The sequence below is a fragment of the Mesorhizobium sp. WSM1293 genome (genome assembly GCF_000513875.1).
GTDB lineage: Bacteria > Pseudomonadota > Alphaproteobacteria > Rhizobiales > Rhizobiaceae > Mesorhizobium > Mesorhizobium ciceri.
The window spans coordinates 1-50,353 of record NZ_AZUV01000035.1; the positions used below are offsets into that span (position 1 = coordinate 1).

A 50,353-nucleotide genomic window follows, 5' to 3' on the forward strand; every position below is an offset into this window, starting at 1 on the left:
ATCCCGCTCGATGTCGAACTCGACCACACCTTTCCGCGCTACAATCCCAATCCCGAGGATATGCAGATGCTGCATGCCATCAGGGACAAGGTGCTTGAGACTGGAGCCGATGTCGGCCTTGGCTTCGACGGTGACGGCGACCGCTGCGGCGTCGTCGACAATGAGGGCAATGAGATTTTTGCCGACAAGGTCGGTGTGATGCTGGCGCGCGATATCTCCAGCCAGCATCCGGGCTCGACCTTCGTCGTCGACGTCAAGTCGACCGGCCTGTTCAACACGGACAGCGTGCTGCGCGCCAACAGCGCCATCACCGACTACTGGAAGACCGGCCACTCCTACATCAAGCGCCGCGTCGCCGAGCTTGGCGCCGTCGCCGGTTTCGAAAAGTCGGGCCATTTCTTCTTCAATCCGCCGATCGGGCGCGGATATGACGATGGGCTGGTCACCGCCATCGCCATCTGCCAGATGCTGGATCGCAGCTCCGGCAGCTCGATGGCCGATCTCTACCGCGCGCTGCCGCTGACCTTTGGCACGCCGACCATGTCGCCGCACTGCGCGGACGATGTGAAGTATGGCGTCGTCGCGCGGGTGGTTGCCGACTTTCAGGCCATGAAGCGGGATGGAACGGTTTTTGCGGGCCAGAAGATCGCCGACCTCATCACCGTCAACGGCGTGCGCGTTGTCGCCGAAGACGGCACCTGGGGACTGGTGCGCGCCTCTTCGAACAAGCCGGAACTGGTCGTGGTCGTCGAAAGCCCGGTGTCGTCGCAGCGTCGACGGGAGATGTTCGAGGCTGTCGACACCGTGCTGCGCCGCAGCCCCGAGGTGGGCGCCTACAACCAGACATTCTGAGTATCCTTAGGCCGCCGGCTGACAGCCGCACGTCTGCCTGATCGATCACACCCCAACGCGCGCGCTGTTGGAGCTCGCGGCGTCAAAAGTACCGTTGTGGGTCACCTGCGCTTCGCCCAGTAATTGCAGGACCCATCCCGGCGTCCGAGTGAACCTTGGTGGCCGCTGGGATACGCATCATGATCGGAGACGCGCCGCTCGGCTGCAACAGGTGCAAACTTCCCCTGTCGGTGATGAGACCCAAGGATCAGTCGCTTGACCTGTCCTGGTTGTGGCGCGCTCTTCTCGTCAACAGGCGGATGCCATCTTCATCCATGATGAGCTGAGTGCGATACCCGTCGAATTTGATCTCGTGAATCCAGTCGCCCCGCTCGGGCGGGTGTCGACAAGCTCCGGCTCAATAGGTGGGATGAACTTCAAACGCATGAACTGCCTCGCAAGACTGCGATTCAATATAGCGTGCGCTAAAAAATGGTTCCGGACCATTTTAGACGAATTGAATGTTTGATAGCCATGGCGAATCCGACCTTGGACCACCAATCCCCGGCAAGCTGCACGGTGGCCAGCCAGCCCACGAGACGACAATTTCCATACCTGCCCGATTTGCGGTCAGCAGGTCGACATGCGCGACCTGCGCCGTCATTTGGCACGAACGGCCGAGGCACAGACCGCTGCTGCTGTTGGTTGATCAGGCGAGAATGCCGCTCGAACGGGGCGGCGTTTCGTTGCCCCGGACCCCTCCGACTGCCTCTTCTCAAAAGCTGTTCCATTGCGCGGAGCAAAGTCACGATTCAGAAGGGAGTCTCGCGTGGCATCGGTCGTGCGGCAACGCGAAATCCATCGACCTTCATTCAAATGTTCTGTTGACAAAAAACACGACCCGCCAGCACTAAACCAGGACGGGCCGTCTTGTTGATGCGATCACTCTTGGCCCAGAGGTCCTTCCGCGAAGAGATCGTTCACCTTGTAGGCGACCTCCGTGCGGTTGGTCGCCTTCAATTTCTTCATGATGTTTCGGATGTGAACCTTCACAGTGCTTTCGCGAAGGTTCAGTTCGTGGGCGATGATCTTGTTCGCCTTGCCGCGTCGCAGTGCCTGGGCGACCTCTGCCTGCCTGAGCGTGAACATGCCCGTCAAGGGCCGGGCGTCGCAGTTGCCTGATTTTATCAGGTGCCGCATGGAAAGGACACTACTGGCCGGAACGAAGATGCCTCCGGCTGCAGCCAAGTTGATCGCCTCGACACACACATCGATCCCGACCGAAGTCGGAATGTAGCCGCGTGCGCCGCATTCGAGAGCCGTCAGCACCTGTGCAAGATCTTCGGTGTCGGCCAGGATGACCACCGGAACGGTCTTGAACTCGGACGAAATATGCCTGATTTCTTCTGCAATGCCGTGATCGGTGACCTTCCGGCCCCCGAGGTTGAAGAGTATGGTTGAAAGGGGAGAAGCCGAACCCTTCCTTATGCGCCACTCCTCGATCGAACCCATGGCGACGACCACCATGCCCAATTCATGATCCTCAAGCGCCGAAGCGAGACACTCGCGGTCCAAGGCCCTCCCGTCCAGCATGAGAAGGTATTGCTTACCTGCTTCTTGGTGGAGATTTTCTGTGCCGCTGGACGGAACTCTTGATCGATTTGACGAACCGTAACTGTGCAGTCCTGCTGTAGAAACCATACCGATACTCACCCTTCCCCAACGAAGGTACCTGTGGCGCCCGATAAGTGCCCTTTCTTAGAATTGGAAGTTTTGGTACCCGACCCCTTTTCCACGCTCAAGGCTGATTGCGAACCTCAAGCAACGTGGCTGCTGACATCTAAAGCAGCCTCGGGAGTGTAGGAGCTATTTATTAGCATTCTCTAACATAAGTTAATTTTTTCGGTAAATTTTTACGTTGAGAAGACGGGACTCCAAACCGGTTTGACCCGCGCGAGCGGCCCGAACTAAGGCGCATGCCCGTGCCGCACCAGGCTATAGATATCCTCGGTTACCGCGCACTGTGTTGGTTGCACGCGCTCTTGCGATTAATTCGGCGGGTCTCATACGATAGGCGGTGGTTGGGTTTGCTCGCACCTCCTGACAACGCTGCATCATACCTCCAAAAGCTTCGTTGACGATGTATACACCACGCTGAACACTGGATTGCCGGCGTCTGCTCGAGCTTACGCTGCCTGTCTGCGAACAAATGCGGAGACAGGATAGGGGAGCCACCGCCGCCCAACACCCCATGGCTCCCCTATCGCTCCGCATGGCGACCCACTTCCGAAATTTGATTTTGAACGGCAAGCACGATCCGCCTGCAGGGCATGGCTGACGTCGGCAGATGAAGCGGTTCATCGTGAGCCTTCGCCAGACAACGTCCGGGTCTCAGGCGGTCCCCAGGGGGTTTGCTTCGCATAGCTGCTGAAAATCGAGAACCGTCCCGTCAGTCTGGATCTCGGCTTCGAATGCCTCGATCAGCCGTTTGGCGGCTTTGCTGGCAATGTGCGAATCGGGGTAAGTTGCCTCCACAACGCGCGCGCGCTCGTAGACTTCCCTGAATTGCCTGACCTGCTTGGGACCGAATACGCGATGTACAACCTGAGTGGTCATACCGCTTCTCCTCCTGGTGGCGGAACTTGAATTAACCTGCCCGTTGTCAAGCGCGCGCATGATTTCATCATCGGCACAGGATTACAACTGAAAGCCCAACAAGCCTGCGCCGGTATTGTAAGATACCAATTTCCTTGGTCGAGGCGTTCTTTAGTAGCGTTCGCTCGATTGCGAGTTAGCCGTTTGCAGGAGGCAAGGTCGCATGGTGAAGATTGCCAGAACCGCTGACCAGCCTTCGTGACGCCTTGCTCGAAACAAAAAAGCCAGGAGGCTTTTGCCTACTCATCCCGATGCCGCCCAGGGACTACGCGAAGCTGGCGTCGTCATTGGCCATTCGGTGCTGATCGTGGTTGACATCGACCGGGAAGGAGATCTCAGCGGTTACGGCATCGCTCGCCCCCCTGTCGCAAGCAATCCTCATAATGATGGTGGTTGCTGGGCTACAGAGGGGGCCCGTATCCTTCAGAAAAGAGGGGCGAGCAACGATTTCGGGTCGGGGGCGCCGGTCACCCGTAGCACGAGGCCCATGGTTGCTACTCGATTCTCAGGCCTGCCACACGATTCATTTATGATCTTTCAAGGGGAACCAAGAGTGCTTGGGCAGAGCGATATCCAATCGGCTGGGGGCTCAACGAAGACCGGACGAAGCGACTGGCACTGTAGGTCGCGGATTTACGATTTTGGTAATCAATGGAGGCCATCAGAGGGAAGGGGAGGCGGTGTTGGTCATCGAACGACACTACATCGCACCGGGCAAGTCGATGTGTTGAAAGCTTCGGCCCGCCTGCGTCGGCGCCGAACAACGGAGGCTCGGTCGAAATGGGAAATAACCCATCCGCGCATCCCGTTGATACGCAATGCAATCATACCGTCAAAAGGGCTAACTCCGAAATGCGGTGGGGAGAACCCGCCACCTTAATCATAATGGAGGAGCCGACACTATCGACATGGCTGTGGTATTTTGTCTGCCGGGTCACGTAAAGGAGCGGTGAGTGGAACAGGTCACGACTTGCTGGGCCAGTCAGCTGGCGGAAGGACGCCTCAATGGTTTCGTGCCAATCCAACAACAGCGCTCAACGATGGCTGGACTTGAATCCGAGCGCGCCGAGAGGCATGCCAAGGCTTGTGGGTTGAGACGGCTTCGGTCCTACGCCCAGTGGCTCGTGCCAGATGATCTGGCCGTGTTCATTGAAGAGATCGATTGTTCCGCAGTCTTCGGGCGTGACGGCAAGTTGCTGGGGAAGAGGCATCTATGGTCTCGGACGGACTAAGGGCTAACGCCGCACGAGCGGCCGAATTTCTGGAGGTGCTGGGCAATGCGCGGCGGCTGCACATTTTGAGCTTGCTGCTCGACTATGAATTGCCGGATCGCAAAATTCGCGAACGGCTTAATATTAGCCGGACAGCCTCGTGGCACCACATAGCCAAGCTCCGGGAAGTTGGGCTCGTAAAAATCCGCCGGGACGGCCGGAATGTATATTTTTCCTCTGAAAATCGAGCGGTACGCGATCTGCTTTGCAAATGGAATGTTATGGTTGCTGTCCAGCAGTCTGGGCAAGCGGTTCCGCTCGGTGGCGGTGCCTTGGCGGTGACATGCCAGGATCTTGTGCACTCGGCCCCCGGTCTGGAAAACCGAGTTTGTCAAAGCGTCAGCGATTCCCGGAGGGACGAGTGATCATCCCCAGGAATCTCGATTAGACACCGTTGGATCGAGAAGATCACCCGCGCGATTGTTGCCACCCGCCGGTTTTCTCTGCGGCGTCAGCCCCCGGATCGCGAAACGGCTGACGCATACCCTGTGGATCGGCGAATGCCGCCGACTATGGTCGCGCTGACGACGCGCCCGATTGGACGTACTCCGACTTGCGCTATAAACACTCGGTATCCTGCTACTGCCTCAAGGCCGGCATAGAAATAAATCCTGCGGTCAGTCAGTTGCCAGCGGGTAGGTCAGGTGCGGTGCCACCCCTTAAAATATAGACAGGTTTCTTCGCGTGGAGCCCCATCCATGATCTTTGGGCCGTTGCACGTTGTAAAGTTCCTCAATAGAGACAAAGCCGATCAAATGGGAAACTCGAAATATGCAGAATGACGCTGAAGCACCGCAGGTCCAGTTGTTGCAGCTCACCGCCGACATAGTGGCGGCATATGTCCAGAAGAACGCCATTCCGGCGGCCGGTCTTCCCGAATTGATCGCCAGCGTCAATTCTGCCTTGTCGGGATTGGGTCGGCCGGTGGAAGCGACGCCGCCCGCGTTTGTTCCGGCAGTCAATCCAAAAAAGTCCGTGTTTCCCGATTACATCATCAGCCTGGAGGACGGACGCAAGTTCAAGTCTATGAAGCGCCACCTTGGGTTGCTGGGAATGACACCCGACGAGTACAGAGCCAGGTGGGGGCTCGCCAAGGACTATCCCATGGTTGCACCGAGCTACGCGGCCCAGCGGTCAGCCCTCGCGAAATCCAGCGGACTCGGCCGCAAGCCAACTGCAAAAACGCCGTTGAGGAAAACACCAGCGAATCGGAAAGCTAAGGCCTAACAACAAGTGGCTATCAAAGGCGGCGGGGCAAACTGGATCACTAGGCAAGCATCACAATATCGCTCGGCTCTAAAAATCGGCTGGATAACAACATACCGTCCTCTGTTGAAAGTGACCGTGAGCCATCAGCAGCTCTGACGAATGCCTGGCAACCGATGGATGGTGAGACCACCGGACACTCATTGGGAGACCCCAGGGCGCAGCGTCCAATCTCATATGGTGCGGGGATGGCGGTAGGCTGCGGCGGCTGATCGGCCTCGCACCTGTTCAGAGACAGGAAACTGCTCCATCCTTTTACCAGTTGCTCCGTTACGGCCGCAGCAATCTAGTGCGTGGTGCCTCCGCGCTCGGCATGTAGACAAGTTTCTTCACCTGGAGACGCATTCATGATCGGCGGGCGTGTTGCCGTCTCTCTTGGTACTTTCGATTTGTGCAAACAATCCATAATTACGATAAGACGTTTCACTATCTCCGTTTCGAGGTCCAATGTCTGAAGTGGACTGGCTGAGCCATCTCCTGCAAATCATCACCGTGACCGGCCAGCTCGAGGTCCGCTGCGCCTATGGTGCACCGTGGCGCGTTGCCTGGAACAAGGCTGCCGCGACCGAAATTCCCTACCACGTCATAGTCAAGGGCCGGGCCATTCTCGAGGATCCGAAGACGAGAGCGGCGCGGGAGCTGCTGAGCGGAGATATTGTGCTGCTGCCTCACGGCGCGGCGCATGTACTGCACGACGGTAGCGGGCAAACACCAATTCCTACCCAGCAACGCCGGGGGTCAGCCGGATGGATGCTGAGCGAGAATGATGGCGAGGGCGAGCAACTGGATCTGCTGTGTGGGCGATTTTTTATCGCGCCACCCCATGATCGACTGATCCGCAACTACCTGCCCGCCAACCTGGTGACACGCGCTGTGGACAGCCATGGAGAAGACGGCATGGGGTCCGCATCCAACCAACTTGCCGGTCTTGTCGGGCTGATGCGGATGGAGTCCTCCGGTGACAGGGCGGGAGGGCGCGCCATTCTCAACGCGCTTTCCTCGGCGCTTTTCACACTGGTACTGCGCGCGGCGAGCCAATCCGGGAAAGCCCCCGAAGGCTTGTTGGCCCTGGCTGGCCATCCGCGGCTGGCACCAGCAATTGCGGCAATGTTCGCCGATGCGGCACGGCCTTGGAAACTGCCCGATCTGGCCGATTTGTGCGGGATGTCGCGCGCTACGTTCATGCGCCAGTTTCAGGACAAGCTGGGTCGCTCCGCCCTCGATTTTTTGACTGATCTGCGCATGAGCCTGGCCGCCAACGAGTTGAAGAAGCCAGCCATCAGCGCCGAGGCCGTGGCCGAGACCGTCGGGTATCAATCCGTTTCGGCATTCCGGCATGTCTTCGCCGAAAGGATGGGGATGACGCCGGGGGAGTGGCGGCGACTGGCGCACAAGGGCGAGTAACGCACACGGTCTGGGATCGCGAAGGCGCAGTTTGATCCTTTCGCGCATCATACTGAGCTGAATCAGTCTCGAAATAATCACTCGTCCTCGTAAATTGGGCTCCGCAATCACTTGATAAGGGAGCCATCCAATGAACTGCATCGCCACCACCGGACCCGCAACCCGCGTAGCCGCCGAGATCTTCGGGGAGAGCGGGAAGAGCGAAAACGCTTTCGCCACGAACGCCGTCATCGAAACGATCCTGAGCCGCAGTGCCGCCAAGTACTACGACCCTGCTGCCACCTTGAGCGACGACCAGATCCGCGACCTGGTGCGTATCGGCACGTCCGCGCCAACCTCCTTCCACCTGCAGAACTGGCGTTTCATCGCCGTACGCTCGCCGGAAGCCAAGGCCCGGCTGCGTCCGATCGCCTGGAATCAGCCCGCGATCACCGACGCGGCCGTGACCTTCATCATCATCGGCCAGCTGGCCGATGCCAGCACCGTTCCAGCCCGCCTGGCACCCGTAGTGAAAGCCGGCATCATGCCGGCGCACCTGGTGCCGGAGTGGGAAATCCCCGCTCGCGGTCTGTATGATGATCAGCCGCAGCGCCAGCGCGACGAAGCAGTGCGCTCCGCGACCTTTGGCGCCGCGGCGATCATCTACATGGCCCGGTCGCTGGGCCTGGGTTCGACGCCGATGATTGGTTTCGACGCTGAAGCCGTGCACCGCGAGTTCGGCCTGGCCGAAGACGAAGTGCCGGTCATGCTGTTGACCGTCGGACCGGAGCGAGCTGGCAACTGGCCGCAGAAGCCGCGCATGCCGGTGGCCGATGTGCTGGACTTCGCATAACGAAAATCCTGGAATCGCGGGCGCGCGAGAGCTCCGAGGAACCCAGGCAGGGACCTCAAGGTCGTCGTGGAGGACGCGAAGCCGACGCGTGAAAGCTCGAAAGAGCTGCCACGCCCGCTAATTACCCCAACACAAATGTCTGAGGAGACAATTCCCATGAAAGCGATCGTAGTGACGGACCAGGCTGCAGGAGAGGCCGGGATGAAGCTGGTACAGCGGCCCGAGCCGCGGGCGGCAATAAACGATGTTGTTGTGGAGGTTCATGCGGCGGGATTCGTCAACACCGAACTGGAGTGGCCTTCGACCTGGGCCGATCGAGCCTTCCGTGACCGGACGCCATCGATCCTCGGCCATGAGCTCGCAGGTGTGGTCACTGCGCTCGGCTACGGCACCACGGGACTGTCAATCGGTCAGCGCGTATTCGGCCTCGCCGACTGGCATCGCGACGGGACCCTCGCTGAGTATGTCGCCATGGAGGCACGCAATCTCGCGCCGCTGCCCGGCGACGTTGACTTCACGGTGGGTGCGAGCCTGCCGATCTCCGGCCTGACCGCGTGGCAGGGGCTGTTCCAGCATGGCCGCCTTCAGGCGGGGCAAAGCGTGCTCGCGCACGGCGCGGCCGGTGCCGTCGGTTCGATGGTGACGCAGCTTGCAAGGGAGGCCGGGGCCTATGTCATCGGCAGCGGACGCGCCGCCGACCGCCAGAAGGCGCTCGACTTCGGCGCGAATGAGTTCGTCGATCTCGACAACGACAAACTGGAGGAGGTTGGCGGCGTCGACCTGGTGTTCGACGTCATCGGCGGCGATATCCAGAAGCGGTCCGCGGCCCTGATCCGGGCCGGAGGAACGCTTGTGACAGTCGTTGGACCGACGGATATTCGACCTGCAGATGGCCTGGCGATTGACTTCGTCGTCGAGGCTGATCGCGGCCAGCTTTGGGAGATCGTTCAGCGGATCCGGGACGGACGACTGCGGACGAATATCGGCAAGGTCTCCAGCCTTGAAGATGCCGTCGCCACCTTCAATTCGACCGAGCGGCGTGCGGGAAAGACGGTCATCCGCGTTCGGCCGTGAGGACTCGGGGGAGAGAGGGCAGTTCCTCTCCTTGAAAGCCTAAGGTCCGCGGCAAATGCCGCAGCGTCAGATGTGATTGCATCTTGGGAGTTCGAGTTCGCTAGCCTCTGCCTGCAGCAATCCCGGTAGCTGGCGAGATTTTGATCCAATACTGCGTTGTTTGTTGAATCTGAAGCCTGGAGGCAAAGACCCAGGCTTGGCGGCGAGAGACGATTAAACATTGATCGATAGCTTTAGACCTTGCTTTGCCGTCGCGTGGTATATGCGCGTAGGCTAATGTCCGTCGGGAGTAGAAACATGCTGAGAATTGTTGGGCGGTTCGCGCGTTCCCATGACGGTTCGATGGCCCCGTTGTTTGTTTTCATGCTGGCGCCCATCATCACCGCCATCGGGTTCTCGGTCGACTATACCAGGGCGGTCCAGACCCGGTCCAACGAGCAGCAGGCGCTGGATGCCGCGGTCCTATCGATCACCGGTATGGACACAACCTCAACGTTGGCGCAGCGCCAGACTATGCTGCAGGATACCTTCATCGCCAACCATGGCCTGGGTACCCCGACACTGAACAGCTTTGTGGTTTCCGCCAATGGCACCGCCACCGCGCAGGCCATGGCAAGTTACTCCATGCCCACCGTGTTCATGCAGATCGCCAGGATCAACACGGTGCCGGTCGCCGTTGGGTCGGCGGCGAGCAAGACGCCGGCCCTGGTGCAGACTACCTTCAAGGTTTCCAAGGTGTCGGGCTGGTGGAACAAGACGATGACGCTCTACGGCACGACATTTGGAGCGACGGTGGCCAAGCCGCTGATGTCGATCGAGTATACCTATAACGGCTTCGGTGATCCGAAAGGCTACGGCACAACGAATGTGTACACAATCACCAACAACGGCGGGGCCGACATCAAGACGCTTGTCCAGTCGCAAGTTTGCACCACCGCCAGCGTGAGCACCTTCACGGGTCTGACTGCAGACGCGATACTCCAGACCAGCGGCACCAAGAAATATTCAACCACTTGCCTCAACACCATGTACCCAGCCAACAGCGCCGGCGCGTCGATCGACGTCAGCCAGATGGCTGGCCTCTCCCTGCAGATGTACGTGCCATCGGGCAACCCGAAGTACCTAAAGTCGGATGATCCGACCACCTCCAACCGACTCTACAGCGGCGTGGACGCGAACAACCTGACCGAGACCCCGACTGGGCAGAAGGTCGACATCTTCACCATCGTGCCTTGTGGTGTAACCAGCTATCAAGCCTGGGAGGACGGCGGCACAACCGTGCCGACGCCGTCTTCAAATGCCGACTTCTTCTACAGCGTCACCGGCAAGTGCGACTTCAACAAGCGCCCCTCGATAACGGCCCTGACACAGTAGGAGGTGCATCTCTTGCCTTTGGAAAGCGGCACGTGCTGCGCGTGTGACAAGACTTGATACCGGGATCACGCTCATCGGGCAAAGTCTGCCGCGTCCGATAATCCTGGCCCGATAGCATATCAGCGGCTGGTGCATCCGGAAGGCGAGGTGGCGGCGGCGCGCGGCTCCGGAGTGGCGCAAGCGGTGTTCACTTTGGGTACCACGGCGACGGCAGCGATCGAGGATGGCGTGGCGGTGAGCTAGTCTCCAGTCTGGTTCCTGCTCTATCGGCAAAGCAATCGCGGTTTTAATGGCACGGCACTTGGCCAAGCGATCTGTGTAGCGGTCGACATGCCGAAGCCAGGCGATCGCCGTAGGCAGTTCCGGGCAGGATTCAAAATTCCCGACGGCCTCGCAACGCCATACTTCAAGGACCGGAACACCGGCGTGCTCAAAGTTGGCACTGCGCAGCGTCGGCCATGCCGACCTGGGCGGATATTGCCTGGCTGCGTTCGCTTCAACCCTGCCGCTTATCCTGAAGAGCATCCTCGATCCTGAGGATGCTGAGCAGGCGATCGGAACGGGTGTCGATGCCATCGCGGTCTCGAACCACGGTGCGCGTAACCTCGACACCCTCCCGGCAACCATCGACTCCCTGCCCGCCATCGCGGACCGGTGGCCGGACGGATTCCCATCATCCTTGCTGGAAGCGTGAGCCGTCGCGCCGACGTTGAAGATGCTTGCCCTGGTGCAACCGCAGTCATGATTGGCCGCCCCTATGTCTACGCCCTGGCAACCGATGGTGCCGAGGGCGCAACCTGCTTCGCCGAGACTTGGAGATGGCAATGGCGCTGACAGGCCGGGCGCGCATCGGCGAGATCGACCGGCTGGTAATCTGGTCAAGCCCGAAACTATTTTTCAGCAAGTTCAGCATTGCACTTTTCGCTTCACCTCCGTCGCGCCCTTTGTCCGGCCGAGCGCCGACTACCTGGATGTCCGATTAGATTTACAGCTGGCGGTCTGCTGTCGGCCACAATCGTGCCTTCGCATTTTGACTACTGGCGTCGAACTTGCCGTGAGGATGACTCGGACGGAGGACAGGAGCGCGATGCAACTGACTGCCTTTACCGGCTTCGTAGCCGTTTACCGGCCGTTATAGCACAATCGATGCCGGACCGAAGTGCACGGACAATGGCACCGTCGTGTACAATGTCGCACAATGGTATAGAAAGGCGGTGGTTCGCGAGCCGAACGAAACTGCGAACCATGGTGTTGCCGGTCGCTACTTCTGGTGCTGAGTTGCGCCAACTTCCCGCCGCCAAGGCGGGTTTTTTGTTTCTGCCCTTCGTTACGATCAAGGCTCCGATCAGGCAGGCTTCGAGACGATGATGGCCAGCGATGCCAATCTGCCTTCGCTCAGGCTACGGATGTAGTTCTTGCGTCGCTGCACGAATTCGGTGCCGAGCACGATTTCATTGACCTGACGTTGCACAGGCGAAGGAATGATGCCGGAACTGGCCCTTTGCATCGCCAGTTCGACATGTTCGCCGGTCTCGTCGATGACTTCGTCAATATGGAAGCCCGCGTCGGCGAACAGGGTCTTCAGGGTATCCCGGTCAACAAGGTGGCTGGTTTCCGGCGCAACCGCCCAGGGCAAGGGATAATTCGGCTCGCCGGCAGCCAGCACGGCTTCGGTCCAGATCAGTTTGCCGCCCGGCTTCAGAACGCGAAAAGCCTGCCCGATGACGGCGGCCTTGTCGGCGATGTTCATCCCGACATAGAAGCAGATTGCCGCGTTGAATGTGTTGTCGGCGAAGGGCAGTTTCGCCGCGTCGGCTTCGTGGAAGCGAACCTTGTCGCCAAGGCCGCTGAGCATGGTCAGTCGGCCGGATGCCTCGACAAAGACTGGTGTGAGGTCGACACCGTCGACCTGGCAGCCATAGGTGGCGGCCAGGAAGCGCGCCGGGCCGCCAATGCCGCTGCCGACATCAAGGATCCGGTCGGTGGGCGAGGGGGCAAGACGACCTCCATGGTCTCGCGTGGCGATGAGCTCGCGGCCGTGAAGCTGGTCGAACGGATAGAGCTGCGCGGCATTGATTTTATCGGGCTTCGCATCGGAAATCGCGGCCAATATACGCTCGACGATGCCGTCGCTGCCGTAATGCGTGGTGACGTTGCTCATTGCTGTCCTCCTCGAACAGCCAGCTTCCCATCAATAGGTTGTCTCCGCAACGCGCGCTGATTCAGGAGTGTGATTCATGACCCGCTACGCCACCGTCATCACCGATGCTGACGGCCGGGAAATCGTCAGCGCCATCGGCGAATTCGCAGGCACTGCGCCGCACCCACACCTGGGGCGTGGCGAGCAGGTCGCATCCGGCGTAGAAATCGGCATGGTGCAGGATGGGGCCGGGCCGATAGCAAGTTGCGCGGCTACAATCTCGTCGAGCTCAAAATCGGTAACCTGGTTTTAGGGCTGGAACCCCAGACTAGCTTATAGCGCAAGGTCGGCACTCTGTCAGGCGGCGCCGGACTCCTGGCCGCGCTCAGAGCGGGCAAAGTCGCGGGCTGCGGCAGTGCCTGCGGGAAAGCCGCTGCGATCGCTGTAGTCGCGCGGCTTGGTCCCCCTGCGAGAGTGGCGCGCGGTGACGCCTTTCGCACCGATGATGTCGAGCAAAGCGATTCCGGCGACCACGGCAAGCGCAATGCCCACGTTGTCGCGCTTTGGATTGTCATGCCGATAAGCTGACAGCAACGTCGCGATGTCCAGGCCGTCGCCAGCCACCCGGCTCCAAAGCCCAGCCTGCTTGTCCACGGAAAGCGAGAGTATGCCGCTGCTTATCTCCCGCGCCCCATAGGCTCGGATGAGATCTTGCTTGCCGCTCATGCCGAGCGCACCGGCAATCCGCTCGGCACCAACCAGTTCGACGACGCCCAGCGCGATGCTGAACCAGCCGAGCTTGCGGGCAAGGCCATCGAAGGCACCGGCCACACTCGGCCCGGCCTGCAGCACTTTGGGATCGCCAGGCGATCGGGTGATGTTGGTGAGTTTAGCGACCACGTTCATGACGATTCCCTACGGTTTCAAAACTACCTTGATGCAGCTGTCCTGCTTGTCGCGGAACACCTTGTACATCTCGGGTCCCTGCTCGAGCCCGACGGTGTGGGTGATGACGAAGGAAGGGTCGATCTGGCCGTCCACGATGCGGCGCAGCAGATCCTCGGTCCAACGGGTGACATGGGTCTGCCCCATGCGGAAGGTGAGGCCCTTGTTCATCGCCTGTCCCATCGGAATCTTGTCGACCAGCCCGCTGTAGACGCCGGGGATCGAGATCACGCCGGCCGGCCGGCAGACATAGATCATCTCGCGCAACACATGCGGTCGATCATTTTCCATCAGCATCAACTGCTTTGCGCGATCGTAGACGGTGTCGGGCTGGGCCAGCGAGACATGGCTTTCCATGCCGACGCAATCGATGCACTTCTCCGGGCCATTTGCGCCGGTGAGTTCCTGCAGCCGTTCGACGACACTTTCCTCGGCGAAATTAATGGTGATGGCACCGCCGGCCGCCCCCATGGAAAGCCGTTCCGGCAGGCAATCGATCGCCACCACCTGTTTGGCGCCGAGCAGCAGGGCGCTGCGTATTGCCATCTGCCCGACTGGGCCGCAGCCCCACACCGCAACCGTATCCGTAGGCTCTATGTCGCACTGTGCCGCGGCCTGCCATCCGGTGGGAAAAATATCGCCGAGGAAGAGAACCTGCTCGTCGGTAAGGTTGTCAGGCACCTTTACGTGCGTGGCGTCGGCGAACGGCACCCGCAGGTATTCCGCCTGTCCCCCGGGATAGCCGCCCGTCAAATGGGTGTAGCCAAACAGACCAGCGGTGGTGTGCCCGAACACCTTGTCGCCGAGGTTCTTCTTGCGGTTCGTACGTTCGCAAACCGAAAAGTTCTGTCTCTTGCACTGGTCGCACTCACCGCAGATTATGGTGAACGGTACGACAATGCGGTCTCCCTTCTTCAGAGCGCCGTTGACGCCCCTGCCGACCTCCACGACCTCTCCCATCATCTCGTGGCCCATAATGTCGCCTGGCAGCATGGCTGGCACGTAGTTGTGGTAAAGGTGAAGGTCGGAGCCGCAGATGGCACAACTCGTCACCTTGATAATCGCGTCCCGTTCATCCTCAATTTCTGGATCGGAGACCTGATCGCAGCGTATGTCTTCCTTACCGTGCCAGACCAACGCACGCATAGCCCGCTCCTCTGTTGGCAAGGTCGATCGGGACCCGCGCTTGGCAAGCGGGCCATGCTATTCATCGACCGTGCCCGCCGCCTGTCGAACCGCAATGGCCGATCTATGTTCCGGGAGCTTGAGAGAATATTTTGGGCCATTCCAAACGGCGCCTTCGCCTGACCGCGACTCGCTTGCCGCTCCGTCTGAAGTCGGCTCCTCAGTCTTGATGCAGCTACGGCATGTCTTCGTTGTTTGTGCCATGCACGTTGGAGCCGTGCAGGAGGGACTGGATTTCGTCTAGATCGATGTTGCCGTCACCATTCTCGTCGATGCTATTGAACATCCTGCCGACCGCGCTTTGAACCTCAATGACCTGTCCCCATCCGTGTCCAACAGGCCAAACATAAGTCGCATGCCGGCACCGCGCATCATTTGGTGCCCCCGGTGTCGAGCCATTCTGTGTCCTCTGCCCCAGTCACCACGATTTCGCCAATGGTCGCCATGACGGCTAGCTTCATCGGGACGGTCAGCATGCCCGTTGCGGTCGCCCTGGTCGTTGCGGCTATCTTCGTCACGGAAAGCTTCTTCAGAACCGCGATCCTGGTGCATTCTCTCCCGGACAGCTTGCTCAACCATCTCATGGCATGCCTCCATCGAACCATCGGCCGTGTTTGTTTGGGTCAAACTGGGGCTCGGTCAGATTGTTCCCTCAAGGGGATGAGGTCACGGCGAAGTTACAGGCCATGTGCCCGTGGGCGCAGGGCGACCACAACCAGAATGGTGGAGATGGTGTTTGCATTCATGTCGTCGTAGCCGCCTTCTGGAATGGCGGAACGTGCCAAGGTGTTGCAGCGCTGTGGTGAAGCTTGCTTCGCTGCCGCGGCCTGCAGGGCGAGAGATCGCGCATCTCGATCTGCATCCACACGACTGGAAGCCAGAACAGGCCGGTAATGAGGTAAAGCAGGATCGAAAAGCGCAATCCACCTCTCGGTCGGCGAATAGGCGGAATGCCAGGCGAGGGCATGAGCCACCACCGCGGTTGCAGTGAACACGAATTCAGCGATCACGGCGATGCGTGCGACCGCTACGATGGTCGCGGAATTTGCGGTCTGATGGGCGAGCAGCATGAAGAAGGCGATGCCGGCCGGACGGCGAGTTGTTCGCAGACCGCCTCGGACGGTTCAGTGCAAGGATCAATCCCCCTGCGCCGCTCATGGACGCAGCGCCAGCTCAGGGACCTGATCGGCAGGATCCGCGATGGTCATGGACCCGATTCCCGGCGGAAGTGCGGCATGTGGGCTGGATCGTTTGACAAGCGATCGGAATGTCAGGAAATCAGAGCGAGGCGGCGCGGCACAACCGGCGGCCAGCGCCTTGGCGAAGGTGACGCATGTCGACCTGCTGACCGCACGTCGGACAGATGTAGGAATATCCTTTTTGGGCTCGCCGCTGTAGAGCTTGCCGGGAATTGATCCACCAAGATCAGATAGCTCGTCATATCCATCGACTTGTCTCAAATGTTACCGAACTGTTCTGCGCATATTCCCGTCCGCTCGGTCAAAGTCTAACGATCAGGGAAGCACATTGGAAAGCACATGCGGTAACGGTTGATTCAACCATTGCTGGTATGTTGGTGTGGGTGGCGACTCCGACAGTTGGGCGGGCGCTTCAGTGCCGGAGCCGCCTGCGCAGTCCGGTTGGGGTTTGACCGCGCCGTCCTATAATGGGACAGCGCGGTCAACGATTCGTTAAAATGCTCCGGAGCTAATTAAACGTGTGCTAAATTGAATCGCAGTGTTGCGAGTCAGCTCATGCGTTTGAAGGTCATCAGGCTATCGCGCAGGAAGGACGAGGCGGTGTTAGCCGTCAGTCATTCTATCTCACGCGCTGACGACCTCTGGCGCCTTCCAAGTCATCACTTGTGACATCAGCCGTTGAATCGAAGCCGGTCCAACCGCCTGCTTCGTATTCGTTTCGCCGGAACCACCGATAGCTTCGCCCGTTGCTAAGCTGCCCCGTGACACACGGAATCATCGATCACTGCTTGATGTATGGCTAGCGACGGTGACTCACCAGAGACATGAACTCAGAAAAGAACCAACGAAGCTGGACCGCGTTTAACGTGTTGACTGGGCAGCCAGCAGACCCGTGGGCGCTACGGCTAAGCTATGCCCGGACTCTTGTTCGCCTTTTGAACGCTGTCGAGTTGAAGCGAAAGGTCACATGCGGCGAAAGATTGAATAAAGAAGCCGGGGTACCGCTTCAGCGGTGCCGACGGGAACCGTCATTATCCAAAGCAGTCCCAGTGCAGCCGCCCATGGCGCGCTCCAGTAGACCGCGAAAAGCCACATCGACGGAAGAAAGATCGGCAGCCATTCGATCGAGTTTGAATTAGCGCGGATTGTCCGCTCAAGCAGCGGATCCCCAGTCATGGTCGGGGCGAGAACGCCCGTCCTCTTGTGGGTTCTGGCGACTGTCAGCGCTATGCCAAAAATCATTAGGCTGCAAAGCAGCGTCACAATAGCCACCGAGAAATACCGTTCCATGCCTGCCTCCTCTCGTCGCGGAACAGGCAGGCAAGCAAAGGTTGTCGCCAGTGGCAAGCTGCATGTGCGTCATCCTGACAACCAATCGCCAGGATTTTGCGGCCGGCTTGAGCCGCGAGCTCTTGTCTCCCCTATGGCGACAGGGTCTTTGCCGAAGGACGCTTAGAGCCGCTTATGCTAAGCTGCTTTCACTGCTATATCTGAAATGCAGGCAGGACGTCCGCAACCCCGGAAAGCCAAGGGATGGATTGGGATCGAGAACGCGACGATCGCGATCACCGTCGAAGGCATTGATCGCGCCGATTCCAATGTGCGCCCTGTCGGACTTCCGGCTTTTAGACCATGCGACAGCTCCCTGACTCGAGAGGCGAACCCACTACGGCCGCACTAGACGCGGAAAGGGAGAATGCTGGTTCAGTGGGGGCCTTTGGGCCCAACGGACCGCACCGGCCACTACGGAAGAGATTTGGACAGCCCGCGGTGCTCAAGCCATAGTTCGATGTGTTCATGGCGCGAGGGGGCGCCTGCTATCTTGACAAGTACGCGGTCACAGTGTGGACCTCTTGAATGGCGAGGACCCGAAACATGGATGGCCAGGCAATTCGCTCGTGTAGCAACGCGTCCGGGGCAACCGAGCCACAGTTGTTCTTAAGCATTTTAATAAAATATCAGCATTGTCCTATATCCGCAGGACACTATACCGCCGGATCATACCGGCTATTGTGCAACTCGGTGGCGCCTTAGCGCGTACTAATATGAGCGGCAGGCGAAGCTTGCTGCACATCGTAAGGCAACCACAGGAGAGTGTCATGGCTAGTATCTTCGCGAGAACTGCCAAAACATTGGCGAGTGGCGTGATCATTTCAGTTTTGTGCATGCCGGCAAATGCCGCCGGAATTGGCGCCGGTGCGGGCGCATCCGTTGGGGGTAGCGGCGGCATCAATGCCGGTGCTGGTGCCTCTATCGGCGGCTCGGGCGGCGTGGACGCCGGAGCGGGTGCGTCTATCGGGGGTTCGAGCGGCGGCAATGCTGGCGCAGGCGCCTCAGTCGGTGGCTCCAGCGGCGTCAATGCCGGTCTGGGCGCCTCCGTCGGCGGCTCTAGTGGCATCAATGCTGGGGCAGGTGCGACGGTTGGTGGCACTAACGGCGTGACGGCAGGTGTTGGCGCAACTTTGGGCGGCACGAGCGGCATTGGTGTTGGTGCTGGACTGGGCGTTGGCAATGGTGTCAATGCCGGTGTTGGCGTTGAAACAAGCCCCTCCAACCCTTCCAATCCGAGCAATCCTTCTAATCCCAGCAATCGTAGACTGGTCAACGTCGTAGCTGACCTGTCGGATACGCAACTCGCACGGATGAAGAAACGTTGTGTGGACGTGCTCGGCAGTCAGGGGACCTACGATCGCGACTTACGCCAGCTTTGCCTGCTGATCTCCCGCCGCTAAAAAGAACAGCCGGGACGGAAGTGCGAACCAGCCGCAAGGCGGTGTGACACTCTCCTGCCTTTGGCCAGTCAGAAAGCCCGTTTCCGCAAGTGACGGGCTTTTTGCCGCCATTAGTTTAAATTGACGCTGCATCATTTCTTCCAATTATTTGGCGCCATGTGAAGAAAACGCGAACGACGTGCTAATATCGAGTGTGCTCCAAATTATTTGATTTGCCGTGAGCGCTGGAGAAATACCATTCCAATGGCGTCAAAAACATTGGAAAGTGACCGACATATCATTGGCGCTAATGTGGAGATTTAAACTAAACTTTAAGACGAAAACCCGACTTCGATTTCTGTCGGGATATCTTACCATGTGAATTGAAGATTAGTATATTTCCAGGAATGTATAATACCTGTGATGATTGGATCGTCATTTCCGGCAATACTTCCTAACTGAATTGCGGATACCATTAGCAACAGCAAATATCCCTTTACGCGTTGAGCTCAGCGGCCTCTGAGATGTTAGTTGAATCTTAACGCAATTTGTGCCAAATGCATTTTGGGTCGGGAGCTTTCGACGGTTATCGCCATTGGCGAGCAGCCGAAAGATAAGGAGCACACTGAATGCGTGCCTGCCTCGCGGCCTTTTTGGCTCTCATTTCCGCGGCATCCCTGACCGACCCAGCCCTTGCGGCGGTCGCGACAGGCAACATGACGGTTCGCATTACCATTACCGCCGAATGCAAGGTTCAGACCGCCAGCGATCTGGATTTCGGCTCAAAAGGCGTAATCGACGCCAATGCCGATCAAACCAGTACCATCGGCGTGCAGTGCACTTCCGGTCAGACCTACAATGTGGGTCTGAGCGCAGGCGCGGGTGCTGGTGCGACCGTAGCAGTTCGCAAAATGACCGGCCCTGGTGCCGCTACGGTTAACTACATGCTGTACAGGGACACTGGGCGCACCCAGCCGTGGGGGATCACAGTCGGCACCGATACGGTTGCAGGAACCGGAAACGGCAACGTGCAAAACCTGACTGTCTATGGGCGAGTCCCGCCGCAAACAACGCCGGCCGCAGGCGTCTACACGGATACCGTCGCGATCACCGTGACATATTGAACTTCCCAAACGGAGGATACGACATGCGACCCATGCAGTCATGCATAGGGGCGGCAGCGCTCCTTTTGCTGTGCGTCAGCCTTTCGGCAGCCGCTTCCCTTAGAGTGGCCCCAACCAGCCTGGAGTTGATTGCGCCCGACAGCGCGGCAGTTTTGAATCTGCACAATGATGCCAAGCGGCCGATAAACGTGCAGATACGCGTATTCCGTTGGCGCCAGGCTGACGGCGTAGAGCAGTTGGAGCCGACCACCGACGTGGTTGCCAGCCCGCCATCGACCCAGGTCGGGCCGAATGCCGACTATTCCGTTCGCGTGCTCCGCGTCAGCAAGGCGCGAGTGAAGACCGAGGAAAGCTATCGCCTGCTTGTAGACGAGCTGCCCGACCCATCGCGCAGGAAGGCTGGGACCGTGACGCTGGTGCTGCGCTATTCCGTGCCGGTCTTTTTTCGCAATCCCGACTCCAAGGCACCTGACGTGTCCTTCAGCATGTCGCGGAAGGGCCGCAGCCTTGTTCTGACGGCGCGTAACAATGGTGAAAGCCGGCTGAGGTTATCCAACATCGATCTGACGCAAGGCGGCAAGAAGGTCGCCAGTCGCAGCGGACTTGTCGGCTACATTCTTGGCGGAGCCACCATGCAATGGCCGATCGGCAGCAGCAAATCGCTGGCCGCAAGCTCTGTGGTGCTGAAGGCACAGAGCGATTTTGGACCATTTGATGCTCCGGTTGCGATCAAAGGGCGGTAGAATCGCGGTCGTCGCTGCAGGCACCTTTCTAACTTTCCTGCCGGCGAACGCGCAGGCTCCGCAGACTCAAATTGCGGAACCCGCCCCGGACCAAACAGGACGTCGCGACCTTTATCTCGAGGTGTTCATCAATGACGTTTCGACGGAGCTGATAGGGACCTTCACGCAGTTCCCCGACGGGCGCCTGGCGGCGACGCCGGACGAATTGAAGCAGGTCGGCCTGAAGCCCGTAGATAGCGCAAACGCGGACGGGCTGGTCAGGCTGGACCAACTGCCCGATGTTGCCTTTCGTATTGATGAGCCGACGCAGCGCCTCTTTGTCACGACCACGAACGAGGGGCGCGCCGCCCGCGTCGTCGATGTTCAGGCCGCTGAGAAGGGAGATCGTATTCAGGCGCAGTCGGGTTATGGCGGCGTATTCAACTACTCTCTCTTCGCAAGTTCCAACTCCCTGGTTGAGAACAGGGTTGACCTGTTTCAGGGAATTTCAGGAGCCTTTGATGCGCGCGTGTTCAGCCCCTACGGCACGCTCAACCAATCCTTCATTGCCGGCTATTCCGATGGCGAGTTCGGTGGCTTCACACGGCTTAATACGACGTGGAGCTATTCAGACCCTGAACGGATGATGACCTACAGGGCGGGGGACTTCATTTCCGGCGGGCTGGCCTGGACGCGGCCGGTCTATCTCGGTGGCATCCAAGCACAGCGCAACTTCGCGCTCCGGTCGGACCTGGTCACGCTGCCGCTGCCGTCCTTCGGCGGAACCGCTGCGGTTCCTTCCACCCTCGAAGTCTATGCCCAGAACGTCCGCACCTATACCGGAGAGATTCCCGCCGGGCCTTTTCAGGTCACCAATTTGCCAGTCTTTGCCGGAGCCGGTGAAGCGCAGGTCGTGTTGAGGGATAGCCTCGGTCGCGAGACCACAACGAGGCTCCCCTTCTATACCTCCAGCGACATGCTGGGACAGGGCTTGCTCGATTTCTCGGCGGAGATCGGGTTTCCACGGCGTAACTTCGGCACCGAGTCCAACGATTACGCCAACGGGGTGTTTGGGGTCGCCACCGCACGCTACGGTCTCACCAATTGGCTGACGCTTGAGGGCCATGCCGAGGGCGGCGAAGGATTGATCAACGGTGGTGTAGGCGCCGCCTTTCCGCTTGGACCATATGGCGCAGTCTCAGTCGCCGTCGCCGGCAGCCATCAGGACGGTCGCACGGGTTCGCTTGTCAACGCGTCTCTGGAAATGAGCTACGAAGGGTGGTCGATCTACGGTCGCATCCAACGCGCCTTCGGCGACTATGATGACATCGCCGCGGTGACGGCAGAGCCGACGTTGTCAGAGCCCGGTGACGTGCCGATCTTCAGCACGGGCGTGCCTCGCGCAATAGACCAGCTCACGCTCAGCATCCCGGCGCCGATAGATTTTTCCAGCCTCAATCTCTCCTATACGCATCTTGAAAGTGACGAAGGCCAGAAGAGCCAGATCGTTGGCCTTTCCTACAGCCAAGAGATATTCAAGCGAAGCAGCCTCTATGCCACTGCCTTCACCGACCTTGAGGATAGCGGCAGCTTTGGAGTCTTCGCCGGCCTATCGGTTCCGTTCGGTGACGATATCACCGCTTCCACGGGAATAGAGCAGGGACCGGACGGCCCGAATGTCGTCGCCGACATCGCCAAGTCGCAGCGGTTGGAAGACGGCAGCATTGGCTGGCGAGCACGAACCTCGGAAGGCGACACGCCCAACCGGTCGGCCGCAGCAAGCTATCGCGCGCGCTTCGCCCGCTTCGAGGCTGGCGTCCAACAATACGGGAAGGACGTGCGGGCAACTGCGCAAATGGATGGCGCGATTGCCGTGGCAGGCGGCGGGGTCTTTGCCACAAATCGCATAGACGATGCTTTCGCCGTGGTCGAAGTCGGCGCTCCTGATGTCGACGTCCAGTTCCAGAACAGGCCGGTGGGAAAGACCAATCGGCAAGGGCGCATCCTGGTCCCCGGGCTTAACTCCTACGAACCGAACACGGTCTCCATCGATCCAAAGAATCTGCCAGTGAATGCGGACGTTCCGGCAACCAAGGAAGTCGTGATGCCAGCCGATCGCAGCGGGGTCGTGGTGAAGTTCGGCGTTTCGGAAGCGCCCGAAGCAGCGGTCGTCACTCTGGTCGACAGCACAGGGACCCCTTTGGAAGCCGGCCTGAAGGGGCGCATGGAGGCTGGCTCCGAAGAGTTTGTCATCGGCTACGATGGTGAGGCGTACATTCGAGGCTTAAGCGCACAGAACACGGTCGTGATCGATCGTCTGGATGGCACCTCCTGCAAGGCCGATTTTTTCTACACGCCCGCACCCGGTCAGCAAGTCGCAATCAAGGACGTGGCATGCAGGTGAACATGGGAGAACGAATGCTCCGTCTTGTCATCTTCATGGCCTTTGCCATGTTTCCGTTGTCCGCTTTAGCGCAAAGCTGCAGCTTCAGCGTCTCGAACATGAATTTCGGGTTGGTTGACACTCTCTCGGGCAGTCAGACCAACACGACCGCGACCATCAACATGAATTGCAGCGGCATTGTCGGTCAGCGCATCCTGATCTGTGCGCATCTTGCGGCCGGCACAGGCGGCGCGTCGTCGGCGACGGCCCGCCAGATGTTTAGCGGAGCCAACGCACTCAACTATCAGCTCTATTCCGACTCGGCACGCAGCGTGGTTTGGGGTTCTTATGCCTGGGCCTACGCTTCCCGCCCTCCGGCACTGGCATTGACCCCAAATGTATTGGGCTCAGCCACTGGAACGGCGACTATCTATGGCGCCGTGGCCGGAGGGCAGGGAACCGTTCCACCTGGAACCTACCTTTCGACATTCTCCGGTGCGCAGGTCGAATTTCGCTATCGCTATACCTCCGGCAGCAGTTGCAGTACCGCCTCCGGTACGGTGGCGGCTGATCCGACTTTCACCATCAATGCGACGGTCGCCGCCAACTGCCTTGTATCGACGCAGAACATCGATTTTGGATCAAAGGGGGTACTTGACGGCAATGTTGATGCCACCGGCCAGGTGTCAGTCACCTGCACACCAGCAGCGGCCTACACGGTCTCGCTGAATGGCGGCACGACAGGATCGCCGCCGACAACTCGCAAGATGTCGAAAGGCGTGGAAACAGTGACCTATGGCCTCTACAAGAATGCTGATCGAACTCAGCCTTGGGGCGACGCTTCCGTGCCCGGCAGCACAGTGCCGGGAACTGGAACTGGGGTCCCGCAAGTCTTCACGGTTTATGGTCGCGTCCCGCCGCAGGCCACTCCTTCCGCAGGCGTATACACCGACACGGTTGTCGTCACTGTGACCTATTGAGCGATGAAGGCCTTTCCGACAAGACCTTGGTCCGAATTGACATTTAGCTGACCCGCTCGAATGATCCGGCCAATGCAGGGGCAGGGATCATGCTGGTAACAAGCATCGCGAACGGCACCTTCGAGCCGGAGGAACTGTCTCTTCTCCAGGGGCTGTTCGATATGCTTTGTGAGCTGCGCGGCATTAACCGCGAAAGCCCCGAAGCTACGACGGCTGCCGAAAGCCTGATTGCACGTTACAAAGCCGGCCTTCGCGGCGATGAACTTTTTTCTATCGGTCGCGCCGGAGTAGCTGCTGCTCCAACTCTCTTCAGGCAATCCATCGGGAACCATTAAGGTCACAAAGGGGTTGGGCTCGGTCAAACCGTGCGGGCCAACCATGCAAGAGCTTTCTCCCGAGCAACAGCAGGCTACATCGCGTCTCATTCGGTCGTGGATTACTTCAGAGACGCTGCGCCATCAAATCCGCCAACTGCTGGGAGGTCCAGCAGATTGGGATGTGACCGAGCAGCATCGGTCCATGCTTGACGAGCTGGATCGGAAGCTGAACGAATGACCCATGGCACAGCAGCGGTACGACTTAAGGCAAGAGCCAGGTGGAAGCTGGACGGTGTTCGACGTGTTCACCGGCCTGGCGGCTGATGCGTGGGGCGCGCCGGCTGAAGGTCTGGACATGGGACATGCCGACGATCTGGTTGGCCTGCGAACGGCATTGACCTGAAGCGTAGGGTCGCCCGAGGTGACTTCTAACCGTTGCTTCAATCTTCCCGCCGACCGCATCGACAGATGGTGATTTGGCAGGCTCGCCTATCGTGCTCTCTACCCGCTGCAGGATCGTATCGAGGGGCTCCGCGACCAGGATCTCGGCGAGCGGTCGATAGACGAATCCCAGGGACTCGGCGCGAGCAGACAGCTGAAGGCCCTTGCGATCCTCGGATTTAACTTCGCCGCGTGGGGAGTAACCCGTCCTTTCAGCGTGCGCAGCCCAATGGTAACTCCTGGGCGTCTTGCTCCCAGCGCTACAGCTCGAACCGCAGTTGACGTTGATCCGGCGGCAACACATCGCCTAGCGACGAAGCGTGACGCCATTCGGATGAGTTTCATGCCGCCCGTTCGCCAGTAGCTTCAATTGCCAAAGGGGGTGCGGTTCTATGTCAAAAGGGTAGGTCGGCACGACCAGTTTACCAAGCAAGGGTGACGGTGACCGTGCCGACCGGCACTGGTCATAAGGAGGGACCCAAACAACCAGATCTACAAACTACGCGCAAAACGGTAATCCCGCAACTAAGCCCCATGGCCTAGGCTGCCCGTCAGGGCCATTGCGCGATAGCACCATAGGCACCAGAGTTGGGTATATATTAGCTTGTGCTTGCGGCGGCCCACCCCCGCCCGCCCGGCCGGCGCCTAACGTCCCAACAAACCCGCCACAGGCGCCGGCCACCCCTCCAATCGCTTACCGAGATGTGGATTGTGGGGGATGCGCACCATGTGTCGGCGATGACCAGTCGATGCCCGTCCGCGTGAACGTCTGCGCCCGCCGTCCTCTCGAGTCAACCTGGGGAGAATTCGACCATGGAACACAGTTTGGCTGAAAATAGCGGGTGCAGTGAAGGCCTGTGTTCGGCTTGGGCTGCAATCGGCGGCTGCGGCTTGCAAATGTGAAAGGCTCTTTGCTCATCGGGGTTGGCAGCGGGAGGGCGATCGTCCGCACCCCCCGAATACGATAGCGCGAGTTGCCGGCGCAGCCCGTCCGTCATCTGGTCAACCGAGCCTCTCCTCCTCGTGAGCGCGTGGCAGATTGTTTGCTGCGGCGGCGTGATTGCCGCCGCAGAGAGTTTTAACGGTTAGTTCGTGTGCACTGCCAATCTTCGGCCCTGTCATCCAAGACGGCGCCAAGGGAACGTCTTCGATCACACCCACCCTGCGTGCCCAGGTCGCAAACGCCTTGTGCGCGGCCTCGACCGACTTGCGACCATCATACGCCGAGTAGCATGTATCACAGGCCGCTCCGTAGAGAAGGCCGCGCCTTTCGACCGGCCATTCTTCCAGAAATTCTATGGCATCCATGACGCAACCGATCTTTTTGAGGACGAAACTGTCATCTCGCACGAAAATCGGCTGTTTGAACGTAGCGCTCTCCATCGTGACCTCCCTTCAAGCCCTAAAGCGGCGCTTGTGTCTCTTCGGGTGACGCAGGATGATTCCTCGGCAAAACATGCCGGTCTGCGTGACGCCTTCGGCACAGAGAGGATATTGGAAATGCCTCTTTTCAGTTCAAGAGAGAATTGGCCGGCCGAGCCCAGCAGCCTCTTGGCAATTGGCACCTCATCCCGCTGCCAGCGCGTCTGTCCGCGAGGCCCTCGGCCCACCAACCTGCACGTCGGCGATTTGCCGTCGCGTAGCAAGGCTCTAACCGGCTATTTGGATTTGCGTCACGAGCTGCGTAGCTGGAAGAGCATCAGCGCAGCGAAGGCGGCGTTGTGTTTTCCTTTTTACTCATGTCCATTGCGGCCACTCCACACAGCGCGGGATATAGGTCGTCAAACCGGAGGGCATCGATTTTGGTCTCGCGAAAAAAAGAGCGGGCCCGGAAGGTTCGGACCCGCCAGCGGCTATGATCAGGCTGCAGAGAGCGGTCGGTCATTCGTGAGCCAAAGGCTGGCTGCTGCCAGGGCAGCAACCACAGCGCCAGCGATGGCGTGCGACCACATTGCTGCCGCCAGGCCGGCAAAGCCAAGCACCCAAGATGCGGCCACAATCCACAGGCCGACGACAAGGTTCGCCCATTCCTCATATTTGTGGAACGCCACCAAGGCGCGCGCTGCGATCAGAACGGTGATTACGCCCGCGATGAAGACGTGCCAGACGGCAACAGCATCGGCAGCATAGCCAAGGAGCCAAGGCGAGAGCGCCAGCGCGATGCCGGCAAGGATGTTTACGACATCAAGCGCCCGCCTGCTGCTGTCGGAAGCGAGATTCTTCAACATCGTCATTCTCCGTTCCTGCGTTTCAGTACGTCAATGTACCGCCCTTGAGTCGAGGGCGGGTGCGGCAGCGGGCCTGTTCGGCCCGATGCCGCAAAGCTTCTTTGGTCCGGATTTGAAACGGACGCCGTCCTTCGGCGAGATCGGCTCAGTCAGGAGGAAGGGTTCGATCTGCCGAGGTTCGAACGCATTGCCGGCGATCTCACTCAATGCGAGATGCGGCCGGCTCTTCGGGCTGGCCGCCAGCCGGGGCGCTGCGCCGCGCGCCAGTGCGCGCGCCCGCCCTGCTGCCGCGACCGCAAGCGCGAAGGGGTTCGGGATGGTCCGTTGGGCGTCGAAGACGATCAGTGGGTCCATTCTTGCCTCCAATCATGCGGCTATCCGGGATCGTACCGGGCTGAGCCGAGTCTGGAATCTCTGGGTACTGCCTTCCAAGGCCAGCAGAGCGAGCTCAACCTCGCCCAATCGCGTCGGACGTGCATTTTCCGGCATGCCTTCAGCGGTGGCCAAGTCGATCAGGTACTCGTTCCAGGCCCAGTTCTTGAGCACGGCACGTTTCTCGTCGGGTGCGAGTACCGGGTCATCCACCACCTCCATCGGACAGGCGTAGAATGTCTCGGGCTCGGAAAGCGCCGTCTGTATGTGCGCTGCCTGTGCACCAGCGCCATAGTTGTTGCTTGCCTGGAGCCATGCCAATTGTAGCCGTTGCCAAACCACGTCGGAAAAGGCGTGCCTCTCCTCCGATGCTTGCCTGTTGCTGACCTTGGCCTGAGAGCCAGAAGATGGAGCCTGCACCACGTAGCTGAGGCCTTGGCGCTCCGCATAACGGATCGCCGCCTCCAGCGTCGGAAAATCAAGTCGAACCTGGGTCAGGGTGTCCCGGCCGCCCGTATAGCCCATCAGCGGCTCGATGAACGGGGCTGTGCGAGGTTCGAAGATCAATCGCCAGTCCTTGCGGGGCTTTGCCGAGGTCGTGGCCGAGCGGCATGGCTGGTAGATCCGTGCCGTCACGCCGTCCGGAAACACTGACCGCCCCATTGACAAAGCCGGCTCGTCGACACGAGGCCGATTGTCATTGTCCGGCCGGCCGGAGGTCCTGGTTGGGCTTCTGATGTCGCTGCTTTGAACTGTCTCCATTGTCTGTCCCTCCCATCATGAAGGGTGGTATGAGCAGCGGCCGTGACGGCCGCTGCTCATACTGCCGTGCGTCAGTTCTTGCCGTTGATTGCGATCCGCTTGGCCTTCGCCTGCGCCCGCTCGGTCTTGGGCAAGGTCACGGTCAGCACCCCGTTCTTGAAGGCGGCGTTGACCTTGTCTTCCTCGACCTCGTAGCCGAGCGGAATGAGGCGCTCGAAGCGACCGTAGAAGCGCTCGGAGAACTGCCGGTCTTTGTCCTCGGTCTCGGAACGCTTCTCGCCTTTAAGCTTGAGCGCCCCGTTGTCCAGCAGGACTTCTATGTCGCTCTCGTCCAGGCCGGGTATTTCCGCCGTGACGCGGACTTCCTTGTCCGTGTCGGAAATTTCGACGCTGGGCCAAGTGGCGGCAAAAGAGGGACTGAAGGCCGGCAGTCTGGCGCCGAAGCTGCGGAAGGCGTCATCGAACAGCCGGTTTACCTCCCGGTGGAGGGAGACGAAGGGGTCTCGATCTCCATCAGGGAAGAGACTGGGCGCCGAGTTTCCGTTGCCCCGGCCCCATGGGATCAAATCACGTACGCTCATTGTCTTTCTCCTTTCGTAGGTCTGTGAGCCGGGCCGGACGCCCGGCTCAAGCGATGCCTTCATCGTGGATTCTCAGGCCGCCAGCTTCTCGGTCTCGACCTTGGGGGCTTCGATCTTCGGCATGGGAGCCCCGCTGGAGATCTCGACCTTGCGCGGTTTCATCTCCTCGGGAACCTCGCGCTTGAGATCGATGCTCAGCAGCCCGTTCTCAAGGCTGGCGCCAGCAACTTTGACATGATCGGCCAGTTCGAACCGACGCTCGAAAGCGCGCCCGTTGATGCCGCGGTAGAGATACTGGCCGTTCTCATCGCCGGATTGCGACCCGCTCACGACCAGCATGTTGGGCTGGTGAGTGATGGTCAGCTGGTCCTGCGAGAAACCGGCGACCGCCATCGTGATGCGATAGTCATCATCATCAACCTTGGCGATATCGTAGGGCGGCCAGTTGTCGAACGAGGCCACACGGCTCGCATTTTCAAGCATGTCGACCATGCGGTCGAAGCCGATGCTGGACCGGTACAGGGGGGTAAAATCGAGGTTCATAACCACATCCTCCTTTGAGCAACATGGATCATAGGAGGCGCCAAGAGCCTTGCCGCCTCCTGGTCTTGCCGGCCCCATCAGGCGACCGGCGACCATCAATTTAGAATCGCGACTTGCACCTTCAAGAGGTATTAGGAAAATTTTCAGCGGCAATCCGGGCGAAACGCACCCATGCCACCCCCCGCCGGCGGGGTCACTCGCCGACGGGATGGTTCACGAACAATCAGGTCGCGCTTAAATCCGATCGATGAATGGCACGAACCCGGCCACCACCGCGCTGTCACTGCCATCAGGACCGGCAAGCTCGTCCGATTGATGCAATTGTTGCAAGGCATCCATGATCGCATCGAAGCTGACTGGTTCACCCGCCCCCGGCAGCATGCGAAGCGCTGGCACGGATTCTACCGCGCAGGCATCCGACGCCCATGACGAAAGGATGGCGCGCTTCTCCTGACCGTCCAGGGCAACGTCGGCCAAAACGTCGTGGGGATGTTTGAAATGCCGTGCCGGATGCAGCAAGCGGTCCAGAAAAACATCGGGGGCCACGGGTTCAATCGAGGCAAGATGGGTCGAAATGGCTGCTTCCATTGATGGTCCTCCGCTTCAGACAATCTCCTGCGTGTTTGAGTTTGGCGGCTCTCGCGATTCCCGCCAGACGAAATTTTGGGACGTCTCAAGCAAGTTTCAATGGCTTGGCACGGGTCACATTTCCCGTGGTCAACGCCTTAGAACCATTTTATCCAGCCGGTGAAACAATCGGCGAGAATCTCAGTTCTGACGTCGGGCGAAAATCAAGGACCCGAATCCGGCAGGAGAACCAGTCATGTCTTACCTCTCTAGGAACTTGTGCATTGGCTTGATCACAGGAGCCCTGATGCTCTCGACTGGCGGCCTTGCTCCGGCCACCGCACAGGAAATTCCGAACGACTTCAGCGCAATCGTGCGTCAGAAGCTGCCCGCGGTTGTCGCCATCACGACCAGGCAGATCATCCAGGATCAAACGACGCTCAACGACTTTCTCAATCCCTTCGACGGAGGAGGGCGTATCCAGCCCCAGGTGCGGGAAGCACTCGGCTCCGGCTTTGTGATCAGTCCCGAAGGCTACATCGTCACCAATAACCATGTCGTCGCCGACGCAACTGAGATTCACGTCGTGTTCTCCGACAAGGAGACGGCGCCCGCCCGGGTGGTGGGCCGCGATCCGGCAACCGACATCGCGGTATTGAAAGTCGATCCTCGGCCCAACATGACGGCGACGGCCTGGGGGGATTCGGACGCGATGCAACCAGGGGCCTGGACCATCGCCATCGGCAGTCCCTTCGGCCTCGGGGGCACGGTCACTGTCGGCGTCCTTTCTGCACGCTCTCGCGATATCCAGGCCGGTCCTTACGACGATTTCCTGCAGACTGACGCCTCGATCAACAGAGGTAACTCGGGAGGTCCTTTGTTCAACGCGCGCGGCGAAGTCATCGGAGTCAACACGGCAATCGTGTCGCCGTCAGGCGGTAGCATAGGCATTGGGTTCGCGGTGCCCTCGCGCACAGCTCGGACTATCGTCGACCAACTGATCAGCACTGGCCGCATCGAGCGCGGCTTCATCGGCGTGCGTCTTCAGGAGATCACGCCCTCCATCGCCGAGGCGCTCGGAATGCCGGGCGCCAAGGGCGCGCTGGTTGCCTCGGTCGAGGCTGGCAGCCCGGCGCAGAAAGCGGGAATCCAGGCCGGCGACGTGATAACCCGGTTCAACGACAAGGACATCCAAGGCGTCCATGACCTGACGCTGGCGGCAGCAAGCCAGAAGCCGGGATCGAAAGTGACCGTAACAACGAACCGGGGCGGCACAAACCAGGAATTGTCGCTGACTGTCGATCGACGCAGGGACCAGGAGGAACAGACCGGTGCCATTCCAAGCCTGGGGACTGAGGACCAGCGCCTTGGTATGTCGCTGAGCGCCATTCCGGACGAAGCGCGCCAGCAACTCGGCCTGCAGGCCGACACCACGGGCGTGTTCGTCCAGGATGTCGCTCCCAACAGTCTTGCGGCCGAAAGCGGCATCCGGCCCGGCGACGTCATCGTGTCGGCCAACAACCGAAACATGACCCAGCCGTCTGACGTCCGCGAGGAATGGGCGAAATCCCGTCAGCAGAAAAAGCCAGTGCTGTTCCGTATCGACCGGCAGGGACAATCGCTTTTCGTTGCTGTGGCAAACTCCTGACTGACAGGCCAGAGACGGCGTCGCGATCTGTGCTGCTGGGCTGGCCCCCTACCGGAGCGCACCAGAGTTGTGAAGCCGATGAGCGGTATGTTTGAAGTGGCGGTCCGGCTCAACATGCGGCTGCGGGAACTGCTCTGCGGCTTTGCGCGCACGGTCGGCGACTCCGGTCGGCGAGGCGAAAGTCCTTGCGTTTCGGCGCATCCGGCGACCACACAGGTGGACAACAAAAGCCTGCGATCCGCTTCTGAGCGCGTGTGCTTTTATCGATGTAAGGAACTTCGCGCCGCAGGTTTAGACTAGCGATCTCTGGCGTGTCAACGCAAGAGAAGTCGGCGATCTCCGAAATCGGTTGAGTGATCAATGCTGTAGCGTTGTCCAGTGGCCGGCTGAGCCGCACGAGGCCTGTGATGCCTGCTACTCGGCTACGATGGTCGGGAGTCTGGAGCCCACGCGCAAGACCGACTGAACTGAAACGGGCACAAAAGTCGGTTTCACCGAGAAAGTGTCTGCAACGCTGCCGTGGATGACAGGGCCAAATTGCACATTCGATGGGTTTGCTGATTTATTCCAGACGGGTGCCCGGTTCAGCCGGGTCGTCTTCGTCGGGCTTAAGCAGGTCGATAAGCGCGGCCGCTCGTGTTCCCGGAAGCGGGCGCCCCTGTCCCATTAACGCCTCGTCAGCAAAAGCCCATGCCCATGCCTCTCTCAATTCCTCGATCGACGCACCCGTTGCGATGATCTCCGCAACCGTAATATCGTCGGCTGATCCAATGACGGAGAGAACTTCTTGCCGTGTCATCGTTTGACCGCGTTCTGACTACAACTGAACTAGATGGAGATTTCATGGAGCACTTGCAACCGATCTAATGAGGGCTGTCGCAGGATTCCCTTGCGCAAGATCAGGGGCTGCGCAATGGGCGCCATTCACCTAGCCAAACGCGCGCCACATAGGGCGCAGGGCGCAGAAATCGACGGAGCCCATGCGCTCGGCATTTGCGAAGACCCGGCAAGTCATCCAGATGATCGCCCATCACTGAGGCCATTTGGTGGAACTCCCCCTGTATCACCCACGCAGCCGGAATCGGCCATGGGTGTTCTGAACAACCCGGAAACTCGTTTCAGGGGATTATTCTCGAAATCGTAGTCTGCCGGGCGCGATGTGGAGATTACAGGGGAACCCTTCGTCTCGGTGGTCCAAAGTCCCTGAACTAACCTGTTATCGTCGACGCACGGGAAACCCCGTGATTCAGAAGAGCAGATCTCGGGCCACGCACGGCCTATGCCCCGAGGCTGCCCGGCCGAATGTGTTTGCGCGCGGATAACTCCGGTCTGTGAAGCAGCACCCTGTTGCGGCCCGTCTGCTTGGCAAGGTAAAGTGCGGCATCCGCTCGCTGCTGTAACTGCTCCGGCGAGATCGACTCAGAGGTCTGAACGGCAACTCCAATGCTCAGGGTGACCCAGCGCGACACACGGGATCCAGGGTTGGGCAAAGCGGCAGCCTCGACGCTCTTACGCATTCGTTCAGCCACAGCGGCGGCCTCTTCCTCGTTCACCCCGGGCAGGAGCACGAGGAATTCTTCGCCGCCATAACGGGCAACGTGATCGCGATCACGCCTCACGTTTTCCTTCAAGATAGTTGCGACCTTTACCAAACACCGATCTCCCTCCGCATGGCCGAGGTGGTCGTTTAGCTTCTTGAAGTTGTCAATGTCGCACATCAGCATCGCGGCACCGGCAAGGCAACGTTTGTCACGTCCCCATAGGCGCTCGAGTGTTTCCGTCATCCAGCGACGGTTGGAGATGCCGGTGAGTGGATCGGTCCTCGCCAGGAGTACCAGTCGATCATTCGCTTTCGCCAGTTCGGCGACCCTGCGTCGGTCGCGAAGCTCAAACAGGAAAGTCTTTTGAGCAAGAATTGTCATGATGCGCCGCGCGGCCACCGTTGCAAAGATACCGCTGGCGAAGAACAGCGTTCCAGCCACTGCACTCCCATGCGCGATGGCCGGGTTCTGCAGTTGAAGCATGAGATAGAGTCCGAGCGCCAGCGCAGCGATCGTCATCGTCCACGCCAGGGGGATCCCGAAGATTATGATGGCTGTGATGGCCACGAACAACATGACGTTCAATTGCCGTTCGTAGAACTCGCCACCAGCGCTTGCTCCGACCAATGCGACTGACAACAAGATCAGGAACATGCCTGCGATCAGCGAAGCTCCTTGGAGCCAAGGCGCCTGCGGTTTACGCCAGGCTAGGACCACGGCCAACGCGACGGGCGGGATGATGGCGCCGGGCAGGAGCATGGACTGCGCTACGCCCCATGGAAGCAACGCCGCGTTCAGTGCCAACGTCAGCACATCCAAAAATGCCACCCAGATCATCCACGCGCGGATGATTTTCGCCGTTTGCGACCAGACACGTGCTCGAAATAGGCGTTCGATCTCGCCACGCAGGCTGATTTCGCGCGTACGGCGCGCCAGAAGCCGGTCGACCTCAGCGGCTAGGGCAGGATCATCCTGCACATCGGGGGGCATCAGATCTGACAAGTCGATAGGCCCTACGCTGCTTTCTCCTGAACATCTATCCAAGCCATAGGCGGTCGGCGGTGGGCAAGCATGTCAACTTACCCTGAAGATTTGATTTATAGCTGCGATTTGCGAACACTCAGTCCCAAACCATCCGATGCTCGATGCGCGTACCCGAATTAACCTTTGTAATTGCGGTGGCGCTGCACCGCTGTTATCCACGCCCCGCCGCCGGGCTCGGCGAAATGTCCCGAGAGCTTCTGAAGTTGAGCACGTGAAGGAACGGGTGATGCCGATTCTTGTCATTGTCGACCTTTCGAGTATTGCCTGCAGACCAACAGGATGGATTTGGCCATGAAAGGAAGCCGACCGGTTATTTCGTTGTTGGATTTCGACATACTCTCCCGGGCTCTTACGTCAGCCATCAGGGAGAGCCCGGAATCCGATTCGACGGTCCAGGCCCGCGAGCTTGTGTGCCTATACACCGGGAAAAAGTCAGCCGACCAAAATTTGATCGCGGCCTTGCTTCACGCCAGTCGCGCCCAGCTGGACGTGGAAGCATCCAAGGCCAATCGCCCGGCCAGAATTGACTGAGTGCCTGCATCTGCTCGACGTGACCTCTCACCGGGTTGTCTCCTCGACGGAGCTACGTCCGAGACGAAGCCCAAAGGCGCGACCGACTGAGACGCAGAGCAGAATTCCCGCAGGCGACAGGACGAATATCCTGACCGCGACACGATAGCCAGCAGGTCACCGAATGGACCTTTGGAAGTCATGGCAGCGGGTTGGACTTCGATCGAGATAGCCGAGGCCATCGAGCATCCGGCCGTGGCCGACCGTCGTGGGCGCGAGGAAAACGCTGCTCTAGATCCTGCTGCTCGCACGAGCATTTTTACCCCAGGGCCATAAATTTTGCACTGACCTGAGGAACACGCATCTGCAGTCGAAGTTCGCGATGTGCTTGGTGAGGACGACTCCCTCCTTGAAACGACCAAGCTCTGGTGCGAGGGCCCGCCTCCGGTTCCGAGACCCGGTGGCGGGCCTGTGCAATGCAAGCAAGCGTTAAGTTTTTCTGCAGGCCTGGAACCTCTCTCTGAAATCGAAGTTGGGTCTGCAGCTTGGCTCCCGGGCCAGGTCTCAAAGCAGGGCCCGCCGCTGTTTGTGTCCTCAGTGGCCACTTCGTTTCCGCTCAACGCTACATTGCGATTGACTAAAGCAACGAACATCCAATGAACGCAATCTCACATGCATCGATCCATGGCCAGGTCGGCACGATCATTTTTTGGGTGACGGTGACCACGCCGACCAGTTGGTCACAAGGAGAACCAAACGACGAGACCTATAGCTACGGCACAACGGCAATCCGGCCCTCCGCGATTTGTCGCGTCGGGTGGTCTTTCCTCCCGATTGCCGCAGCGTCGCAGTGCGACGAGCCGGTGAGATTGGCCGAAGACCTGACGCCGGAAACGCGCGAGCGCGCCAAAACTACTGGGTCATGCGCGGTGATGGTGGGATTGCTATTTTTAACTATGCCGATTTGCGGCTCTTGGCCTTTGGCCGGTCTTTGCCGATGCCTTCCTTGGCGAGGCTCTTTCGAAGAACCGAGGCGAGGTCGACCACGTTCTCCTGGGGCTTTGGCGCCGGTTTCGGGGGCTTTTTGCCCTTGCGCTTGGCGTCGATCATGGCAATCAACGCATCCTCGTAAGTATCCTCGAATTTCGAAGGATCGAACTTTGTCACCTTCTTGTCGATGAGAAGCCCCGCGATTTCGAGCAGATCCAAATCATATTTTGGGCTTTTCACATCGTCGAAGACGGTGTCTTCCGACGTCATCTCATTGTGGGTGCGCAACTCGGTCAGCAGCATTCCTTTTTCAAGCGGCTGTATCAACACTTCGCGCCCGCGCTGATAGAGCACGACGCAGGATCGCGCCGCAACGCGCTTCTTGGCCATCGCATCGCGCAGGACAGAAAAGGCCTCCAACGAGGCGCCGTCAGCCGGGATTAGGTAGTATGGCTTCTCCAGGTAACGTGTGTCGATCTCGGCAACTGGAACAAAGGAATCGACATCAAGCGTATGCTGCGACGTCAGTTTCAGTTTCTTGATCTCGTCCGGCTCGACGTGGATGAAATCGCCCTTGTCCGCCTCATAGCCTTTGATCTGATCCTCGGCTTCGACAACATCGCCGGTGCCTTCGTCGACATAGGCACTCTTCACGGGTAAACCGTCGCTGCGGTTCAAAATCTTGAAGTGGATTTTCGATGCCTCGCTGGTGGCACCCACTATCTTGACCCCGCACGACACGGAACCGACCCTCAGAAAACCCTTCCAGACCGCGCGTGGCGCCACCATGCCGTTTCTCCTAGACGTCGACTTCCGCACAACGCCAGGCACACGGTTCTGTTCCGCGTCATGGGCAGCACGTTGTCGCAAGCTTATTCCTCACGGTAGTCCAGCAGCTTGGCGTGGCGGAGCCTTTCCTCGCCCTTCAGGAACCGCACGCGGCCGACCAGACCAGGCTTAAGCCATTCGGCCTTTTCTTGCTTGAGACCGATAGGCACTGGTCCGCCGACCTTCCCTTGCACGCGATCCCAAAGTCGCTGGCGCTTGTCAGCTTTAAACGCAACGAAAGCGCCGCCGGCATAGCGGCCCTTGTCGGCCATGAGCACCATTGCGGGCTTTCCAGCCTCGCGCTGCACGCCAATAATGTCCATTTCCTTTTCGGCATAGCATTTGATCTTTCGCCAGTTCATCGTCGGCCCGCTGCGATAGACGCTGTCCTTGCGCTTCGAGACCATGCCCTCCAACCCCGCCCTGTCGACCAGGTGATAAACCGCGTCACCGGTGCCGGGCATGGCTTTGCTGACCTGAATGCGGCCGACGGCTGGAATCAGTTCCTGCAGGATCTGGCGGCGGTCTTCCACCGGCATGTTGCGCAAATCATGCCCGTTCAGGTGCAGGAGGTCGAATGCCACCAAATACAGGTCGCGCGACGGCTTACGACGGGTGACGGCTGACTGCAGGGCCTGGAAGTCGGACAGGCCGGCCTCGTTGACCGTGATTGTCTCGCCGTCGATGATGAAACTTTCCGCCTCGATCGCCTCCGCCTCTCCGGCAAGTTCGATATAGCGGCCGGTCCAGTCGTAACCGTTCTTGGTGAACAGCCGGATCCCGTTTTCATCCTTGATGATTTGGGTCCGATACCCGTCGAACTTGATCTCATGGAGCCATTCGTCGCCCTGCGGTGGCGTTTCGACCAGCTCGGGCTCCATGGGCTTGATGAACTTCAGACGCATGCGCTGACTCGCATAGTGCGATTCAATTAGCGCTCGCTAAAATGGTTCCGGAACATTTTAGACGAATTGAATGTTTGATGGTTATGACGAAGCTATCCGACCTTGGACCGCCGATTCCCGGCACGCAGCACGGCGGCGAGCCTGCCGACGAGCGCGACAATTTCATGACCTGTCCGGTCTGCGGCCAGCCGTTCGACATGCGCGATTTCCGCCAGGTCGCTTGGCACAATCTGCCTCAGCATGAACCGCTGGAATCGGAGGTTGCCACGGGCCGGAACGCGAACTGGTTGCGGATCCGACCATTGAAATAGCGGCCCTTGGCAAAGGCAGATTTGAAATCGGCGACGATCTCCGGCGGTACATCCAGAAAGTCGTACTGCCTGCCACTCGCTACAAACCACACTGAGAGAACCCTGGTTTCCGGGTCGTATTCGAACTTGCGTATTGAGGTCGACGGCATGGTGCACCAGGTCATTGCCGGTGAGCGACCCGCGAGATGGCCCGCCCTGTGAGGAAGCAGAGAGCGGGCCGACCACGACTGTACGTCCATGGCCATCATCGCCTCCACGGAAGGACGGTGACAGCATTCCAACTCCCATTGGATTTCGGTGTTCCACACATAAACAAAAAGGCCCGCCACCTCTCGGCAGCGGGCAGTGTAGGTCGCTAGGATCACCCAGCGGTACCTAAAGTACACCCCGCCTCGCCAAAAGGGAAATGTTAGGTATCTCTAATGGATGATTCGGACCCTGGGGCTGACCGTGGGGTATCAAATCCGAGAATATCCTGCGGGCCAGGTCGATAGCGGAATACCGAGCTGGGGCCCCGACATCCTATTGGGCCGCCGCACAGGCAACGAAAATGCCCGTGACGCTACACCGATCCGGAAACTACTTTCTTGAGGTGACCGATGCGAGCACGGGAGGGTGTTCGCCTACCAATACACCGATTTGCTCTACTGAGTGGCTTTGAGCAGCGGCTGCTGCTTCACCTCCGGGCCAAACCGGCCGCTCCATTCATAGCCGCAGCGGGCTGTCCTAGGGATAGTTGGACTGGACGGTGTGTTGATTCACCCCTGCTGGATGGCTGAGGTGCAAAACCATGCAAACCACAATGCCCCGATACGCGACAGAAAAGCCGTTGCATCGTCGACTTTATTCAAGCCGGAATTCAACCGCATGCTTGTCGGACTCACGAATGAGGCCACTGTCCATGGCGGCTTCGAACGCCTTGGTGAAATACTGATCATCGGAGGCCTCGTGATCCTGCTGCGCAAGATCGATCGGCAGCGCTCCGATCACGCGGCCCGTTGTCTTCTCGATAACCGTGACGGTCCTCTGCATCATGGTTTGTTGACCGTGTCGTCGACTGCGTTGGCCGTTGCCTTGACGTCCCGGCCGACGCCTCGGACGGTGTTGGCGCAGGCCGCAAGGGCAAAGGCACAGGCAAGAATGACAATCGGTGTGATGCGTAGCAGTTTCATGGACGGGTTCTCCTATTTGTGATTATCAAGTCCGCTTTGCCGTATCGCACCTGTAACCGCCATCACCTTGTTGTGGGCGGCCGCTTCATCTGCGGTGTCAAAGGGCGTTGCGATGGTCGTCCCATCCAGAGCCAGTATCACAGCCAGGAACGGAAGGCCGATCAGCGGTGGTGCGTAGACAACGTACGCTGGGCGGGCATTCTTCATCGCCCATGTAGCACCATTTGTCGGTCAGGACCTAATCCCCCTTAAAATGCCGAAGCGCCTCTATTCTTCACATCGCCGACTTCCTGCACCACCGTGGCAAGCGATTCCTTCTATAGGAAACAGCCATGATTTTTCCTTCCGGGTAGTGATTGGGGTATGGTCGTGGAGAAATCTGCTGACAGCAAGTCGGCGACCTGGCCCCAAGTCATATGCGTGCGAGGATGGCCATGGATCAGAAGCAGAGGCGGCCCAGATCCGCCATGCCGAAGCCTTATCGGCCCGCCCTCGGTTTTTTTCCAACATTTCAAGCACGAAGTTGTCGAACATCTGCCATCCTCAAAAAATGGGCGGTTGTCGGCTTGAAGAACTCCATGAGCATGGATTGGTTCGGGACGTGCCAATCGCGACTGCAGATCGTTTCGGCTCCCGGTTAGCTTTCGCTCAGGGCTCATTCTGGACGCGAATGGCTAGACGGATTTAACGGAGCAGGCCCTCGTCGTCGAACGCGTTCCAGCCCTTCAACTTGGGCCGGGGAGCGTCATCTCTGGGGTTATTCCCGGCACCGCGACCCTTCTCGCTACCCTTTCCCGCCCGCGTCAGGGCAGCCTTGCCGGCGCCACGTCGCCTGTTCTCTGTAACTTGCTGCGCGTCCTCTTCACGCCAAAGGCTTGGCAGATCACGATCAAGGATGTCTTCGATGTGCTTGGGATCGAACACGTGGAAGGTGACGGCCTTGGATCGACCGCGCATCTTCACGGTGCGGGTGCCAATGCTTTGCAGCCGTCCGTTTTTCAGCCACTTGTGACGCTCACGCGAAGAGATCGCAAGGATGTCTTCGGCCTCGCGCGGCAGGACCGGGAGTACTGCGATGGTTTCCAGTGCCTTGGCGATCTTGTTCGAGGCGGCCTCGAACTCTTCGGCATCGTCTTCGCGCATCCGCAATGTCATGCGACCAGTCTCGGCTTTGACGTACTTCCTCACCGCCCAAGGCAGGCGGGCACGTATTTCACGCTCGATACCTTTCGTGCGCACCGACGAGCCAAGCGTCGCTGATGGCGGAAGGGGCCACTCGGTAATCAGTGACAACGAGGTGCTGACGCTTTGGCGAGAGCCGCGATCTCGAGGGGCCACAATTGCCGCAGCCAAGCCGCCAAGAATCTTTCGTGTTTGCGCAAAACGCACCGGCATCTGAGCTAGTCGCTTCCTTGTCGCACGGTTTCTACCGCCAGCGACCCGGCCGGCAGGGCCTTCAACAGCTCCACCTCGGGTTTCGTGAGGTGGATCCATGCCGCCCAATCATCCGGGCGCAGAACCACAATCTGGCGATTGTGGATGGGCGCCACGTCCAGGCCGGGTTCCGTCGTCAGCATTGCGAATGTCGGGGGCTTGTTGCCTTCGCCATCGCGCCACAGGCCGGCGATCGCCATGAACGAGGCGCCGTTGAGCGTGAAGCGATGCTTAGCCTTTGGAGACTTCTTTCCCGTGAATTCGAAGAAAGCCGACGCCGGAATAAGGCAGCGCTTGCTGTTGGAGAAGTTCCGTCCTTCCGAGCGGAAGTTGAAGATCGGCCCGCCTTTAGGCCCGGAGGGCGGAAAGGCAAAGGTCATGCGCGTGAGTTCGATCGTGTCGCCGGCGGCGCGCATGATCGGGGCGGGATCACTGATGCGGATGTCATCCGCCTGCGGCAGATCCAGTTCGGTTTGATAAGTGGGAATGTCGAGCGCCAGCAATTGCCTCATCCTGCAATATTCGGCCCAGGCGATATGCTGCTCATAGTCGTTGCACATAGCTGCCCACGCTTTCAGTCAGTTGACGACTTATAACAGATAACGCGGCTTGGCTGCGGCGCCACCATCCGGAGATTTTCCGCTATGCCCGAAATCTCGCGATCTGCTTGAGCATCGCGCAGTTTGTCCGTGATGACATCGCCGTGGCTCACAATGATGCGCTCAAGGTCCGGTTCATCAGACCATCTGCGGAAAGCCGCGCCCAGCGCCTACCGCCGCCAGGCCAGCGGGCAGTTCTCATGGGGAAAGCACTGAATGGGAACAGTGCAACGGCCGAAGTTTGACAGCGCGATTTTGTTCCACCGTCCGTGATCAGCTTCGCGCCATTTTGGAAAACCATACAGCAACCCTTTCTGGTCTGTTCGACTTCATGTGGTATGGCTCGCTATGTCTTGGACCTTTCCGAGACCGCAGTGCTGACCGAGATTCTGGCAGAGGCCCGTTCTGGTGCTGGCTCCCGTCTCGATCTGATATGCAAGGTCTGCGATGCCAAGGGCAACGAATCCAGCAATTCAGGGTAGCGTTACGGGTCCTGAGAACCGCGACGTGATGCTTCACCGGCCAACCTGCCATTGAAAAACCCGCCACTGAGGGAGCAGTAACGGGCCTTCCGGTGTATGCTCGGCCAGGGAAACCGAGCGCAATCCAAACTTCATTTTCGGAGCCATGTTGCAGTGGGTCCGCCCCTGCTGGCGGGCAGAGGCGGACCCGGCCAAGGCTTGGGACCTAGGCCCGGCAGCGGGGGACGCTGCCGCCGTTTCCAACCTGCGTCGACATATCAGGTTCCACTAATGCACAAAAAGCCCGCCACCTTTGAGCAGCGGGCGTTCCAAAGCTGCAATTCTCTTGATTAATCGATAATCCCGGAGAGCCCGGATGAGTTGGGCGAAGCCGTGAAGGCACGGGTCACGCCGGCGATGGATCCGCAGCAGAGATCGCCGAACGAAAGGATTGCGGGAAACGCGGTCGCTGATTTGCTCAGGCCTGCCGGTAGATGTGGCCTTCGTCGACGGTGGTCAAACGGCGCGTATCTCGACTGCGGCCGGACGGCGACCTCGCCGCACCGCTCGGCAACACGATCGAGGCCCCGCGGCATGCGGGAGCGCCGTGCTCGGTGACGACAAGCTCGGGCTGCAATGCCGCAAGTTGCCACCGAAGTCGCCGACGATGCATTTCGAAGCCGTGCACGGGCGACGTGGATAGACGTGTCGTCGGCAATCAAAGTCCCGTCAGCCTCCCGCCACAGAGGTGCTCCGGCGATGGCCGGGAACCTGTGCAACCATAGCCACCCGGTATGTAGGAACGGAACGAGGCAGTCTGCGGCTGGCTCCATCGCCGCCCATTTGTTAGGCGCAACGATGTTGCAGACCGTGACGAGGGAGACGACGTCCGGTGCTACAAGGCGAACCAGTCGATCGAAGGTCGCGAAATCATCAGCCAGAAGATGGCGAGCACTGCCGCGAAGGCAGGAAAGCCAAAGGCGAACCAGAGCCGAAACAAGGTGTCATAGCGCTGTGGTGGAGGTTGCTTCTCTGCCGCGGCCTGCATAGCGAGATTGCGCATCTCGATCTGCATCCACACGACTGGAAGCCAGAACAGGCCGGTGATGAGGTAGAGCAGGATCGAAAGCACAATCCACCCCTCGGTCAGCGGATAGCCGGAATGCCAGGCGAGGAATGCACCGGTGACAGGTTGGGCGACGACGGCGGTTGCAGTGAAGATGAAATCGGCGATCACGACGATGCGTGCGACCGCCGCGATGGTCGCGGAATTTCCGGTCCGGTGAGCGAGCAGCATGAAGAAGGCGATGCCGGCGCCGGTGCCCAGCAGCACGGCCGCGCCAACGACATGCAGGAACTTGAGCATGAAGTAGGTCATCAGCGTTCCTCCAGGACCGCCAGCGCGACAAAATGCAGAACCAGGATCGGCAGGATCTTCAGGAATGGGCCGAGCGGCTCGTTCCACAGTTCTGGTCGCAGCATGGTCCCCGCGATCGCATAGAAAAGAGCCACCGCAATCGCCCCGAACAGCCCCAGCCGACTGGTCGGTCGCCAGGCGATCAACGCGCCGACCGCCATGTCGGCCAGCGCTCCGGCGATGACCGCCGGTTCCGCCAGCGGACCGATGGCCGTGCCGACCAGCAAGTCGACCCCGCGGCGCCAGCCGGTGGTCAGGGAAATGATGCCGGTCATGATCCAGAAGAAGGGCAGGACAGTAAAGATCGCCGGCTTGACGAAATAGAGACGGGCGAACCATCGCTCCTGCACCGTCGCGGGATTGAGCTTTAGCGCCGCTTCGAGGCTGGATGGTTGGATCCCTGTCGCTGTGATCCACGCCTGCGGGTCGCCGACAGCGCCCCGCACGATTTCCTTGGCCGCATTGCTGCGCATCGGCGGGCGCCAGCCGAGCAGAGCCGCCGCATCGCCGACCCGGTACAGGCCGGCCGCGACGCTACCGGGCAGAGTGAACTCTCCAGCCGGTCTCGACCCAAGCCAGCGGCGGTAGAGGCCGACCACCTTGCTAATCGGCAGCGCTTCAGGTCCGGCAAGGTCAAGCGCAAGGTGCGATGCGCTATCGGGCCGGAGAAAATGCAGGACAGTGGCGATCACGTCATCCAACTGTACGACCTGAAGCCGACCGGTGCTGGGCATCACCGGCAACAGTGGCAATGCGGCCAGTCCGCGAAACAGCGCACTGGCGCCGAACGCCGGCCGGCCCAGCACGACCGACGGGCGCAGGATGACCCAGTCCAAATCGCGCGCCATCAACGCCTGGTCGCCAGCCAGCTTGGTGGCCGAGAAGGCGGACGGCTGCAGCCGATCGACCCCGATTGCCGAGAAGTGAATGACTTTTCTCACGCCCGCCTGCTCACAGGCGGCAAAGAGTGCCGATGCGCCACCCGCATGCACACCGCCAGTGCTTTCTTGCGCGCTGTCCTGCAGCACGCCGGCGCAGTTGACGACCGCGTCGATGCCTATCAGATGCGGGCTCCAGTCCTGCGTCTGCAGCGCCTTTGCCATGTCGAGCAAGACAGGCGGCAAGCCTCTGAAGGGAGCGGCGCCGGCACGATGCAGCACGCGAACGATTTCATATCCATCGGCGGCCAGGCGCGCACAAAGAGAAGCTCCGATCAGACCCGACGCGCCGGTGACGAGGACCCTCACCTGGCACCTGAAAACTGCAGTGACAGTCGCGCCTCATCCTGTCTGCACGCGGAGCCGGACGAAACAGCGGTGTCGCTGCGATCGGGCCGCACGATCGAGCGATTCCGCGCGCCTCGCCGAGGGCAGATGGAAGCGAGCGTCGCGGCGCTGCTGGCGCGTCCGGCCAGAGCTCCGACAGTTTCGAGCAACGATATCGAGCGGAAGCTCGGGTTGATTGTTCCTTTGGTTTCTACCATGGGCGCTGATCCCAAGCTGCCACGGATGTTCCTGCAACCATTCATGGGCAAGGCGAGTTGTTCGCGCAGGAATGACCGCCTCGGACGGTTCAGTGCAACGACCGTATCCACTATTTTGCTCATGCACGCAGCGCCAGCCAACCTGATCGACGGTGTCGATGGACTCGATCTCCCTCCCGCCCAACGCGTTCAGCTAGATCTAGGCGGCATCTTGCAGCGCCCTTTCTACGCTGGTTTCTCCAAGCTGCGTCAACGCCTCGTCCGTTGCCTTCTCTTCGTCGAGCGTCTGCTGCAGCAGCGGAACCGCGTCATTCAAGCCGAGCAGCCTTGCCCAGGTTACCAATGTCCCATAACGGGCGACCTCATAATGCTCGACGGCCTGGGCAGCGGCAACAAGCCCGGCGTCGAGGGCCGGCGCCGCCTGGAACTCCTCCAGTATCTCCCCGCCCTCCTCAATGATGCCGTCGATCGCGGGACAGGTCTTGCCCTGCGCGCGCTTGCCGAAAATCTCGAACACCTGCTGCAGCCGCTCAACCTGACCCTCAGTCTCGTCGCGGTGCTTCTCGAACGCGGCGGTCAACTCTTGCGATTCGGCACCCCTGGCCATTTTCTTGAGGGCACTTAAGATCTTGCGCTCCGCGTAGTATAGGTCCTTCAAGGCTTCGTAAAATAGATCTTCCAGGCCCTTTGTGCTGCTCTGGGCGCTTTTCTTCGTCGCCATCTCCATGTCCCACTTCGAGTTCAATGCTTCGCGGCATATGCAGCTCTAACAACCAAGGCCATCGGTTGTTCCTCGCCCTCAAAGACATGGTGGGAACACGAGCAAGGACCGTGATCTCGCTCCGTTCTGGTCGGCACAACCGGCGCCATGTCGCCTCTGCGCCTGGCTAGCCTCGCGGCCGCTTGTCAAGCCGCCTGCCGCGCCTTAACCGGCGTTCTCGCCTATCGAAGTCGATTGCTGGTCACGCTTTCGCCGATCAATGTTGATAAGACGGCGGTCGGGGGCCGCGGCGCCGGAACGACCTCTTCAGCGTTTTGTGGGCAAGCTGCTGTGAGACCAGATCGCGCGCTTTTCGGCACATATTGCAAGCCACAATGGTCGCTCGGCTGCCTCTGCCGGTCTAAACGGGACCCGGCCCGCGGCATGCCCGGATGGTTGAAGCGGATTGTTGAAAAGGTGTGTCGGGGTGAACTAGATCATCCGCCGCCATCGGTTGCGACGATCGAGCGACGATTGCTCCTACCGGCCGCCCGACCGCCGTTTCGCTTCTTCATCGATCCTGCGACCTGAGAATCTTGAGTGCCTCGTCCTTGGTGAGGCCGCACTTTCGGGCAAAGTAGTTCGCTTCGATGGCCCTTTCGCGATCCGTCCGAGACGCGGTGTTCTGCTTGGCCTTCGTGCCCATCGATGCTATCGCCTCGATTATATCGCCTGCTGGTGATCAAGCGCCTACGCCGTGGGAGGGCTCACGCGGGGATCGGGTCACCAATCTTGCAGCTCCGCTGCCTGGCTCGAACTGTGGTTTGACGCGATTGTTCTGCGATTGCAAAACTTCGCAAGAGATGCCTGGCGCCGGACTTTGCTGTGGCCATTCGGGATCTGTCATCCCATCGCTGTGACCTGCAGACGAATGCAGAGCCTCAGCAGTTTTTCGCCGCTTTCATCGTGGGTTAGTCCCGACAACATGTTCGTTCCAGTACCCGGAGGAAAAAACGTGCGCGACCAGTCTTTTTCCCATCTGGAGGCGCTCATTGATGTGCGTCCCGACACGAATTTCACCCCTAGCGCGCCATGGCCTCGCGGATCGGCCACTGCGTCACTCGATGCAATATGGAACAATCCTCGCAGGCGAATGTTGGGCAACCCAACCCCCTGGAGGATTGCCAATGTTCATGCACAACAAGCGCCTGCAATACACCGTCCGCGTTTCGGAGCCTAATCCCCGCCTGGCCTGCATGATCATGGAACAATTCGGTGGCGCCGATGGTGAGCTTGCCGCGGCGATGCGCTATTTCACGCAAGGCCTCGGCGAGGATGATCTTGGCCGTCGCGACATGTTGCTCGACATAGCCACTGAAGAACTCAGCCACCTTGAGGTGGTGGGATCGATCGTCACCATGCTGAACAAGGGGCTCAAGGCACAACTTGCCGAAGGCCAGATGAAAGAAGCGGACCTTTATGTGATGATCGGCGCCAGCGGTACGACAGCCAAGGAATCCATCCTGTTTGGCGGTGCTCCCGCGCTGTGCGACTCAGCCGGCGTTCCCTGGACCGCGGCCTATGTCGACTCACGCGGTGAACCTACCGTGGATTTGCGGTCGAACATCGCCGCTGAAGCGCGCGCCAAGATCGTTTACGAACGCCTCATCAACATCACCGATGATCCGGGCATCAAGGACGCGCTCGGCTTCCTGATGACACGCGAGATCGCTCATCAAAAGTCGTTTGAGAAAGCACTCTACGCCATCGAAAACAATTTCCCGCAGGCAAGCTCCCGGGCATCGAGAGGTACGCCAGCATGTACGTCAACACCTCTCAAGGTGACGGCGATACCAATGGTCCATGGAATTCCGGCGAAGAGTGGGATCGGATCGATGACCTTGAAGAGGTGATGCCCGTCGACGGCGGAGACGGCTTGGCAACCGTCAAAATGGGCGCCAGAGACATGAAGGTGGTGGCCAAGATGGCCGACCGTACTCTTTCTGATCCGGCGTCCGATCCGATCACGGGCGCTGATCTAGGTGCCGGTCCGGGAGCTGGCCGAACCAAGAACGCGGATTTTGGCGGCGCGACAAGCATTCAGGAGGCCCCGGCCGTGGCAGAGGCTGCTGTCAAACGCGCACGTAAGCGTTAGTTTGGAGCTGACGTCATTGCGGGCAACTATGTTCGGGGTCAGGAAGCTAACGACGAAAGCAGGGCATCCGACTGGCAGCAGCGGACTGGCCGGAGTGCGCTATTTGCTGAGTGGGTGAAGCACATATGGCCACCTCCGCACCACGATCAGAGTCGGAACATGCGGGGCAGTCGGAGAAGGTCCGTGCCTACGGTTGCGAGAACCGGTGCATTGTCGCAATCGGAGCCTCGGCGGGGGGCCTCGACGCGCTGAAGAGACTTGTCCGGGATATTTCGCCGGACATTCCGGCGGCCCTCCTCATCGTACAGCACGTCGGTCTCACGAGTTACCTCGGCGACATTCTCGGTCGCGCTGCCAACATGCCCGTAGCGAATGCCGCCAGCGGCACGAAGGTTAAAAACGGGCACATCTTCGTTGCACCGCCAGGAGCTCACCTGCTTTTACATGATGATCACATTCTGCTGCGGCGCGGGCCGCGGGAGAATTTGGCGCGCCCTGCCATCGATCCCCTTTTTCGCTCAGCGGCCTGCAGCTTTGGCGGCAGCGTGATTGGTGTCGTGCTCACGGGCAGCCTCTCCGGCGGGACCGCCGGCTTGCGCGCCATCAAGATTTGCGGAGGGGTCAGCGTGGTCCAAGATCCCGACGACGCTGCAGTACCCGATATGCCGCTGAGCGTCTTGCAGAATGTGGAAGTCGACCATTGCGTCGCCCTGTCCGAAATGGCTGGCCTGTTGCGCAGGCTTGCGTCCGAACTCGCAGGGCCGACACCAGAAATCCCGCCTGTCATCCGCCTTGAGGCTGCGATTGCTGCTCAGGAGCACAGCACAATGGAACAGACAGAACGCCAGCTTGGCACCCCCTCGACATTTGTCTGCCCCGAATGTCACGGACCGCTTTGGGAGATCGAAGACGGGCCGATTACCCGTTACCGTTGTCACACCGGACATGCATTCGGAGCGGACGTTTTGATGCAGGCCCAGGCGGACGATGCGGAACAGGCCCTTTGGAGCCTTCTAAGAGCGCACCAGCAGCGGGCCGAGTTGGCGAAACGGACGGCGAAACGAGAAGCCGCTCGGGAAAGACATAGCTTTGGCCAGCCAAATGGCTACGCGGGCCGCGGAACACGAAGCCGACGCGAAGCTTATTGAAGAAATTATCCATCGTCGAAGGCCGTGACAAAACGTACGCCCCGACAACCATGAGCTTATTTCGGTCCGGGGCTCACGGTTACCGGGTTGGCGGCGTCACTTGCCGCGCTCGCCGCTCCGTCTGAAGTAAGTCCTCACCTCTAAACAGCTACGGCATGTCTTCGCTGTTTCGGCCATGCATGTTGGAGCCGTGCATGAAGGACTGGATTTCGTCCAGATCGATCTTGCCATCACCATTCTCGTCGATGTTGCTGAAGATCCTGCCGACCCCGCCTTCAACCTCGTTCTGGGACAATGAACCGTCGCCATCCGTGTCCAACAGTCCAAACACCAGTCGCATGCCGGCACCGCGCATCATTTGGTGACCACGGTGTCGATCCATTCTGTGTCCTCTGCCCCAGTCGCCACGATTTAGCCAATGGTCGCCATGACGGCTAGCTTCATCGGGGCGGTCAGCATCCTTGATGCGGCCGTCCTGGTTCATGTAGCGATCTTCCTCATCGCGGAAACCTTCCTCAGAACCGCGATCCTGCTTCATTCTCTCCCGGACCGCTTGCTCAACCATCTGGCGGATCATTTCGCGTGTTGGTCCGTCCGCTTGTCGGTTGATATCCGGCAACTGCCCGCCGACCGGCTGTTCGGTGGCCGGAGGGGGTGCGGGTGTCGAGGGGGCCGGTGTTCCGCTTGTCTGGGCCAACGCGGGGAAGGTCAGAGCTATGAAAGCGGCCGCGGCCGTCGTGACGTGTGAATGTCTCATGGCGTGCTCCATCTATCGCGCCTGCTTGCTTGGAAGGCCAAACTGGAGCTCGATCTGTTTGTTCCCTGAGGGGACTAGGTTCCGGCGAAGGCAAGCTGCTCGTGAGCCCTTGGGCCAAGCCTCGAATGCCTGTGATTAATGAAGCGGCTAGTTCGGCTTCCGCAATGCGTCAAACGATTGCCCCGGCGATCGCCGCGATTGGGCGGTCAAGGGAATTCAGCACCGGGGCCCCAAAGCAGATGATCCCGTCCGCAACCTGCTGGTCGTCGCAGCTGAAGCCATTCGTGCGGATATCGCGCATTTCAGCAATGAGGTCGTCAATAGTTTGCACGCTTTCTGTGTTCGAGGCTCGGGAAGACCATCGGCATAGAGCCGCCGTACTTCGAAATCGCTCATCTGGCTGAGAAAGGCTTTGCCGGTGGCCGTAAAGGCTGCGGGCAAACGCATTCCTGGACGGAACTGGATCAGCGAATGGCTAACGCTCGAATTGCGTGCGGCGAGATAGAAGACCTCTCTCCCTTCGAGCACCGAAAGGATAATTGTTGCCCCCGGGCAACTCCGTCTCGCCAACTCCGTCGCCACGTCGGATTGCTGGGCAAAGGCGTTCGACCATCGCATGACGGGGGGCCTAACTGGAAGGTCTGGTCGCCGCGGCGTATCAAGAGCTCCAAGTGTACGAGCGTCGAACATAGCGCATGCGCAGAAGAACGCGCGATTCCAAGCTCGCGAGCCAGATCCGATAGCGTTGGGGAAGTTCGTGATCTCGCGACGATGTCCAAGATACGCACCCCACGGTTCAGGGCAGGGGGAAGGGCCGCTTTCGCGCCTCGTTTTGATTGATCTCGGTGTCAGCCATGGCCCCTCCCAAGCGCGTCACGCCTAAACCTTGAGGTGACAGGGCCGCAGATAGCGAGCCATCGGGCAAAAATCGAAAGGCCGGAAGGGTTGCCGTACGGTTTTACAAGGCAACGACGCTAGGTCGTTCGAACAAAAACCGCGCTGTCGAGATTGGGTCATTGCACTGTTCCCATTCGGTGCTTTCCCCATGAGAACTGCCCACTGGCCTGACGGCTGGCGGGCTTTTTTGTATCAGCGGAACCTTATTACTCATGNTCAGTTCTTGGCGGCAGCGCCCCGCACGCTGCTGGCCAAGGAAAGGCAACCCTTGGCCGGGCCCGCATCGGTCCTCACCCAAGCGGTGCGGGCCCACTGTCGATGCTGCCGAGCCCGTCTTCACACCCTTGGGCGTATCTTTCGAACAGTTCCACCTTTTCTGGATAAGGAAGGCGGTGTAAACGCTGGCAACCTTCGCACCGATAGTGGGCGGCAACGATAAACCAACG

At 59.6% G+C, this 50,353-nt stretch carries 48 protein-coding genes and 4 pseudogenes; 20 read left to right on the forward strand and 32 right to left on the reverse strand.

Annotated features, from left to right (window positions below; all coding sequences use genetic code 11):
- Positions 1–852 (forward strand): annotated as a pseudogene (locus tag M729_RS0128250) (phosphomannomutase/phosphoglucomutase); the annotation flags it as partial.
- 921 nt (positions 853–1,773) lie between these two features.
- On the opposite strand, the gene M729_RS01000000135940 reads toward M729_RS0128250, so the two are convergent.
- From M729_RS01000000135940 to M729_RS1000000139430, 3 genes are all read right to left on the reverse strand, one after another.
- Positions 1,774–2,424: a response regulator transcription factor gene (locus M729_RS01000000135940; protein WP_244507030.1), complete on the reverse strand. Its 651-nt coding sequence runs from the start codon at positions 2,422–2,424 to the stop codon at positions 1,774–1,776.
- 798 nt (positions 2,425–3,222) lie between these two features.
- Positions 3,223–3,447 (reverse strand): hypothetical protein, encoded by a 225-nt coding sequence (locus tag M729_RS0128260; protein ID WP_024505842.1) that lies wholly within the window; start codon positions 3,445–3,447, stop codon positions 3,223–3,225.
- A 1,267-nt stretch (positions 3,448–4,714) separates the two neighbouring features.
- Complete coding sequence (locus M729_RS1000000139430; protein ID WP_032809492.1) at positions 4,715–5,059, reverse strand: hypothetical protein; 345 nt, start codon at positions 5,057–5,059, stop codon at positions 4,715–4,717.
- 469 nt (positions 5,060–5,528) lie between these two features.
- Here M729_RS1000000139430 and M729_RS0128280 point away from each other — a divergent pair, with 469 nt between their 5' ends.
- The 8 genes and pseudogenes from M729_RS0128280 to M729_RS1000000139445 all read left to right on the forward strand — a co-directional run bounded on the left by M729_RS0128280 (position 5,529) and on the right by M729_RS1000000139445 (position 11,690).
- Positions 5,529–5,984: a MucR family transcriptional regulator gene (locus M729_RS0128280; protein WP_027163549.1), complete on the forward strand. Its 456-nt coding sequence runs from the start codon at positions 5,529–5,531 to the stop codon at positions 5,982–5,984.
- A 486-nt stretch (positions 5,985–6,470) separates the two neighbouring features.
- Positions 6,471–7,427 carry an AraC family transcriptional regulator gene (locus M729_RS0128285; protein WP_027163550.1) on the forward strand — a complete coding sequence of 319 codons (957 nt, stop codon included), beginning with the start codon at positions 6,471–6,473 and terminating at the stop codon, positions 7,425–7,427.
- Between the two features lie 130 nt (positions 7,428–7,557).
- A complete protein-coding gene (locus M729_RS0128290; RefSeq protein WP_027163551.1) occupies positions 7,558–8,259 on the forward strand; it encodes a nitroreductase family protein in 702 nt (233 codons plus the stop codon).
- A gap of 156 nt (positions 8,260–8,415) precedes the next feature.
- The gene (locus tag M729_RS0128295; protein WP_024505836.1) at positions 8,416–9,333 is read left to right on the forward strand and encodes an NADP-dependent oxidoreductase; all 918 of its coding nucleotides are present in this window, start codon (positions 8,416–8,418) and stop codon (positions 9,331–9,333) included.
- A gap of 297 nt (positions 9,334–9,630) precedes the next feature.
- Positions 9,631–10,707 (forward strand): TadE/TadG family type IV pilus assembly protein, encoded by a 1,077-nt coding sequence (locus M729_RS0128300; RefSeq protein ID WP_027163552.1) that lies wholly within the window; start codon positions 9,631–9,633, stop codon positions 10,705–10,707.
- 147 nt (positions 10,708–10,854) lie between these two features.
- Positions 10,855–10,950, forward strand: a complete 96-nt coding sequence (locus tag M729_RS1000000139435; RefSeq protein ID WP_245265417.1) for a hypothetical protein — start codon at positions 10,855–10,857, stop codon at positions 10,948–10,950.
- Positions 10,951–11,143: 193 nt separating this feature from the next.
- Positions 11,144–11,541, forward strand: a pseudogene (locus M729_RS1000000139440) (alpha-hydroxy-acid oxidizing protein).
- Entirely contained in the window at positions 11,532–11,690 is a 159-nt protein-coding gene (locus M729_RS1000000139445; RefSeq protein WP_245265420.1) for a hypothetical protein, read from the forward strand. Before M729_RS1000000139440 ends, M729_RS1000000139445 begins: the two are co-directional and overlap by 10 nt.
- A gap of 362 nt (positions 11,691–12,052) precedes the next feature.
- On the opposite strand, the gene M729_RS0128315 is transcribed toward M729_RS1000000139445, so the two are convergent.
- Entirely contained in the window at positions 12,053–12,868 is an 816-nt protein-coding gene (locus M729_RS0128315; RefSeq protein WP_013525007.1) for a methyltransferase domain-containing protein, read from the reverse strand.
- A gap of 76 nt (positions 12,869–12,944) precedes the next feature.
- On the opposite strand from M729_RS0128315, the gene M729_RS0128320 reads away from it, so the two are divergent.
- Entirely contained in the window at positions 12,945–13,160 is a 216-nt protein-coding gene (locus M729_RS0128320) for a hypothetical protein (RefSeq protein WP_013525008.1), read from the forward strand.
- Positions 13,161–13,204: 44 nt separating this feature from the next.
- On the opposite strand, the gene M729_RS0128325 is transcribed toward M729_RS0128320, so the two are convergent.
- The 6 genes and pseudogenes from M729_RS0128325 to M729_RS01000000135960 all read right to left on the reverse strand — a co-directional run bounded on the left by M729_RS0128325 (position 13,205) and on the right by M729_RS01000000135960 (position 17,466).
- Positions 13,205–13,753: a hypothetical protein gene (locus M729_RS0128325; protein WP_013525009.1), complete on the reverse strand. Its 549-nt coding sequence runs from the start codon at positions 13,751–13,753 to the stop codon at positions 13,205–13,207.
- A gap of 9 nt (positions 13,754–13,762) precedes the next feature.
- Positions 13,763–14,938, reverse strand: coding sequence for a zinc-dependent alcohol dehydrogenase (locus tag M729_RS0128330; protein WP_013525010.1), 1,176 nt, complete (start codon positions 14,936–14,938; stop codon positions 13,763–13,765).
- Positions 14,939–15,348: 410 nt separating this feature from the next.
- The gene (locus M729_RS1000000136665) at positions 15,349–15,561 is read right to left on the reverse strand and encodes a hypothetical protein (RefSeq protein WP_013525011.1); all 213 of its coding nucleotides are present in this window, start codon (positions 15,559–15,561) and stop codon (positions 15,349–15,351) included.
- 158 nt (positions 15,562–15,719) lie between these two features.
- Positions 15,720–15,887, reverse strand: a complete 168-nt coding sequence (locus tag M729_RS1000000139450) for a hypothetical protein (RefSeq protein WP_338101348.1) — start codon at positions 15,885–15,887, stop codon at positions 15,720–15,722.
- Positions 15,808–16,047: pseudogene (locus M729_RS1000000138600) on the reverse strand (hypothetical protein); the annotation flags it as partial. The pseudogene M729_RS1000000138600 and the gene M729_RS1000000139450, both read right to left, overlap by 80 nt.
- 1,092 nt (positions 16,048–17,139) lie before the next feature.
- Positions 17,140–17,466, reverse strand: coding sequence for an MAPEG family protein (locus M729_RS01000000135960; RefSeq protein WP_013525012.1), 327 nt, complete (start codon positions 17,464–17,466; stop codon positions 17,140–17,142).
- Between the two features lie 809 nt (positions 17,467–18,275).
- Here M729_RS01000000135960 and M729_RS1000000137860 point away from each other — a divergent pair.
- The 5 genes from M729_RS1000000137860 (at position 18,276) to M729_RS0128375 (ending at position 24,096) form a co-directional block, all read left to right on the forward strand.
- Positions 18,276–18,908, forward strand: a complete 633-nt coding sequence (locus M729_RS1000000137860) for a hypothetical protein (RefSeq protein WP_013525013.1) — start codon at positions 18,276–18,278, stop codon at positions 18,906–18,908.
- 608 nt (positions 18,909–19,516) lie between these two features.
- Positions 19,517–20,011, forward strand: a complete 495-nt coding sequence (locus tag M729_RS0128360; RefSeq protein WP_024505608.1) for a spore coat U domain-containing protein — start codon at positions 19,517–19,519, stop codon at positions 20,009–20,011.
- A 23-nt stretch (positions 20,012–20,034) separates the two neighbouring features.
- On the forward strand, positions 20,035–20,754 hold the full coding sequence (locus M729_RS0128365) for a molecular chaperone (protein ID WP_013525015.1): 720 nt from the start codon (positions 20,035–20,037) through the stop codon (positions 20,752–20,754).
- On the forward strand, positions 20,726–23,137 hold the full coding sequence (locus tag M729_RS0128370) for a fimbria/pilus outer membrane usher protein (RefSeq protein WP_027163553.1): 2,412 nt from the start codon (positions 20,726–20,728) through the stop codon (positions 23,135–23,137). Before M729_RS0128365 ends, M729_RS0128370 begins: the two co-directional genes overlap by 29 nt.
- Positions 23,138–23,151: 14 nt before the next feature.
- The gene (locus M729_RS0128375) at positions 23,152–24,096 is read left to right on the forward strand and encodes a spore coat protein U domain-containing protein (protein ID WP_024505610.1); all 945 of its coding nucleotides are present in this window, start codon (positions 23,152–23,154) and stop codon (positions 24,094–24,096) included.
- Here M729_RS0128375 and M729_RS1000000138995 read toward each other — a convergent pair.
- A complete protein-coding gene (locus M729_RS1000000138995) occupies positions 24,090–24,476 on the reverse strand; it encodes a hypothetical protein (RefSeq protein ID WP_027163554.1) in 387 nt (128 codons plus the stop codon). The two genes, M729_RS0128375 and M729_RS1000000138995, sit on opposite strands and share 7 nt — an antisense overlap.
- Before the next feature lie 178 nt (positions 24,477–24,654).
- Here M729_RS1000000138995 and M729_RS1000000138610 point away from each other — a divergent pair, with 178 nt between their 5' ends.
- On the forward strand, positions 24,655–24,816 hold the full coding sequence (locus tag M729_RS1000000138610) for a hypothetical protein (protein WP_245267645.1): 162 nt from the start codon (positions 24,655–24,657) through the stop codon (positions 24,814–24,816).
- 1,040 nt (positions 24,817–25,856) lie between these two features.
- Here the strand turns inward: M729_RS1000000138610 and M729_RS01000000135970 are convergent.
- The 7 genes from M729_RS01000000135970 to M729_RS0128425 form a co-directional block, all read right to left on the reverse strand.
- Complete coding sequence (locus tag M729_RS01000000135970; protein WP_013525019.1) at positions 25,857–26,237, reverse strand: DUF982 domain-containing protein; 381 nt, start codon at positions 26,235–26,237, stop codon at positions 25,857–25,859.
- A gap of 476 nt (positions 26,238–26,713) precedes the next feature.
- A complete protein-coding gene (locus M729_RS0128400; protein ID WP_027163555.1) occupies positions 26,714–27,082 on the reverse strand; it encodes an SPW repeat protein in 369 nt (122 codons plus the stop codon).
- 30 nt (positions 27,083–27,112) lie between these two features.
- Positions 27,113–27,436, reverse strand: coding sequence for a hypothetical protein (locus M729_RS0128405; protein ID WP_027163556.1), 324 nt, complete (start codon positions 27,434–27,436; stop codon positions 27,113–27,115).
- Between the two features lie 12 nt (positions 27,437–27,448).
- Entirely contained in the window at positions 27,449–28,216 is a 768-nt protein-coding gene (locus tag M729_RS0128410; protein ID WP_027163557.1) for an NADH dehydrogenase ubiquinone Fe-S protein 4, read from the reverse strand.
- Positions 28,217–28,287: 71 nt separating this feature from the next.
- Positions 28,288–28,797: an Hsp20/alpha crystallin family protein gene (locus tag M729_RS0128415; RefSeq protein WP_013525023.1), complete on the reverse strand. Its 510-nt coding sequence runs from the start codon at positions 28,795–28,797 to the stop codon at positions 28,288–28,290.
- A 72-nt stretch (positions 28,798–28,869) separates the two neighbouring features.
- Positions 28,870–29,346 (reverse strand): Hsp20 family protein, encoded by a 477-nt coding sequence (locus M729_RS0128420; RefSeq protein WP_164752017.1) that lies wholly within the window; start codon positions 29,344–29,346, stop codon positions 28,870–28,872.
- A 228-nt stretch (positions 29,347–29,574) separates the two neighbouring features.
- Positions 29,575–29,928, reverse strand: coding sequence for a hypothetical protein (locus tag M729_RS0128425; RefSeq protein WP_027163558.1), 354 nt, complete (start codon positions 29,926–29,928; stop codon positions 29,575–29,577).
- Between the two features lie 286 nt (positions 29,929–30,214).
- Between M729_RS0128425 and M729_RS0128430 the strand changes: the two genes are divergently transcribed.
- Complete coding sequence (locus M729_RS0128430) at positions 30,215–31,555, forward strand: Do family serine endopeptidase (protein WP_245265418.1); 1,341 nt, start codon at positions 30,215–30,217, stop codon at positions 31,553–31,555.
- A 562-nt stretch (positions 31,556–32,117) separates the two neighbouring features.
- On the opposite strand, the gene M729_RS0128435 is transcribed toward M729_RS0128430, so the two are convergent.
- From M729_RS0128435 to M729_RS0128505, 13 genes and pseudogenes are all read right to left on the reverse strand, one after another.
- Positions 32,118–32,354: a hypothetical protein gene (locus tag M729_RS0128435; protein WP_013525027.1), complete on the reverse strand. Its 237-nt coding sequence runs from the start codon at positions 32,352–32,354 to the stop codon at positions 32,118–32,120.
- A gap of 478 nt (positions 32,355–32,832) precedes the next feature.
- Positions 32,833–34,086 (reverse strand): diguanylate cyclase, encoded by a 1,254-nt coding sequence (locus M729_RS0128440; protein WP_027163559.1) that lies wholly within the window; start codon positions 34,084–34,086, stop codon positions 32,833–32,835.
- 1,518 nt (positions 34,087–35,604) lie between these two features.
- Positions 35,605–36,429: a Ku protein gene (locus M729_RS0128450; protein ID WP_027163560.1), complete on the reverse strand. Its 825-nt coding sequence runs from the start codon at positions 36,427–36,429 to the stop codon at positions 35,605–35,607.
- Between the two features lie 83 nt (positions 36,430–36,512).
- Positions 36,513–37,373: an ATP-dependent DNA ligase gene (locus M729_RS0128455; protein ID WP_027163561.1), complete on the reverse strand. Its 861-nt coding sequence runs from the start codon at positions 37,371–37,373 to the stop codon at positions 36,513–36,515.
- 235 nt (positions 37,374–37,608) lie between these two features.
- Positions 37,609–37,929, reverse strand: a complete 321-nt coding sequence (locus M729_RS1000000137885; protein ID WP_084652748.1) for a KTSC domain-containing protein — start codon at positions 37,927–37,929, stop codon at positions 37,609–37,611.
- A 598-nt stretch (positions 37,930–38,527) separates the two neighbouring features.
- Positions 38,528–38,719 carry a hypothetical protein gene (locus tag M729_RS0128465; protein ID WP_013525035.1) on the reverse strand — a complete coding sequence of 64 codons (192 nt, stop codon included), beginning with the start codon at positions 38,717–38,719 and terminating at the stop codon, positions 38,528–38,530.
- Positions 38,716–38,856, reverse strand: a complete 141-nt coding sequence (locus tag M729_RS01000000135975; protein ID WP_032809501.1) for an entericidin A/B family lipoprotein — start codon at positions 38,854–38,856, stop codon at positions 38,716–38,718. Before M729_RS01000000135975 ends, M729_RS0128465 begins: the two co-directional genes overlap by 4 nt.
- Before the next feature lie 371 nt (positions 38,857–39,227).
- Positions 39,228–39,390 (reverse strand): annotated as a pseudogene (locus M729_RS1000000139455) (alpha/beta hydrolase); the annotation flags it as partial.
- Positions 39,391–39,540: 150 nt separating this feature from the next.
- Entirely contained in the window at positions 39,541–40,251 is a 711-nt protein-coding gene (locus M729_RS0128480; protein WP_024505780.1) for a hypothetical protein, read from the reverse strand.
- A gap of 5 nt (positions 40,252–40,256) precedes the next feature.
- Positions 40,257–40,850: an SOS response-associated peptidase family protein gene (locus M729_RS0128485; protein WP_013525037.1), complete on the reverse strand. Its 594-nt coding sequence runs from the start codon at positions 40,848–40,850 to the stop codon at positions 40,257–40,259.
- 1,395 nt (positions 40,851–42,245) lie between these two features.
- Complete coding sequence (locus M729_RS0128495; RefSeq protein WP_027163563.1) at positions 42,246–42,728, reverse strand: DUF2269 family protein; 483 nt, start codon at positions 42,726–42,728, stop codon at positions 42,246–42,248.
- Positions 42,728–44,014: an SDR family oxidoreductase gene (locus M729_RS0128500; RefSeq protein ID WP_027163564.1), complete on the reverse strand. Its 1,287-nt coding sequence runs from the start codon at positions 44,012–44,014 to the stop codon at positions 42,728–42,730. Before M729_RS0128500 ends, M729_RS0128495 begins: the two co-directional genes overlap by 1 nt.
- 435 nt (positions 44,015–44,449) lie before the next feature.
- Positions 44,450–44,971 carry a DUF892 family protein gene (locus M729_RS0128505; RefSeq protein ID WP_027163565.1) on the reverse strand — a complete coding sequence of 174 codons (522 nt, stop codon included), beginning with the start codon at positions 44,969–44,971 and terminating at the stop codon, positions 44,450–44,452.
- A 1,103-nt stretch (positions 44,972–46,074) separates the two neighbouring features.
- Here M729_RS0128505 and M729_RS01000000135980 point away from each other — a divergent pair.
- The 3 genes from M729_RS01000000135980 to M729_RS01000000135985 all read left to right on the forward strand — a co-directional run bounded on the left by M729_RS01000000135980 (position 46,075) and on the right by M729_RS01000000135985 (position 48,253).
- Complete coding sequence (locus M729_RS01000000135980) at positions 46,075–46,863, forward strand: manganese catalase family protein (RefSeq protein WP_245267646.1); 789 nt, start codon at positions 46,075–46,077, stop codon at positions 46,861–46,863.
- A 23-nt stretch (positions 46,864–46,886) separates the two neighbouring features.
- On the forward strand, positions 46,887–47,105 hold the full coding sequence (locus tag M729_RS1000000139460; RefSeq protein ID WP_245267647.1) for a hypothetical protein: 219 nt from the start codon (positions 46,887–46,889) through the stop codon (positions 47,103–47,105).
- Positions 47,106–47,230: 125 nt separating this feature from the next.
- A complete protein-coding gene (locus tag M729_RS01000000135985; protein ID WP_050596366.1) occupies positions 47,231–48,253 on the forward strand; it encodes a chemotaxis protein CheB in 1,023 nt (340 codons plus the stop codon).
- Between the two features lie 148 nt (positions 48,254–48,401).
- On the opposite strand, the gene M729_RS01000000135990 is transcribed toward M729_RS01000000135985, so the two are convergent.
- Entirely contained in the window at positions 48,402–49,010 is a 609-nt protein-coding gene (locus M729_RS01000000135990) for an EF-hand domain-containing protein (RefSeq protein WP_032809502.1), read from the reverse strand.
- Positions 49,011–50,353 lie beyond the last annotated feature (1,343 nt).

Excerpts from the sequence above, each read along its gene's own strand:
- M729_RS01000000135940 (WP_244507030.1), bottom strand. The coding sequence starts at position 2,424 with ATGCTGGACGGGAGGGCCTTGGACCGCGAGTGTCTCGCTTCGGCGCTT.
- M729_RS0128260 (WP_024505842.1), bottom strand. The coding sequence starts at position 3,447 with ATGACCACTCAGGTTGTACATCGCGTATTCGGTCCCAAGCAGGTCAGG.
- M729_RS0128280 (WP_027163549.1), top strand. The coding sequence starts at position 5,529 with ATGCAGAATGACGCTGAAGCACCGCAGGTCCAGTTGTTGCAGCTCACC.
- M729_RS0128285 (WP_027163550.1), top strand. The coding sequence starts at position 6,471 with ATGTCTGAAGTGGACTGGCTGAGCCATCTCCTGCAAATCATCACCGTG.
- M729_RS0128290 (WP_027163551.1), top strand. The coding sequence starts at position 7,558 with ATGAACTGCATCGCCACCACCGGACCCGCAACCCGCGTAGCCGCCGAG.
- M729_RS0128295 (WP_024505836.1), top strand. The coding sequence starts at position 8,416 with ATGAAAGCGATCGTAGTGACGGACCAGGCTGCAGGAGAGGCCGGGATG.
- M729_RS0128300 (WP_027163552.1), top strand. The coding sequence starts at position 9,631 with ATGCTGAGAATTGTTGGGCGGTTCGCGCGTTCCCATGACGGTTCGATG.
- M729_RS1000000139445 (WP_245265420.1), top strand. The coding sequence starts at position 11,532 with ATGGCGCTGACAGGCCGGGCGCGCATCGGCGAGATCGACCGGCTGGTA.
- M729_RS0128315 (WP_013525007.1), bottom strand. The coding sequence starts at position 12,868 with ATGAGCAACGTCACCACGCATTACGGCAGCGACGGCATCGTCGAGCGT.
- M729_RS0128320 (WP_013525008.1), top strand. The coding sequence starts at position 12,945 with ATGACCCGCTACGCCACCGTCATCACCGATGCTGACGGCCGGGAAATC.
- M729_RS0128325 (WP_013525009.1), bottom strand. The coding sequence starts at position 13,753 with ATGAACGTGGTCGCTAAACTCACCAACATCACCCGATCGCCTGGCGAT.
- M729_RS0128330 (WP_013525010.1), bottom strand. The coding sequence starts at position 14,938 with ATGCGTGCGTTGGTCTGGCACGGTAAGGAAGACATACGCTGCGATCAG.
- M729_RS1000000136665 (WP_013525011.1), bottom strand. The coding sequence starts at position 15,561 with ATGAGATGGTTGAGCAAGCTGTCCGGGAGAGAATGCACCAGGATCGCG.
- M729_RS01000000135960 (WP_013525012.1), bottom strand. The coding sequence starts at position 17,466 with ATGGAACGGTATTTCTCGGTGGCTATTGTGACGCTGCTTTGCAGCCTA.
- M729_RS1000000137860 (WP_013525013.1), top strand. The coding sequence starts at position 18,276 with ATGGCTAGTATCTTCGCGAGAACTGCCAAAACATTGGCGAGTGGCGTG.
- M729_RS0128360 (WP_024505608.1), top strand. The coding sequence starts at position 19,517 with ATGCGTGCCTGCCTCGCGGCCTTTTTGGCTCTCATTTCCGCGGCATCC.
- M729_RS0128365 (WP_013525015.1), top strand. The coding sequence starts at position 20,035 with ATGCGACCCATGCAGTCATGCATAGGGGCGGCAGCGCTCCTTTTGCTG.
- M729_RS0128370 (WP_027163553.1), top strand. The coding sequence starts at position 20,726 with ATGCTCCGGTTGCGATCAAAGGGCGGTAGAATCGCGGTCGTCGCTGCA.
- M729_RS0128375 (WP_024505610.1), top strand. The coding sequence starts at position 23,152 with ATGCTCCGTCTTGTCATCTTCATGGCCTTTGCCATGTTTCCGTTGTCC.
- M729_RS1000000138995 (WP_027163554.1), bottom strand. The coding sequence starts at position 24,476 with ATGGTTGGCCCGCACGGTTTGACCGAGCCCAACCCCTTTGTGACCTTA.
- M729_RS1000000138610 (WP_245267645.1), top strand. The coding sequence starts at position 24,655 with ATGGCACAGCAGCGGTACGACTTAAGGCAAGAGCCAGGTGGAAGCTGG.
- M729_RS01000000135970 (WP_013525019.1), bottom strand. The coding sequence starts at position 26,237 with ATGGAGAGCGCTACGTTCAAACAGCCGATTTTCGTGCGAGATGACAGT.
- M729_RS0128400 (WP_027163555.1), bottom strand. The coding sequence starts at position 27,082 with ATGTTGAAGAATCTCGCTTCCGACAGCAGCAGGCGGGCGCTTGATGTC.
- M729_RS0128405 (WP_027163556.1), bottom strand. The coding sequence starts at position 27,436 with ATGGACCCACTGATCGTCTTCGACGCCCAACGGACCATCCCGAACCCC.
- M729_RS0128410 (WP_027163557.1), bottom strand. The coding sequence starts at position 28,216 with ATGGAGACAGTTCAAAGCAGCGACATCAGAAGCCCAACCAGGACCTCC.
- M729_RS0128415 (WP_013525023.1), bottom strand. The coding sequence starts at position 28,797 with ATGAGCGTACGTGATTTGATCCCATGGGGCCGGGGCAACGGAAACTCG.
- M729_RS0128425 (WP_027163558.1), bottom strand. The coding sequence starts at position 29,928 with ATGGAAGCAGCCATTTCGACCCATCTTGCCTCGATTGAACCCGTGGCC.
- M729_RS0128430 (WP_245265418.1), top strand. The coding sequence starts at position 30,215 with ATGCTCTCGACTGGCGGCCTTGCTCCGGCCACCGCACAGGAAATTCCG.
- M729_RS0128435 (WP_013525027.1), bottom strand. The coding sequence starts at position 32,354 with ATGACACGGCAAGAAGTTCTCTCCGTCATTGGATCAGCCGACGATATT.
- M729_RS0128440 (WP_027163559.1), bottom strand. The coding sequence starts at position 34,086 with ATGCCCCCCGATGTGCAGGATGATCCTGCCCTAGCCGCTGAGGTCGAC.
- M729_RS0128450 (WP_027163560.1), bottom strand. The coding sequence starts at position 36,429 with ATGGTGGCGCCACGCGCGGTCTGGAAGGGTTTTCTGAGGGTCGGTTCC.
- M729_RS0128455 (WP_027163561.1), bottom strand. The coding sequence starts at position 37,373 with ATGCGTCTGAAGTTCATCAAGCCCATGGAGCCCGAGCTGGTCGAAACG.
- M729_RS1000000137885 (WP_084652748.1), bottom strand. The coding sequence starts at position 37,929 with ATGGCCATGGACGTACAGTCGTGGTCGGCCCGCTCTCTGCTTCCTCAC.
- M729_RS0128465 (WP_013525035.1), bottom strand. The coding sequence starts at position 38,719 with ATGATGCAGAGGACCGTCACGGTTATCGAGAAGACAACGGGCCGCGTG.
- M729_RS01000000135975 (WP_032809501.1), bottom strand. The coding sequence starts at position 38,856 with ATGAAACTGCTACGCATCACACCGATTGTCATTCTTGCCTGTGCCTTT.
- M729_RS0128480 (WP_024505780.1), bottom strand. The coding sequence starts at position 40,251 with ATGCCGGTGCGTTTTGCGCAAACACGAAAGATTCTTGGCGGCTTGGCT.
- M729_RS0128485 (WP_013525037.1), bottom strand. The coding sequence starts at position 40,850 with ATGTGCAACGACTATGAGCAGCATATCGCCTGGGCCGAATATTGCAGG.
- M729_RS0128495 (WP_027163563.1), bottom strand. The coding sequence starts at position 42,728 with ATGACCTACTTCATGCTCAAGTTCCTGCATGTCGTTGGCGCGGCCGTG.
- M729_RS0128505 (WP_027163565.1), bottom strand. The coding sequence starts at position 44,971 with ATGGCGACGAAGAAAAGCGCCCAGAGCAGCACAAAGGGCCTGGAAGAT.
- M729_RS01000000135980 (WP_245267646.1), top strand. The coding sequence starts at position 46,075 with ATGCAATATGGAACAATCCTCGCAGGCGAATGTTGGGCAACCCAACCC.
- M729_RS01000000135985 (WP_050596366.1), top strand. The coding sequence starts at position 47,231 with ATGGCCACCTCCGCACCACGATCAGAGTCGGAACATGCGGGGCAGTCG.
- M729_RS01000000135990 (WP_032809502.1), bottom strand. The coding sequence starts at position 49,010 with ATGAGACATTCACACGTCACGACGGCCGCGGCCGCTTTCATAGCTCTG.